Annotated in this window: 37 protein-coding genes (1 of these 37 running past the window's edge); 13 read left to right on the top strand and 24 right to left on the bottom strand. The window is 28.8% G+C overall.

The genetic code is table 11. The features are described from left to right. Positions 1–147: 147 nt before the first annotated feature. The 20 genes from CP960_RS06980 to CP960_RS06890 all read right to left on the bottom strand — a co-directional run bounded on the left by CP960_RS06980 (position 148) and on the right by CP960_RS06890 (position 24,762). Positions 148–786, bottom strand: coding sequence for a hypothetical protein (locus CP960_RS06980; protein ID WP_101184698.1), 639 nt, complete (start codon positions 784–786; stop codon positions 148–150). Next, positions 779–1,981: an ArnT family glycosyltransferase gene (locus CP960_RS06975; RefSeq protein ID WP_101184697.1), complete on the bottom strand. Its 1,203-nt coding sequence runs from the start codon at positions 1,979–1,981 to the stop codon at positions 779–781. Before CP960_RS06975 ends, CP960_RS06980 begins: the two co-directional genes overlap by 8 nt. Then, entirely contained in the window at positions 1,978–2,547 is a 570-nt protein-coding gene (locus CP960_RS06970; RefSeq protein WP_101184696.1) for an anthranilate synthase component II, read from the bottom strand. Before CP960_RS06970 ends, CP960_RS06975 begins: the two co-directional genes overlap by 4 nt. A gap of 325 nt (positions 2,548–2,872) precedes the next feature. Beyond that, on the bottom strand, positions 2,873–4,285 hold the full coding sequence (locus CP960_RS06965) for a DUF3987 domain-containing protein (protein WP_101184695.1): 1,413 nt from the start codon (positions 4,283–4,285) through the stop codon (positions 2,873–2,875). Then, complete coding sequence (locus tag CP960_RS06960; protein ID WP_101184694.1) at positions 4,282–4,512, bottom strand: helix-turn-helix domain-containing protein; 231 nt, start codon at positions 4,510–4,512, stop codon at positions 4,282–4,284. Before CP960_RS06960 ends, CP960_RS06965 begins: the two co-directional genes overlap by 4 nt. A 478-nt stretch (positions 4,513–4,990) precedes the next feature. Next, positions 4,991–8,683: a hypothetical protein gene (locus CP960_RS06955; RefSeq protein WP_101184693.1), complete on the bottom strand. Its 3,693-nt coding sequence runs from the start codon at positions 8,681–8,683 to the stop codon at positions 4,991–4,993. A gap of 2 nt (positions 8,684–8,685) precedes the next feature. After that, on the bottom strand, positions 8,686–10,080 hold the full coding sequence (locus tag CP960_RS06950; RefSeq protein WP_101184692.1) for a hypothetical protein: 1,395 nt from the start codon (positions 10,078–10,080) through the stop codon (positions 8,686–8,688). A gap of 2 nt (positions 10,081–10,082) precedes the next feature. Continuing rightward, positions 10,083–11,987, bottom strand: a complete 1,905-nt coding sequence (locus CP960_RS06945) for an AAA family ATPase (RefSeq protein ID WP_101184691.1) — start codon at positions 11,985–11,987, stop codon at positions 10,083–10,085. A gap of 1 nt (position 11,988) precedes the next feature. Further along, positions 11,989–14,265, bottom strand: a complete 2,277-nt coding sequence (locus CP960_RS13915) for an N-6 DNA methylase (protein WP_114815590.1) — start codon at positions 14,263–14,265, stop codon at positions 11,989–11,991. A 22-nt stretch (positions 14,266–14,287) separates the two neighbouring features. Beyond that, positions 14,288–16,663 carry an EcoAI/FtnUII family type I restriction enzme subunit R gene (gene hsdR / locus CP960_RS06935; RefSeq protein ID WP_101184690.1) on the bottom strand — a complete coding sequence of 792 codons (2,376 nt, stop codon included), beginning with the start codon at positions 16,661–16,663 and terminating at the stop codon, positions 14,288–14,290. Positions 16,664–16,730: 67 nt separating this feature from the next. Continuing rightward, on the bottom strand, positions 16,731–17,690 hold the full coding sequence (locus CP960_RS06930) for a hypothetical protein (RefSeq protein WP_101184689.1): 960 nt from the start codon (positions 17,688–17,690) through the stop codon (positions 16,731–16,733). Beyond that, positions 17,687–18,799, bottom strand: a complete 1,113-nt coding sequence (locus CP960_RS06925; RefSeq protein ID WP_101184688.1) for a hypothetical protein — start codon at positions 18,797–18,799, stop codon at positions 17,687–17,689. Before CP960_RS06925 ends, CP960_RS06930 begins: the two co-directional genes overlap by 4 nt. A 13-nt stretch (positions 18,800–18,812) precedes the next feature. Further along, positions 18,813–19,037 carry a hypothetical protein gene (locus tag CP960_RS06920; protein ID WP_101184687.1) on the bottom strand — a complete coding sequence of 75 codons (225 nt, stop codon included), beginning with the start codon at positions 19,035–19,037 and terminating at the stop codon, positions 18,813–18,815. A gap of 2 nt (positions 19,038–19,039) precedes the next feature. After that, entirely contained in the window at positions 19,040–19,663 is a 624-nt protein-coding gene (locus CP960_RS06915) for a recombinase family protein (protein WP_101184686.1), read from the bottom strand. A 137-nt stretch (positions 19,664–19,800) separates the two neighbouring features. Beyond that, positions 19,801–20,121, bottom strand: a complete 321-nt coding sequence (locus tag CP960_RS06910; RefSeq protein ID WP_101184685.1) for a type II toxin-antitoxin system RelE/ParE family toxin — start codon at positions 20,119–20,121, stop codon at positions 19,801–19,803. Continuing rightward, positions 20,114–20,401, bottom strand: coding sequence for a type II toxin-antitoxin system Phd/YefM family antitoxin (locus CP960_RS06905; protein ID WP_101184684.1), 288 nt, complete (start codon positions 20,399–20,401; stop codon positions 20,114–20,116). The genes CP960_RS06910 and CP960_RS06905 overlap by 8 nt, the downstream gene beginning before the upstream one ends. A 503-nt stretch (positions 20,402–20,904) precedes the next feature. Further along, a complete protein-coding gene (locus CP960_RS06900; protein ID WP_101184683.1) occupies positions 20,905–22,239 on the bottom strand; it encodes a hypothetical protein in 1,335 nt (444 codons plus the stop codon). A 532-nt stretch (positions 22,240–22,771) separates the two neighbouring features. Beyond that, positions 22,772–22,924, bottom strand: a complete 153-nt coding sequence (locus CP960_RS13735; protein ID WP_162919097.1) for a hypothetical protein — start codon at positions 22,922–22,924, stop codon at positions 22,772–22,774. A 52-nt stretch (positions 22,925–22,976) separates the two neighbouring features. Continuing rightward, positions 22,977–24,461, bottom strand: a complete 1,485-nt coding sequence (locus CP960_RS06895; protein WP_101184682.1) for a hypothetical protein — start codon at positions 24,459–24,461, stop codon at positions 22,977–22,979. Between the two features lie 16 nt (positions 24,462–24,477). Beyond that, complete coding sequence (locus CP960_RS06890) at positions 24,478–24,762, bottom strand: hypothetical protein (protein WP_101184681.1); 285 nt, start codon at positions 24,760–24,762, stop codon at positions 24,478–24,480. Between the two features lie 199 nt (positions 24,763–24,961). Between CP960_RS06890 and CP960_RS06885 the strand changes: the two genes are divergently transcribed. After that, positions 24,962–25,228 carry a helix-turn-helix domain-containing protein gene (locus CP960_RS06885; protein ID WP_322866674.1) on the top strand — a complete coding sequence of 89 codons (267 nt, stop codon included), beginning with the start codon at positions 24,962–24,964 and terminating at the stop codon, positions 25,226–25,228. A gap of 542 nt (positions 25,229–25,770) precedes the next feature. On the opposite strand, the gene CP960_RS06880 is transcribed toward CP960_RS06885, so the two are convergent. From CP960_RS06880 to CP960_RS06870, 3 genes are all read right to left on the bottom strand, one after another. Continuing rightward, positions 25,771–26,385, bottom strand: coding sequence for a hypothetical protein (locus CP960_RS06880; protein WP_101184680.1), 615 nt, complete (start codon positions 26,383–26,385; stop codon positions 25,771–25,773). Between the two features lie 15 nt (positions 26,386–26,400). Continuing rightward, the gene (locus CP960_RS06875) at positions 26,401–27,516 is read right to left on the bottom strand and encodes a tyrosine-type recombinase/integrase (protein WP_101184679.1); all 1,116 of its coding nucleotides are present in this window, start codon (positions 27,514–27,516) and stop codon (positions 26,401–26,403) included. 199 nt (positions 27,517–27,715) lie between these two features. After that, the gene (locus tag CP960_RS06870; RefSeq protein WP_101184678.1) at positions 27,716–27,985 is read right to left on the bottom strand and encodes a hypothetical protein; all 270 of its coding nucleotides are present in this window, start codon (positions 27,983–27,985) and stop codon (positions 27,716–27,718) included. Positions 27,986–28,132: 147 nt separating this feature from the next. Between CP960_RS06870 and CP960_RS06865 the strand changes: the two genes are divergently transcribed. Genes CP960_RS06865 through CP960_RS06855 form a run of 3 tightly spaced genes read left to right on the top strand, consistent with a single transcriptional unit; the run spans position 28,133 to position 31,746 of the window. Beyond that, the gene (locus CP960_RS06865; protein ID WP_101184677.1) at positions 28,133–29,140 is read left to right on the top strand and encodes a Fe(3+) ABC transporter substrate-binding protein; all 1,008 of its coding nucleotides are present in this window, start codon (positions 28,133–28,135) and stop codon (positions 29,138–29,140) included. A 6-nt stretch (positions 29,141–29,146) separates the two neighbouring features. Next, positions 29,147–30,754 carry an ABC transporter permease gene (locus CP960_RS06860; RefSeq protein WP_101184676.1) on the top strand — a complete coding sequence of 536 codons (1,608 nt, stop codon included), beginning with the start codon at positions 29,147–29,149 and terminating at the stop codon, positions 30,752–30,754. Continuing rightward, entirely contained in the window at positions 30,754–31,746 is a 993-nt protein-coding gene (locus CP960_RS06855) for an ABC transporter ATP-binding protein (protein ID WP_101184675.1), read from the top strand. Before CP960_RS06860 ends, CP960_RS06855 begins: the two co-directional genes overlap by 1 nt. A 19-nt stretch (positions 31,747–31,765) precedes the next feature. On the opposite strand, the gene CP960_RS06850 is transcribed toward CP960_RS06855, so the two are convergent. Beyond that, entirely contained in the window at positions 31,766–33,580 is a 1,815-nt protein-coding gene (locus tag CP960_RS06850) for a menaquinone biosynthesis decarboxylase (protein ID WP_101184674.1), read from the bottom strand. A 74-nt stretch (positions 33,581–33,654) separates the two neighbouring features. On the opposite strand from CP960_RS06850, the gene CP960_RS06845 reads away from it, so the two are divergent. From CP960_RS06845 to CP960_RS06805, 9 genes are all read left to right on the top strand, one after another. Further along, complete coding sequence (locus tag CP960_RS06845; RefSeq protein ID WP_101184673.1) at positions 33,655–34,821, top strand: MalY/PatB family protein; 1,167 nt, start codon at positions 33,655–33,657, stop codon at positions 34,819–34,821. Between the two features lie 136 nt (positions 34,822–34,957). Next, complete coding sequence (locus tag CP960_RS06840) at positions 34,958–35,335, top strand: NADH-quinone oxidoreductase subunit A (RefSeq protein ID WP_322866668.1); 378 nt, start codon at positions 34,958–34,960, stop codon at positions 35,333–35,335. Next, a complete protein-coding gene (locus CP960_RS06835) occupies positions 35,326–35,844 on the top strand; it encodes an NADH-quinone oxidoreductase subunit B (RefSeq protein ID WP_101184671.1) in 519 nt (172 codons plus the stop codon). Before CP960_RS06840 ends, CP960_RS06835 begins: the two co-directional genes overlap by 10 nt. After that, complete coding sequence (locus tag CP960_RS06830) at positions 35,837–37,468, top strand: NADH-quinone oxidoreductase subunit D (protein ID WP_101184670.1); 1,632 nt, start codon at positions 35,837–35,839, stop codon at positions 37,466–37,468. The genes CP960_RS06835 and CP960_RS06830 overlap by 8 nt, the downstream gene beginning before the upstream one ends. Further along, positions 37,468–37,965, top strand: a complete 498-nt coding sequence (locus CP960_RS06825) for an NADH-quinone oxidoreductase subunit NuoE family protein (protein WP_101184669.1) — start codon at positions 37,468–37,470, stop codon at positions 37,963–37,965. The genes CP960_RS06830 and CP960_RS06825 overlap by 1 nt, the downstream gene beginning before the upstream one ends. Further along, on the top strand, positions 37,943–39,187 hold the full coding sequence (gene nuoF / locus CP960_RS06820; RefSeq protein WP_101184668.1) for an NADH-quinone oxidoreductase subunit NuoF: 1,245 nt from the start codon (positions 37,943–37,945) through the stop codon (positions 39,185–39,187). The genes CP960_RS06825 and nuoF overlap by 23 nt, the downstream gene beginning before the upstream one ends. A 16-nt stretch (positions 39,188–39,203) precedes the next feature. Further along, on the top strand, positions 39,204–40,490 hold the full coding sequence (locus tag CP960_RS06815; protein WP_101184667.1) for a citrate synthase: 1,287 nt from the start codon (positions 39,204–39,206) through the stop codon (positions 40,488–40,490). Between the two features lie 29 nt (positions 40,491–40,519). Then, the gene (locus CP960_RS06810) at positions 40,520–41,956 is read left to right on the top strand and encodes a 2Fe-2S iron-sulfur cluster-binding protein (RefSeq protein WP_101184666.1); all 1,437 of its coding nucleotides are present in this window, start codon (positions 40,520–40,522) and stop codon (positions 41,954–41,956) included. Beyond that, positions 41,953–42,973: the 5' portion of a complex I subunit 1/NuoH family protein gene (locus CP960_RS06805; protein ID WP_101184665.1), read on the top strand. Its footprint extends 263 nt past the window's final position; 1,021 of the gene's 1,284 nt are visible here — the first part of the coding sequence; its start codon is at positions 41,953–41,955; its stop codon lies off the right edge, out of view. Before CP960_RS06810 ends, CP960_RS06805 begins: the two co-directional genes overlap by 4 nt.

Here is a 42,973-nt window from a genome sequence, read left to right as displayed (position 1 = left end):
AAATCCTCTCTCTTGCTTCTCTTTTTAGCCTCAGCGAATTTGGACGGGAATTATAGACAAATTTATCTATCTTGTCAACCCTTTACCCTTAACTACAGCTTAAATTTTTGAATTTTTCTGCTTTTTACCTCTTTTTTTATTTTTTCTCTATATTTTATAGATATATCCACTTTCATGTTCTATTACAATTTCTCTTTTATTATTATATTTATCTATAAGTTTTATAATGCAAGGCTTTGTTAATCTATATTTATAGTGTTCATTTTCATTTGTACTCAACTTTTTATAAACCCATCCATCACTTCCAAAAGATATTTTTCCTAAAGAAGAATCCATTTTGCAACTAACATCTACTTTTTGTATTCCAAATACTTTTGTTAACAAAACATATTTTGATGTATCATAACTATTCACACAGCTATTTGAACTATAAATATATTTATTTGATAATGCATCTTTTAAACTCTCACTTTTATTTGGATGACCTTTTAGATTTTCATCACTATATATTACATAATATATTCCACCAATACTTTTATCACACTCAAAAAATTTCAATGTCCATCTTTTTTTATGCCATTTTTGTTCATCTAACTCTTTTTTATCATCCAATAAAGCTTGATATCGTGTCTGTTTTAAATATAACACTAAACGATTTGTTGCAGTATCAATATTATTATCTTTCAATTTTTCAAAGGAAGTATTAGAATAAAAAGAAGCAGTAATTATTGTTATTAAAGTAAGTATAAATATAAGCTCTAATAAAGAGAATGATTTTTTATTCATCTTCTTTATTTATATATGCAGTTGCAACTTCAACTCCATAATATACAATTGGGATTTTAATATCGTAATTATCAAGTTTTTTTAATGATATAAAATATTTATCACCTTCATATACTTTATAAAATCTAAGTCTTAATAATAACTCTTCATCATTTGATGATATGTGATTTATATTTAGTTCTTTTAATTTTTCACTTAACTCTTTTACTAAATGATATTTATATACAAAATGTTTTTTTGGATTATCTAAAACTAAATATAAAGGTTTATTAAAAATGGTAATAAAAATATTCAAAGATAATGTTATTAGAACTAAAAGTGCAAAATAGAAGTGTTTCTTTCTAAATTGCTTTAATCTAACTCTATATGAATGCATAAATAATTTTAACATTAAAGGAATAGCAATAACAACGTAAGGTGCATAATCTTCAATATAAATTTTTTGTCTAAAAGAAAATACAATAGAAAATATTAAAGCAGTTGCACTTATATACCAAATAAAAGAAGTTTGCTTTTTTATTCCCATTCTATAAAGTGAATAAAAAAAGTATAAAAATAAAAAAGGAGAAAAAATAGAAGCATAAATAGCAAAGGTATCAATAAAAAAACCTTTAGGTTTTCCAGTACTTTCAAACCCATACACTCCCATAGATAATCCAAATAAAATCAAACTTACATAAATCATTAGATTATCTCTTTTACTTAATGAATAAAAAAATATTGCTAAGAAAAATATTGCAAATGAATTATCAACAAATAAAAACGCAATTAAAAAAACATAATTATGTTTTTGTGTTTTTTGATAATAATATATATAAAAAAGTGTACAAAAAGTTACTACAATTGCACTATTAACTAAAAGAGAAGCACTTAAAACTCCTGGTAAAAACATAAAAATTATAGTTGATGCCACCCTATCACTTTGATATTTAAAATATGTTTTTGTATTTAAGTAGATTAAAATAACACTTGAAAAATAAAATGTGATAAAAGGTAACCTTAATGCTATATCATTTTGTCCAAAAATTGAAGTTGATACATTGGTCAAAAGAGATAATAAAGAGTTATTTTCAAAAAAATTCAAAGCCTCTTTATAAGAAATACTTAAAGTATTTGATACAAAAATCAATACAATTGTAGTGACTATTAAGGTTGTATAAACAATTTTATTGTATTGATTAGTTGTATCTATCATAATTTTAGAAAATTATCAATCATCTCATATCCATATTCACTCATTATAGATTCTGGATGAAATTGTACTCCATAAATTTTTTTATCTTTTATTTGTAATGACATAATCTCTTCATCATCTAAACTATATGATGTAGGTATAATATCTTCTGTAATACTATTTTTATCAACTGTTAAAGAGTGATACCTTGTCTGAGTAAACTCATTTGGTATATTTTTAAAAATAGGTGTATCAAAGCACTTTTTTATTTTTGATGTTTTTCCATGCATCATATTTTTTGCTTTTATCACATTTGCACCAAATACTTGTGCAATACTTTGATGTCCTAAACATATTCCAAAAATAGGAGTAGTATCAGCAAATTTTTCAATTACTTCTAAGCATACTCCAGCATCATCAGGAGTAGCAGGACCAGGAGAAATAATAATTTTTTCTGGATTTAGTTTTTTTATCTCTTCAACACTTAGCTCATCATTTCTTATAATTTTTAAATTTGCACCTAATTCTTTACAATATTGAACTATATTATAAGTAAAAGAATCATAATTATCAATCATTAAAATCATATTTTATTTTTCCCTTAAAAACCCCTATATTAAAGGCTTTTCAAATTTTATAAATTTTCTTAGATAGTCAAAAACTACCCAAAATCTACCCTTATGGATAAATTTGGGTATATTATACCTTGATTCGTGTATTTTTTGAATTAAATATACCCTTAGTATTTTCAACATTCAACATTTTAATTTATCTTCATATTAAAGGAAGTAGTGTGTTGAAAGAAGGTAATCAACAAATTTCAACACTTTAAATGTTGAAACTGTTGAAAACATGCAAAGAAACACTCAAAAGCGAAATTTAAAGGCTTTTGAGCATTTGTTGATTGTTGACTTAGAGAGTGTAATATTCACTCTCTTTTTTTATTTTTTCAATCGAAACTAGGTCATCAAGTATCTGTAGTAATCCATCTTTTTGAGTTACTTTTGAAGATTGTGTAATTTCTCGAATCGTACAACGCCTGTTTTTATCACATAATCTTTGAATCGCTTCAAAAACTTTTTGCGGGGTAGATTTTTTACTATTTTGATTTGCAACATCTAATATCTTAAATGTATGCTCCTTCTTTACATAGTCCAAAAAATCAATTGCACATTGCATTGTCTCTTTTGATATTAAAACTACTTCTCTATCAAAACTCATTGTTTTATCTAGTATAGCTTCAATATTTTCATGAGACTCACTGAAACAGTTTTGAGCTATATGAAAGATGATAGCAATTCTGTAAAGCATTGTAATACTTCTTGAGCTAAATCCAGATGTTTCATCCCCTATGGAGTATTTTGTTCGAAACTCTTTGCTGATTTTTGTATTAAACTTTATAGCTTCTTGCTTTGCCTCTTCACTTAAAAGTAAATTATGTTTAGAGGCGTAAACATAGAATTTTTTAGCAAAAACAACAAACTCTTTTAGCTCTTCTTTACTCAAATACTTTTCAAAAGGTATATTTTTATTAATCTCTTGCTGAAATACAATCAAAAATCGATTTAAAAGTCCATCTTCAAGACCTTCTTGAATCATTCTTGACGATAAGCCAGAGTTTCCCAATGTAGATGCAGCATAAAGTCCCAAACCACCTATTTTGATATTTTGAGTTCTACCTTGTGAAACTGTTCTATTGGTTAAACAGTTTGCACTGTCAAATATCTCATCAACCATTTTAAGAAGTTGTCCCACATGCTCATTTCTTTTTGAAATAGCAATCATTTTGCCCAGATTATCTAGGGTAATTAAGGGAGTAGAGCCATTTTTTAGACTCTCCTTTAATCCTGCTTCTGTTGCATTGGGTATAAAGACATCTACACCATTTTTTAAAGCATTGAGCTTTTTAATTAGAAGCTTTTTTTCTTGAATATCTTTACAAACTTCTAACTCTTTTTCAAGCTCTTCTTTTAACTTTTCATTTGTCTCATATTTTTTAGCATAATACTCATCTAGCCAACCTAAAAAAGCATCTTTTAAAAGATTTACTGCACTTGTTTTCCCACCTCCACTTCTAAAAAATGAAGCAACATATACAACTACTCTATCTCCATCTATATCATCAAGATTTCGAAAAAGTTTGATACCATTGCAAAGAGGTGCTAAAACACTCAATGAGGTAATAGCTAAAACATCCGTTGAAACAAACGTTTTTTTATCTGCAATCTGTATTAACTTTACTAAACTTGATGGAACTTTTGATAAAATAGGTGTTGTATTTTTAATAATAGGCTCTGCCTTGAGCCAGTTTTCTAACTGACTCATGAAGCAAAACCTTTTTCTTTGTTCATAGTATTTTCGATATACTCTGCAACACCACGAACTGGAAAACGATACTGTCGCCCTACTTTTTGATAGGGTGGTAAAGTATCACCTCCCAAAGATAGTCTTCTGTTAACAGTAGAAAGACTTACTCCAAGCACTTCGGCTAAATCTTTCTTAGTTAACATGTACCCATAGTCTAGATATAACGTATGGCTTAGATTATTCATTTTTACTCCTTTGACTTTAAAGGAGCTGAAAAACTAGTTACTAATTTCCATACTTTCCATCTCTACATTTTAGGCACTTTGATTAAGCTGATGGGTTAGGACTGAACCTTTGCTTAAATCAAAGGTGGATCATTCATCAGCGATCCATACTGTTTGCATTTCATAATTACATATTAACAGTGCACTGTTTATCTATCCATTTAGCAAATCTAACTAGTATTTTGATTTACTTTTACATTCAATACATCTTAAATATCATGATGACAAAAGGCAACCCATCAAAAATCCTTATGTCATGAGTACACTAGCTTTATCAGCTCGTGTTACTGATGATCACTATGTATCACCAGTATTGAAATTTTAAAGTATATTTTTTTAGATTTTACTTAAATTTATGTCTTGAAAAATCTAAATTTCTTTAATTCTTTTTGAGTGTCAATACCGTTATTGACAGCCTTTTATAAGTTTTTGTTTCAGCTCAATTAAAATCACATAATAGATGATATAAAACTATATCATTTTGATTTTTCTTTCTTATTTCTTTAAAAATTTTGAGCCTAAGTTCTCTAGAATCAACATCTAAAAAAGAGTGTGTATATAAATCAATTGGATCAAAATTTTTGTATTGTTGTTGTGCTAAATAATCTTTATAATCACTACATAGTTTTGGGAAATCATTCACTTTGCAATAAACCAAAACAATTAACACTCTACACCCTTTGGCATTGTATCCATCTAATTTATCCATATGTGTTTTGATAGTCTGTTTTGTGCACCCAAATAATCGAAAAGCCTCTATTAAAAAAAGATCATTTTTTGATTGATTAGATACTATAATATCTCTTTCTCCAGAACCTTTTCTATTTGCATTACTACTTGCTGATTTACCACCTCTTGATTGATCCCTAGCACTCCATTGAATAAAATCCATTCGTTGATTTATTAATGAAGTTACCCAGTCATTAATCATATCTTCAATATATAATTTCGTATTTTTTTCTTTAATATTTTCTCTACGCTCTAATAGTTCTAAAGATATTAAACGCATCATTTCCAAAATAAAATCATCTAAAGTAGAATCTTGAGAGCGTGAAAATATATTTGCATGATCCTCATCTAGCATATTTTTTATTTTTAACCAATAATTTTGAGCATCCCTTAAAGATAACCTTATGTTTTCAAAATTCTCTTTTGGCTCAAATTTTGTTAAATACTGTACTTCAAGATTTTCATTTAACTCTTTACGAATATTTTCAAGCTTTGCTTGCTCTTGTGTATCAAGTTCACCATGAAATTGAATAACTTCATCAAGGTATTCTAGTGCTATATGTGATAAACGTTCTTTTTGTAAAAATTTACATCTAATTGGCACCACGTCTAAGTCTTTTTGTAAATATTCAGGTATTTGCTTCCAATATTTTAAAAACTTTTCACTATTGTTTATAATTTGATATCCCTCAAGCAACAATAAATATTCATACTTATCTAAAATATGATTTAAAAATAATTTTGAATAATTCTCCCACTCTTCAATAGCATTTTTATAAGCTTCTAAATATCTTTTATCATCACGTTGAAACTTTTTTTCAATAATTTTATATCTAGCATTGAGCATATTACTAGCGTATGATGGTTGAATGGAATCATCTAAAAGAGCCTTGAGACAGTTATATGTAGTCTGTGGCTCATCTTCAAAATAAAGTAGTCCAATCAAGAATTTTCTATATCTATCGACTTCTGCTTGCATAGATTGATTAGGATTGCCAAAATTTTTCTTATCATTAAATGGATTCTCAACTTGATTAATTTTCTTAATTCTTTCGTCTCTTTTTAAAACTTTTTGATTAAAAATTTTTACAACAGTCGATTTGTATTTAATTTCTTGAAGTGTTTTTGTATAATAATTTCCTCTTTGATTTTGTTCAAAGATATATAAAAGAGAGTCTGAATAATCTTGTAAGTCAACTTCATTTAAAGAAAGTACGAGACACCCTATTATTTCGGGAATAGAAGTAAAATCTTCTTCAGAAATTTGCCGTTTTGTAAGTTCATTTATAATCTGTTTTTTTCTTTTTTTTGAAGCAGTATGTTTTAGAAGCTTAAATAAGTTCGCAGTACTAGCATTGTTTAAAACATGACTATCAAATTCCTCTTTCCCTTTATCACTGAATTGATTAGAAATTTGAGCAAATGACTCAAACATCATATTATTATCTCTCTCTAAAAAAGCCTGAAAAATATCACTTTTCCAATTTTGCGTATCAGTCAAACATTTAACAGTTTCTAAAATGGCTTTCTCAATTTCAGATTTATCACCTATAGAGGCACTTGTATATAAGCTTAGTAATAATTTTAAATGGACTCTTATTGTTTTAAGTTTTGGATATATTGCATCATCTGCGATAGGAATATTTTTTAATAATTGCTTACCTACATCCAAAAAAGCTTTCTTTTGATTATTTGTTGATAATTCTAAGACTAAAGCCCAATTAAATCTAGATAATTTTTCATCTTCTTGCAATCCATTAGAAGATTCTAAAGCTTCGTTTATAGAACTTGTATAGAGCCTTAATACTTCGTTTATTATCTTTGATGCCAAATCAGTTGTCTTGCAATTATTGTTTACAGCTAAAGACTCTTGATACACTTTTGACAAAAGCCATAATAATAAATTTATTTTTTCATATGGTAGACTAAAGCAGAAATTATTACCAAAATCTTTTTCTATCGCTTTATCAATAAGTTCATTAAGAATCACCTTAAGTAAAAACTCTTTAGGTTGGTTTGTCACTATTCTTGTTTGTATTTTTTCAAGATATTCGAACGTTATTGTTAAGTAAGAAATAGTTCTATTATTTTGGCTATAGACATCCTCAGAAAGTAAAATTAATAGTTCAGATATTATTCTAGCTACCTCTTCTTTATTTGATAAATTTTTAAAAAATGAAAAGAAAATATCTAACGACTGATTCCAAATTATTTTTTTCCATTGGATCATATAATCATTTGTATCTGTTCTAAGATTTGGAGTATTATTATTTGATAAAATATGCATCATACCTATAACTAAAGTATTACGATTACTTAGGTAAAAAGGGATCAAAGAATCATTGAAAAATTTTGTTAAAAGCTGACCTGCTAAAAAAGGTCTATTTAAACAGTTGTCAAACAATTTCTTTGTTCTATAAAAACTTAAATTTTCATCAGGTAAATAACTATCATTTTTTACTATAAAATAAATCAAATTTTCATATATACTGATTCCCATTGGAAAAAGTCTATCTGTAATAGCCTTACTGTTCCACCATAAAAAAGCATCCAATATATTTTTATTTGGATTAAGTTCCTTTAACTCATTTGGTAATGCTGGATTATGCTCATATACAGAATGATGATGTCTCGTTGCTTCCAAATAAAGCTTTTTATATGTATCAGTCCATGGTTCTTGAAGTTCTTTAGAAGATAGAATATATTCAACAATTTCGTCTAAAAAAGCATTTTTTGATTTTTCATTTTCAAAATCTAAATTGATAATGTCTCTGTAATCAAAAGCATTAGACATTAAATCAAGCCATTTTTCAAAGGCCTCTTTTTTCGATTTATTTTGTAGATATAAAAGTTTCCATAGTTCACTACCGATAGGTTTAATATCTTCATATAAGAATTTGAAAGTAAATTTATTGTTATATCTACTTTCTAAATAATCCAAAGAGTCAAAGCTTTTACTAATTTGTAAAAGCTCATCTTTGGTGATTTGTAATTCACTTCTCTCATAATCATTTAACCCATAAATAAGCGAAGATAAATCATTAACAGTTTTTTGAATTGTTAAGTTGTCTTCATTTTTGTAGCTATAAGGCACTCTAGCCTTATCGTTAACAAACCATATTAAAGAAAAATTTTCTAATTCATCTAAAGTTACTGAACTTTGTATATTAATCTCATCATTTGTTGATAAGTTTTTTACTTTTCTCTTGCCACTCAAAAATGAGTTTATTGTTTCTTTATCTAATTGAAAATTCAATTTGCTCTTGATTAAAATTTTCGATACTATTTGAGCATCATTATTTTTAAAATCATAGATGTGATCTTTTTCAAAAGTATTGTTTTTGTACAAGTATAATTTTTTATATAAATCTTGTATCAACTCGTATTGGATGTGTTGTAGCATTATTATTCTTTGTTAATTTCACATAATGGAAACTTAATAATCTCCCCACTTATACTTTTAAAACATTCTCTTACCAACTTTGCATAGTCTTGATTATCTGTATTTTTGATATACTTAACTACTTCAAATAGTTCATGAGTATTTACAAGTGCTATTCCAGTTCTTTTTGCTGAATCAATAGCTTTTTGACTAAAGAACTCTTTTCTCTCATTTGGATGCAATAATCTAAATGGATTACCAAACAGCACACCTTTTGCATGTACTGTAACGTCATCTCGCTCAAAATCTTCATGAATATTTGATTCCAACTGTCTAAACTTAGTTACATTTATTGCCGAGTTGTCTTTTCCCTCAGCTTCACCGATAAATCTTCCTTCATCAGATTCAAATACAATATCAAATTCAGATTTTCCATCATCATAGTTCTCTGCTTTGAAACCTATCGTTTGCAACGCATCTATGATTGCATATTCTAAAGGTTTACCATTTTCATACAACAGTTTTTTTGATAATGAATGTTTAGAAAGTTCAGTTTGCTTTTGCTCAATTTGCGATTTTATTTCTTCTATTTGCTGATTTAATGCATTAATTTCATCTAGATATTTCTGCTCTATATCTAGCTGAAACTCTTTTTCTTCAAGCCATTGTGGAGCTGGAGTACTTTCTATGGATGTTTTCAATGCCTTATCAATCGCTATAATTTGGCCTAAAAGTGATTTTCCAAATTGTATAGCCTCTTTAGACCATCTAGTTATTTCTATAAAATTATCTGGCAATTTTAACGGTGGTAATAATAAAATTGTTCCACCCTTATCATTTTGCAACATTCCACCAACTATTTTATCTCCACTTTTTGTAAGAATCAAGGGTTTTACTTTTTCATGATCAAAATAGAGTTGATACTCAGCGAAGTTTTTTACAAGCTCCCAATAAGGTTTTAGAAAATTGGCATTTTGAGTAAATTTCATATTTTTACCATTTGCCACTTTCTTATTTGTAAAATCTATTGGTAGCATTTTATAATTTTCTACAATATCTACAATATTTGTCGTTCTTGTATTTTTACCAGTTCCTGAATATTGCTTTTGTCCAGTACTGTAAAAAACTTGTTCTATAGTTTTCATAAATACAATAATAGTTTTACCACTCTCAAAAGCCATTTTCAGCTCTTCTCTCCAATGATTTATAGCTTCCATACATTGTGTTGAACTAGATTCTGATAAGCTAGGCTTCCCTTGAAAAGTAGGATTAATATAATCTGCTTGATATACTAGATTAGGCTCAAATAAAATAATATCTGCATCTAAAAGTGATGTGTTAGAATGAAAGCTTTGATACTGAAAAATGTCTTTTGTAGGCAATTGAAATCCGACTGTAAAAATTGTTTTTGCTGCCATATTCAATTTCCTGTACATTTCGATTTTATAAGCTCAAACATTGGTCTAAAAACTTCAAAATATGATGCTTCAATATCCTTGACAGCTATTTTGGCAAATTGTGTTTTATCCCCTTTAAAATGAACAATTTGAGCACCACCAGGTTTTGGTTGAATTTCAAAATAAGAATCTATATTTGGTGCAGTATAAAAAAGATGTTCTATTCCCATTCTAGATTCATGAGCATAATGCGTTTTACTTGGTTTATCAGATATAACTTGTTTTTCAATTGCTTCTATCTCAGGTACAGGAAGCAAAAAAGCAAATAAATTTTTCGTAGGATTTTGAACACATAAGCCTTTATATGGATCATTTACAATAAAATTCCAAGTATCGGTTTTAGATTTTAAAACATTCCATTCATTGTATGCTTCATCAAAATCAAACATAGCAAATGCTGGTCTTTGGTTTAACTCATTGTGAATTCGTTCATCTTGAAATAATTGCTTTAGATAAACGCAATTAAAAGCATAAATTGGGATAAAGGGCATAGGTTCTTCTGCATATAATTTTTGCCAAGCAACTTTTACTATATCAGGATCTGTACTGCCTTCTGTAAATAAAACAGGAAGTTGTTCAATGTTTATATTTCTTAGAATACTTAATATCTGTTCATTTTCACTGTATTGAATCATATTTGAAGAGAGCTGGCTTATTGCATAATCTTTCGTAACATTTCTGTTTTTAACTTGATTACTTTCAAAAACAAACATTCTAATTTTTCTATTATCATAATTTACCAAAGTAATTGCGCTATGGCTACTCATTAAAACATGATTGTTTTTTGAAGTAGTGTTTGTTATCTCATATACTTGTTCCAAAAATTTAAATTGCCATTCTGGATGCAAAAATGCATCTGGTTCATCTAGCAAAGTAACACTCTCTAAATCTTTAAAAATCTCCATAATGGTGTATATATAAATAGATTGAAATTGACCATCACTAAAATCTAAAATATTCCCGCTCAAACCATTGTTTAGTTCTAATGGAATTGACATACTTTCTAACATGCCAAGAGTTTTTAGATTATCAAATTGATTAAATAGTTGCTTCAATGTATAGCCACTAAATTCATTTTGTATTTTTTCGATTTCAAAATATAAAATATATTTATCATCTGAACTCAAATAACCTTCGGTTACAGTCACACCACCTGGTGTACTGGTTTTGCATAAAGATATTTTGGTTAAAAAATCTTTCACTAACCCATCAGCTTTCCAATATTGATCACTTTCATCATTATGCTCTATATTAAATGAATCAGTTTTTGCATATTTTGGACGCTTTAAAACTAATTTTAATATCGGTTCTGTTAAGTCACTCTGTCCAGGCTTTTGCATACCTAAACGGTGTATTCCTAATTGATTAACCAAAAATTCTCTAGCTTTATTACTTTCATTTTGCAGTAATAAAACTGACAATAAAATCTCCTTGTATTCTGGACCAATCCTAATAAAAAATCTACTATCATCAACAGTAGAATTTTTAATTCTCTTACCAAAAGATGATTCATACTGTTCTAATAGATACGATATTTGTTTATTATGCCCTGAGTAATAAACTATGATATTATTTGGAAATGGAGCTTGACCTAAAGTTACTTGAGGTCTTCCACCAACATATCTTTGGTTATTTTCCCATTTGATTTCAATTTCCTGCCCATTCATCTCATATTTAATGATATAGTCAAATAAAATCTCTGCATCTTTATGTAAATGATGGAAAATCTTTATCAAAGCCTCAAAAAAGTTAGATTTTCCAGAGCCGTTTTTACCTACAAATATATCGATAAAACTACTTCCATCAAATGTTATTTCAAAATCTTTTAAATTTTTGTACTCCTTGATAAAAACATATTTTAATCGCATTTTATTTTCCTAAATTCGACATGATGGCATTTAGTAGTTGTGTTTGTTTTGATGAGCTGTTTTCTATCTGTTTTTCAAGCTCATCACATAAAGCCATAAGTTGATTTATTTTTTCTACGATTCTTTGTTGTTCGTTAAATGGTGGCAAAGGAACTATTGAATTGATAATTTTTACTCTTGAAATATTTGGTTGTGCCGCACCAGCTCCTTGAGAGATAAAATACCCTTTGAGTGAATCGATTAAAAATTTTAAAAACTGGTTATTGATTTTACTAAATGTTTGACATGCACAAATCGCTTGATTTGTTGTAGCTTCAACTTCTAATATTCCAACTTCTCCAATATTAGCACCATACATTGCTACCAATACAGAACCAACAGGATTAAGACCAAGAGAACACTCATCTAATGCTTTTTGAGTAATTGTTTCTTCAGTATTTTTAATAAGCCCTTGTTTTACTTCTCCAGATTTTACCCATGGAATATCTCCTCCATAATAAGCACTATTTGTACGGCTTGGTGTTGAACCAGACTTCCAAAGACCAAAATCATTGAGATAAACCCATTGCCACCCATTTGGCAAATCATAAGGAAGTAACTCTGACTTAATAGGCTCAAGTGATTTTACTTTATTGGCTTTTTTCTCTTTTTCAATCTCTTTTAACAGCTCACTTGCAGGTTGGTCATTTGGATTTTGTGATACAAGTTTGCCTTGCATAGCAAGTTGTAAAGTTAATTGTTTTAATTTAGCAATATTTTGTTTAGTAGAGAAAAAATCATTAAAGTTATTTGAAAAAATTTCCATTGCTTTATCTGTATTTTCGAATGCTTGAATTAGCTCTGATTTTAGCTGACTTTGTACCTTCTGAAGCTCTAATTGCATATTTTCATATTCACTCACAAGTTCCACTGGGTCTTGGTGGATTATCTCTTCAAAGTGAGGATTTTTACAGTCAAAGTTATAGTTTCTCTCTTCAAGCTCTTTTACACTTACTTTCCAAGCATTTTTTGTAACTTTTCGCCCCTTACGGCTACTTCCACTCCACCACTCTTTTTCTAGGTCAAACTCTTCTATTGTTAATGGATTTGATCTTGAGTATGATTTGTATCCATCTGGATATGGGTGCTCAAAAAACCACACCTCTTTTGTCGGTCCACCTTTTTCAAAAAACAAGATATTTGTATTGATACTTGTATATGGGCTAAATACACCTTTTGGAAGTCTTACTATCGTGTGAAGATTGAACTCTTCAAGAAGCTCTCTTTTTAGAGTGGTTTTTACCCCCTCACCAAATAAAAATCCATCAGGAAGTACCACTGCTGCTCGTCCACCGTCGTGCTTAAGTAGGTGCATAATAAGAGCCATAAAAAGGTCTGCCGTTTCCCTTGTTTGGTGCTTTTTAAGGAAGTTTGACTCTATACCGTTTTCTTCCATCCCACCAAATGGTGGATTTGTAATGATGATATCTACCCTATCTTTAGGTCCATAATCTTTGTATGGTCTATCGCCTAAAGTATTTGTATGTCTTATGTTTGTAGGTACATCGATACCATGAAGCATCATATTTGTCATAGCAAGCATATGTGGAAGTGGTTTTTTCTCTATCCCATGAATAGAGTTTGACAATATTTTTGTATCGTCTGGAGTTTTTACTTGCTTTTTGAGATGGTCTATGGCACATGTCAAAAATCCACCCGTACCACAAGCTGGATCCATTACTGATTCCCCAAGTTGTGGGTCTATCATATCTACGATAAACTGAGTCACGGCTCTTGGTGTGTAGTATTCTCCTGCATTTCCTGCCGATTGAAGGTCTGCTAAAATCTTTTCATAAATATCATTAAATAGGTGTCTATCTGTAGATGAGTTAAAATCTACATCCTCTTCTATAGTGTTGATAACTTGTCTTAGAAGTGTTCCTGATTTCATATAGTTGTAAGCATCTTCAAATACTGTACCTATAACTCTTCCGTATTCTGATACTCCAGCGGTGTTAGCTAGTTTTTTAAGAGATGGGAATAGGTCGTTGTTTACAAAATCTATAAGCTCATCGCCTGTGATACCCTCTGGATTTTTTGCCCAGTTTGACCATCTGAAACGATTTTGAAGAGGTGATTTGTAGTTTGGTACTGTTAGCTCCCATTCTTGCTCTTTGTCATCAAATATTTTAAGAAAAAGTAGCCAAACAATCTGACTAATTCTTTGAGCGTCTCCATCAACACCCACATCTTTTCTCATAATATCTTGTATGATTTTTATCAAAGTTCCAATAGCCATTTAATATCCTAATAATTTAATTTTATGCACAGTAAAGTGCTTGTTCTAAGTCGTGAATTGCTTGATTGTACTGTTCAAGTCCACCAAAAGCTTTGATGATTTCTATAGGTGTACCAATATTTGTAAAAGGTGAAACAGTCAAAATCTGAGTTTGTTCGATTTGTACGATTCCCTCATCGGCATATTTATCAAGAAGAGCTTCAAGAACTATTCTTGCTTTCTCACCGTACTTTGTGAAGTAATTTTGTTTTTTTACTTGCTCGGCTCGCTCTTTTCGTGTAAGCGGAGGCATATCCCAAGCTACATGACAAAGTAAATCAAACGGGTCACAATCTTTACCCACTTCATCGGCAAGTGCTTCGAAAAATATCCCTTGATTTGATAGCTCTTCGATAATGGCTTGCTTCTTCTCCGATTTTGTCCATTTTGTCAAAAAATCATCCAAAGATGCGAACTCTTTTGAGAGTGTTTTTTTGGTGTAATCTTTTAAAGATTCTGTGATAAGTTTTCCATTTGCATCAAAGTATTGAACTCTCTCAGCTGCTACTTTTACTTCAACATTTGAAACAACATATTTTCGTACCTTTGAGCCTTCTTCATTATTATTACTATCATCAAATGTAAAATCATTGTTTTGTGGATTTTGTTCATCTTGATTACTTGTGTTTTCTGAATTCTCTTCTGTCTCATCATCAGGTGGTACTGGTGAGTCATCAGGATTTTTAGGGGTATAAATTTGTACTGGTTCACCATCAAAATCTGGGTCTGCAAATAGTTCTGTCGCTTTTTTGAAGTCTATGACAGTGAAATAGTATTTGTTAAAATCCTCATTTATTCTAGTTCCACGACCTATGATTTGTTTGAACTCCGTCATAGATTGAATTCTTTGATCAAGTACTATGAGCTTGCATGTTTGAGCATCAACTCCTGTAGTCATAAGCTTTGAAGTAACTGCTATAACAGGGTACTTGCTCTCTGGAAAGATAAAATTATCAAGCTCTGCTTTTCCTTCTTCATTATCTCCAGTAATTCTCATGACATATTTATGGTTTTGAGCTACAAGGTCGCTGTTTTCATTTACAAGAGCTTGTCTCATTCGCTCTGCATGATCTATATTTTCACAAAAGATGATTGTTTTATCAAAACGATTCGTCTGTCTTAAAAAATCACTCACTTTTTTGGCTACAAGTTCGGTTCGTTTTTCTAATACTAAAGTTTTATCAAAATCTTTTTGGTTGTAGATTTTATCTTCTATCTCATTTCCGTATTTATCCACCATACCTTTGTCTGGTCTCCAACCTGCAATATCTTTATCTATATCAATTCTAACTACTTTGTAAGGAGCTAAAAATCCATCTTCGATACCTTGCTTGAGTGAATACGTATAAATTGGATCGCCAAAATAGTCGATATTTGAAACTTCTTTTGTCTCTTTTGGTGTAGCTGTAAGACCTATCTGAGTAGCTGATGAAAAGTAACTCAATATCTCATGCCAAGCTGAGTCTTCTGCTGCACTTCCTCTATGACACTCATCTACTACAATTAAATCAAAAAAGTCAGGGCTAAATTGTTTATAGATATTTTTTTCTTCATCGTTGCCTGTAACTGCTTGATAAAGAGAAAGATAAATTTCATAAGATTTATTTGCTTGTCTTTTTTGGATTTTTGTCATCGCTGAGCCAAATGGTTTGAAGTCATTGGTCATAGTTTGATCAACCAAAATATTTCTATCTGCTAAAAATAAAATCCTCTTTTTAGCTCTTGATTTCCATAATCTCCAAATAATCTGAAAAGCTGTAAAAGTTTTCCCCGTACCTGTTGCCATTACCAAAAGGATTCTATTTTGACCTTTTGCGATAGCCTCTATCGTTTTATTGATAGCTAAAAGTTGATAATATCTTGGTGTTTTTTTACTTCCATCACTATAGTAATCTTGAGTGATTAAAGTGTTTTGTTCTTCATCTAAGCCTTGATTTTTTGTCCACATATTCCATAGTGTTTCGGGAGAGGGAAATTCATCTAAACTTATCTCTTTTTCTAAAATACCATCTTGTGCTATTTTGTTGTGAAAAATAAATCCATCACCGTTTGAACTAAATACAAAAGGAACTTGAAGAAGTTCCGCATAGCCAAGACCCTGTTGCATACCATCACTCATAGAGTGTGTATTATCTTTTGCTTCGATAACGGCTATTGGAATATTCGGTTTGTAAAAAAGTACATAATCAGCTCTTTTGTGTTGAGCTCTTGCATGTAACTTTCCTCGAACAATTATTCTACCTTTTGTAAGAGGGAATTCTTCTAATATTTGAGTATAGATATCCCATCCTGCACTTTCTAATGCTGGAGTGATAAATTTGGTACAAATATCTCGTTCTGTTAAATTTTTCTTTGACATACCACAAACCTAAATTATTATTGTTTTTTATATTATCATATCTTGCATAAAAGCGTTATTTTTTAATCTATAAAGATGATTGATAATCTTTAATAATAGTTTTAAAATAATTCTTTACGCGATATTGGCTAATACGATTAAATATTACTTCCCACAACTCTTGCATATTGACCCGAAATCCTACTTTTTTACCATCAATGATATTATTTTCAATTATGTTGTTATAAGTTGATGATATTTCTTCAAATAATTCAAACCTATTAACATTTTCAGAATATACTTTATTTTGATTTTTTGTTATTAAAAATTCATAAATGTGCTCAAAAGAGCATGGATCTTCTTCAATCTTATTTTTATGAATGTAATCTACAAAATCATTAAATACCTTTAAAATTTCATTAAAAGAAAAAACATTTTCAAGTAATTCTTGATTTTTATTATTGTATCGCCCCATGCTTGCTGATTCAAATTTATGTCTTAAAGAACTTTGTAATTCTATGTCTTTTACATTATCTATTAATTTTGCCAAATAATCTTTTCTTCTAAATAACTCAAATAGCTTTTGATTATTAAGTTTATGACTTTTTTTAAATTCATTATCATACAAATATTCTAAATTTAAATCTTTTTCAATCGATTGAATATATTTGATTTCTTCGTTAAAATCGTTTTTATGGTTGGTTGTAATAAACTCCCTTGTCTGAAGTTCATTAGCTTCTATACTTCTTTTTAAGTCTTCACTAATGGTTTGATTTGCTTCTGATTGCTGTTTTATACTTTCCCAAGTTTGTTTGATACTAACTCTTTGAAAATATAAACTTACAATTATTGTCAACAATATAAAGCCATTAATATGTCCAGAAAAGAAATCACCAACTTGCCCATATTTATCAAGACCTGAAGCATTCATAAAGTCTTGATAATGATTAAATCCTATAAATATAAAGCTTGATATAACGACTAAACCCATTATTGTAGGAATGATAATTAGGATAATTAATAAAAATGATGTTGATTTATTTTTCATTTCATAAGCCCTCTTATTTTATATATGATTTGTTTTCGTACATCAAAATTATAATAACTCTCTTTACTTATCCGTTTACTTATGTCATATTGATTACTCAAGATAAACTTGAAAACATTGATGATACCTAAATCCTGTTCTTGAAAAACATCCCTTAATAAGTTTGACAATAATGTTGCATCTTTTTCTATTTCAATTTGGTCATTATGAATTTGAAGTTTAATGACATCTTGTTCATCAAAATAAAATCTTAGACGCATATTATTTTGATTTATTTGCTCTAGTGCAGTATCTAAATAATAAAATCTTTCAAAAAATGTAATTATAAACTCAATATCAAAATTCTCGAAGGATAAAATACTGTCCGTTGTATTCTTATTTTCATGATAAAAAAATAGACTTAAAAATTTTTTCTCTAAATTAATATTTGAAGACTCTTTAACCTCTAATTTAAACTTATATCCATTTATTTTTATGTTATCAAAAAATTTTTGATACATATTAAAATTTTTTTGATCTAAAGAAACTTTTTTTAATCTTTGTAAAGCAAGTGCTTTCCCACTAAATAAATACGAATCTAAATTAATGTAATGTAAAAGTCCATACAGTGGATTTTTAGATATATGATCAGCTTTTATAATTTTTAAATTCTTATTTTCATTATTAGTGTAATCATATATAGTCAAACACATCTTATTTCTGTCATTATTTAAATGAATATACGGTGAGTATTTGACATCTATAATTTTGTTCAAAGGTTTTATCATTTCACGGAAGTATTTAGGTTCCTTTATATATGGTAGTAAAATTTCAATTTGTTCATTTTCTTCAAAACTACTTTCTTCAAGCTCTTGCTTTTTTAAGATTTCACTTAATGAAAATGTTGTGTAAAATGAATACTTCTCAGTTCTATGAAAAAAAATATCCTCTAAATTTAGAACTTCATTTTTCATATCAATTTTAAAAAAATCTAATAACAATTTAGTATGATTATTAGTATTCCAATTATCTTTATAAGAAATTTTTTTTATATTATCTTCTTCCAATAATTTTCTAACTTCGCTAAAATCTTTAATATTCTCATTTACGTATTTATCAAAATTTTTCATAATAATCACCTACTCAAAATCCCTGTCTTTTAAGTTCTTTCGCAAACTCACTCATACCTTGTTCAATTTTTTGCATCGCTTTATGATTACTAACAGGTACCAACTGAACCATACCATTTATAAAGTTAGTTTTAAAGATTTGTTCTGTTTCTTTGTGAATAACCATATCATCATAGTCTTTATAAAAATCATACTCTTTTACAAACTCTTCTTGCATCACTGTTTTTACTTGTTCCATAATTAGTCCTCCTTGTTTAGTTTATTTTTTACATATTCACTTAGACTTTTGATAGTTCCATAGCCTAAATGTTTTTTTGAAATATTTGTAAGGGTTACTCCAAGATTATGAAGCTCTTTGATTTTATCTTTGTCTTTATCGTAAATACTACTTTGAATAGTACCTTTTGGTTTTCCTAGTTTTATTCCCTTTGCTTTTCTAGCTTGTAGTGCTTCTTTTGTTCTTTTGCTTATAAGATCACGCTCTAGTTGTGCAAAAGCTGAGAATATATTTATTTGAAAGTCTGTAAATGGATTTTGTTCGTTTGGTTTTATAAAAAGCTGCTCTTTTAATATATGAATATTTACCCCATGGGCTATGAGTTGATTTATAATAGTGACAACATTTACAACACTTCTTCCTATACGACTAAGTTCAGATACTATTAGATGATCACCAGCTTGTAAGTTTTTAAAAAGCTCATCTATTTTTCTATCTTCATCTTTTTTGCGACTACTTATTTTCACTTCTATAAACTCAACTTTACCAAGAGAAGTTTTATTTGCATAGTTTAAAATTGAGTGCTGTTGATTTTGTAAATCTTGTTGGTCTGTGCTTACTCTTATATACCCTATAGTTTTTGCCATTTTTACCTCATTTACTTGTTAAGGTAATTATAGCATAAATAGTTTTATATTTTTACTAAATAAATATACTTTTATTAGTAAAATTAAAGTGTTATTTAATGAACATTAAAAAGTAAATAAAAGCTAGATTTTTAATATTATTTATTAAAATGAAGATTCACAAGTTCACTCAACTCTTCATCAGTTAATGATTCTTTATCATTTTTTGAATATATTGAGATTAGTATAATCTTTTCTTCTACTTGCTTATATATAATAATTCTAAACCCACCACTTTTCCCTGTGGGAATTGAAGAGTTTTTAACCCTTTTCTTATAAAGGTCACAACCTAAATATACCCCTAAGTCTTGGTTATCTAAAATCTCATTTACAGCTTGTTTTAAATCTGTCTTTAGAAGTTTATATTTTTTTGATAGTTTTTTAGCCTCTTTTAAAAAGTTATCACTATATTCAATCATCCAGTTGATCCCATAATGTATCTATTGAATGAGTTCTATTATCCTTTACATCGTTAAGACCTTTTTTAATAGAAGTTAATATTTGTTTAGCTTCAACTTCTTTTAATGCCTCTTTCATAGATTCATACTCATCTTTTGATATAACTACTGCTTCAACTCTGTTGTTTTTTAATATAGCCAGTTTATCTACACTATGATCTTTAATTTGTGTTAAGTATGTTCCAAACTTCTTAGCAAATTCCGAAGATGGGATTAATTCATTCGTTCCATATGTTACCATAATATTTTCCTATAAGTTTTCCGTAATATTTTGTAGATTATAGCATATATACTTATATTTACAAATTAAATGACTGTTATATTTCTGTTTGATTACAAAAACGAAGCACTTTAATACTCCTAACGATTTTAGTGCAAATATGCTAAAAATATCTCTTAAATCTGTTGAGATTAATTTTTTTAAAATAATTTGTGCTGTATTTTTTGTTTTTGATAGATCTTGAGAAATAAAAACGAAGCACTTTAATACTTCCAAAAAAGTAATTCAAAATTATCACACCATTTAATGGTATGAAAAATAGATGTTTTCGTATCACATGAAGTAATTTATTTTATTGTCGAATTTGTGCTAAATAGTACTGATATTTGCAACAAGTTAATTAATAGGTTTTCAGACTATTGGTACATAAGGGAAAAAACTTACCAATATAATATCCATTCCGTAATTTATTCTCTTATTAAAAGAATTATAGATACCTTAAATTATTTAATATAGTGTCTTGGTCATTTATTCTTCTTTTTTGAACTTTTTTCTTTTAATAGTTTTATTAAATTATTTTTTGCTTCTTTTATTTTATCAGAGAATAAAATATTTGGATTTCTTGAACTTTTGATTCTCTTTTCATTATTCTCTTCTGTAAAAAAATCTTTAAACTTTTTATTTTTATGATACTCTTCTAAAATATCTAAATAAATATGTGAAACTTGATTAAATTCACCTATATGCAAAATTAAATCAGGTTGCAAATCTTCATATGCTTTTCTCAAAGGTCTATCATCAGTATATAGGATAGGAAATAAATTTGATGAATTCATTATTGATGGAAGAGTACATATTAACAAGTCTCTTGCTGTATTATTTAAGTCATTTATAAAGTCTGTTTCGTTGTTAAAATTTCTTACTTTTCCAAAAAAACTATAATTATCATCTTTAAAAAACAGAGACATTAGTTTAAGTACTCTAAATCCAATAGGTAAGTCATTATTTGTAAGAGACTCAAGAACATGCCTTTTTCTTTTAACTTCTTGTTTTGTTGTAAATAAAGCTCTCGCTTCTAAAATGTAAATTAATGATAATTTATTAATATTGTAATATCTAAATAAACTTTTTGCCATGATGTTAAGCTCTTTTATAAAATTGTTAATATATTTTTCTTCATCTTTTATTTTAAAATGTAAATTTTTATGAACTACACGTACATTTTGAACCAGACCAGCAATATTTTTATCTTTTTTATTTAAACGATAATTATCTCCATTTTTTTCATATCCTTCAAGAAGTTGTTCTATTAAGTAAGGTGAAGGGTCGTAATTTAATTGCTTGCTCTCAATATGTTGAAAACTATCGCAAAAGGTTCCTATTTTGTTGGTAAAATACGTTTCTGCCTTGCTTACTATATTACTATCAAGCATTACAGTATAATCAAAAAGTTTAGGTACTGTACTTATATTTTGAAGTGTCTCTTTATTTATTGTATGAATACCTTTTTGTCCTATAACTGGGACAAAAACTCCTTCTATAATACTTTCTGGGAAAATTGTTTTAAATACATAAGGAGAAGAACTTTTATTCTCATTCACGACAATACTAAGGTCATACTTCTCAAAAACATGAGCATATTTACGTAGTTTCTTTATAAGATAATCAGTGGTAACGCTTGAAATATTTGAAAGATCATCAGATAAGTCTTCAATAGTTAGTTCTTCTCTAGTATATTGAGGGAAAACAATTGCAGAAGAACCATTGTTTTCATCAATGTTTATGTCAAAACCTATTTCTTTAAATTCTTTTTTTCTGAAATTAAAACTGTTAATAAAGTTTTTTAAAATGTTTAGCATTCTTATCCTTTTTAATATAATTTTATTTTGGAATTCTATTATACTTTTTTGTTGTATAAAAAAAGTGTTACAGATTGCAATATTTATTTTGACTTATAATAAAAAAGAGTTAAATTGATCTGACAACAGAAAGTTCTGAGCAGTCTCTTTCTAAAGTTTTAAAGTATGAAACAAAATTAGAAAGTTTCATATATTGGTTTTATAACCCTTATGTAGAGGTATAATTTGTTCCCAAAAGTGTTCAAGAAATAAAGTTTATAGATTTTCTCAAACTTGGACTTTTTGAACAACAAATGTCAATTTTAAATATATATGTAGTTACAAAGATAGATATTTATTAAAAAATTCCTTTGCTTTACTTATAACAAAACCTAATGCCTCCATTTTCTAAAAGATACAATAAAATTTATTTATAGTCTACTTTGGACTATGCTTAGAGTATCCATTTTCATATCGATACTTTGCAAGGCTTAAAAGTGCACCAACTACGACTAAAGTAATTGCAATTGTTTCTAATATCATATTTAACTCCCTAAAAAAACTCTCTTATTGATTCTCTAAAAGTTTTATTATATGTTGCAAGAACTGCTGCAACAATCATCATCAAAATAAAAAATGCCGCATCTTGTTCACCTTTGGCTAAAGTGAAAATAAATAGTGCAATTAAAAGAAGTAAAAATGGCATTTTTCTTTCCTTTACAAATTAATTTAACACTATTTATTTTATCAAATTTTAGTTAATATTTTTTTATATCTAATAACTTTCCATCTTTCATAACTAAATATTTATAGCTACTACTTTGAGGATTTTTAAAGCATTTAAAGGTAAATTCATTGATATTTGCAGTTGCACTGTTTTGAAGATCACAACTTGATTTTAATACTTTGATCATTGATGCTAATTGCTCTTTAGCTTCATCTGTAAGCTCTTCTACACCAGTTTTACCAAGGTAAGTAACATCTCCATCATTACACTGTTTAAAGTTATGTATTGTAGAGTTTTGCATTAATGTTTTTGTAACACTTGCATACTCACATCCATCTGACTCAATACCGTTGTATGATGTTTCATATTCTAGTTGGCCAACTGATTTATATGTATCGTTCTTTGATGCAAGGGTAAAAGTAGCTAAAGCTTTTTCAACATTAAGGGATGAGGCTAACTTTTCATTAAAGCTATTGATTACACTATCTTTTGATACCTCTTGAGGTTTACTTAGGGTTTTTAAGGGAATAGTATCTACTTTAGCTTTTTCAAACGATACTCTTTTTGTTTTTAGATATTCTTTTGCTACTCCTTGCTTATAATCAATCTTTGAGCCATTGTGAACCAAGGTAAACTCTTTAGTTGGATTATTTTGGTTCTCACACCAGAAGTAATCCCTATTCATAAAGATATTTACACTTCTATTCTCTCTTAGTTTATTTAGTCTTACAAAGTAGTAATCATCTATACTCATCTTTTTATAAGAGCTTGGTGCATTTGCTACATAAAGCTTTCCACCATTTATAGAACAATACTTTTGAGCAAAACCTATTCTTTCATATTTGTAATCAAACTGGCCACTCTCATCTACTCTATAAGCATCTTTTGCAGTTGGATATTTATGAGTATAGCTTTTAAACTCATCATTTACTAGCCATAGCTTAGAACCTCTTTTTTGAGGCTTATCGTGGATTATATGGTAGTATCTTGAATAGGTTTGCATATATCCACCACCTATCATATTGTTTTGTTGCAATTCAATATTATCTCTCATATATTCAATCTCAAAACCATCTTTAAGTGATGCACACTTATAAAAGCCATCATAATGCCCAAAACCTTGAGATCTCATCTCATTTTTATATCCAAGATAATTAACACTAAATGCAGTTGGTAGTGAGTTTATGGTTTTTATAGCTTGATCACCATAGATACCGTTTCCACCAATTGCTTGACAATACTCTTTAGCATCATCAAGAACTTCCATAACATCACCTGCATCCCTTGTAGCAGGTACCTCATTTTTAGTTCTATACTCTATGATAGTTTGGTGAGGTTTTTCAGCGATGATATTGTATTCATATACATCACTTGTATTTCCTCTTTTTTTAACAATATAATCTTTAAAACTTTTAATATCTTTTGTCATCGGTACAGATGGTTGAGTTCCTGCACATCCAGAGAAAAGAACCGTTGCTGCAATTGATCCAATTAGTAAAAGATTTTGTTTTTTCATATTCATCCTCTTTTAATTATTTGTAAAAACCTAGCAATTGTTTTTCAGTAAAACTCATATCGTCTGTTGGCATACCACCTTTTCTATCATCTCTAAACCAAGCAAGAGCAAAAGGCAACCAAACAACAAGACTTACAATTTCATTTGAAGCTAATCTTGAAGCAAGAGCAACTGCATCACTCCAATTAAAAATAAGTGCATAAGCTAAAAAAGCAATAGTTACAATTGAAAGGAATAGAATATATCCTACAATCATTCTTACAAGTACAGTTAATAAGTAATCTTTTATTACCCCTAACATATTTGACTCCTAAAAACTGATTTTGATTGTGAAAGAGAATTTGATAGCTTGTAGAAAATAAAAATAGCAGCTTACAAGTTCAAATACTCTACCACTTTTATAATAGTTATTATAAAAAAGCTTTACTTAAATTATATTTCACTATAGGGAATTTTATTAATTTTTACTATTCATTATAATCCTTTAAAAAAGTTATAGGATTTTTTACATAGAAAATATAAGAGAAATCTCACATGAAGAGATACAACAACTACATAAAACAATTGCTAACAATGTTAAAACTATAAGAAAACAAAAAAATATCTCACAACTTAACCTTGCATATTCTATTGGACATAAAACTGTTAGTACAATAGCTAAAATTGAAGCAGGATTAGAAAATAAACATTACAATATCGAACAGCTTTATAAAATAGCAAATGTACTACAAGTTGATATAAGAGATTTTTTTATACTTTCAAAATAATTCTGTCTTACACTATTCACTGTCGTTCATATATAATGTGATTTAGTCCCCTGAAAGGGACATTTTATTGGTAATAATATATTAGTTGTTTTTGTCCCCTAGAAAAAAATGCTTACTAAAACACTTCTTTAAAATCCCTATTTTAAGGACTTTTATAAAGATGCTCAAAAAAAATCGTTACTTGATTTTACAAGTTTTATGTAAAATTTGTCCCTTGAGAAAAAATCATTACTCAGATAAATACAATTTTCCCTTATTTATGGGCTTTATCCAATTTAGCCAAAAATTTTCTTTACTCAAACAGCTCTTTTTTCATTGTTTTTCAATTATTATAATTTAAAAACGAGTATATCTATTTTAAAAAACCTTTTGTGATAAATCTACTACTAATTTTTTTCAATAAAAGTATTTAAAATCTGCTATTATTTTAATCAATATTTTAATTCTTTTATAAATAAATTTATCCTCTTTTAAAAGCTTTAAAAAGTATAAAAAGTGCTCCAATTACAGTTGAGTGTAATTAATGCACTTTTTATGTAAATTTAAAGGTAATCTTCCTTCTCTTTTGTCAATATTTTTACTATTTTTTCAAACAGTTCTAGATCTTCATTTGTCGTATTAAACTTATCAATAATCTGTCCATAAGCAAATGCATCCATTATATTTAATTCTGGATATTTTCTTTGTAGCTCATACACTCTATCATTCTTCCTGCAACGACTCAATCGCTTTTTAAACTTGTCATTATATAGCTCAAAATATTTGCTACTTGAATACTTTAATCTTTTTTCTCCCTCTGGAGTCTTAGGGTTTATGATGTTTTTCATAAATTTTATTAGCATACCTCTTGAAACTGCATAGCCTCTGTAAAGATGTTCGAAATAAGCTTTTTTCAACCAACTCTCAACTCTTTTTTCATTACTGCTTTTACTATTTTCAGCTTTGATCCCATCAATTTTATCCATTTCCTTAACAATCTTTTTTAGTTCCTCTTCTTCTTGCGTAATATCCCAAATAATACCAGTAACAGATGCTATTGGATCATCATTTGTAATATAAGGGCGTTTAAAATCATAATCTGAAAGCTTATCGTAGAGATATTGAAAAGCTTTTTTTGAATACTTGTGTATGTCTAATAGTGATTTTCCTTTACTCATTGTAATAGCTCCTTTCTATAATATTGCATCAATGTACTTTTGTGATGCCGCTTGTTGTACTTTTACATATCTGTCTGTCATTTTTATATCCGAATGGTTCATTAACTCTTTAATCACAAATGCATTTGCCCCACTTGAGGATAATAAAGAACCAAAAGAGTGTCTTAAAGTATAAAGGCTAACTTTATTTATACGATCGTTAGGCTCTAATCCCTCATTAAATAATTCATTCATAATAGGTTGTATTTTATTTCGAATGGAAGTATGCGTAATATGGGCATTTTTATCAATTTTAGGACTTTCTCTAAAAAATAAATACTCATTAGGCTTTAAATCTTTAATCCAGTCATAAAGAGTTAACTTTAACTTTTCATGAATCCCTACAGAGTATTTAGTATTCTTTTTCAACTCCATAAATGAGATTTTATGATATCCCATATCAATATCTTTTCTTTTTAGATTTAATATAGCCTTTGGTCTAGCACCTGTTGCAATTGCAATAAGAGCAAAAAGATATGCTTTAGGGTTGTGCATTAAAGAACCAAGTAGCAAATCAATTTCTTCTTTAGATAATATTCTTTGTCTTGCATTATTTAGTTTCAATAATTTTACTTTACTACAAGGATTACTTATATCTATAACATCTTTTTCTATTGCATAATTGATAATTGCACGTAACTGTGCTAAATAATAGTTTACTGATGCGTTTCGATAACCTTCTTTAACCAATTTTTTCTTAAAAGACTCAACTTCTTTAGAAGTTAGATGATTAATATTTTTCTCACCAAAAACTGGATCTATTTTATTTATATATTTTAAATATGCATCTCGATGATTTTTAATATCTGATTTTTCATCAAAATACTTATCAGCAAGTTGTCTTACCGTAATAACTTCTTTTTGTTTTCTTTTTTTAATATAAAGAGGTTCATCAGAATAAGAGACTTCAGCTAAAACTTTTCTTCTTTGAGCTACTGCATCCCTTTCAGAAAATCCATTAGATTTTTTACCAACACATTTCCATATTTTCTTACCATCTAAATCTTTGTAACTATAGTAGTAAGAAATATCACCGTTACTTAATGTCTTTTGATAAACACCTGTATGCTTTTTTGATTTAATCATTTTCATAATCTACCTCCAAAAACTACCCTAAAACTACCCTAATTTTAAAAGTAGTGAATTTTTGTGGATAGAAGTCGACTTACTATCTATGAAAATTTTAATGGATTTAAAGCACTATTTCAAGGGGTTTTTGAGGTTATGAAATGTTGTGAGACGAAAAGATATTTAATGATAATTTCATTGTTACTAAGCGAAACAATGATTATCAATCATTAGAATCATCAAATAGTTCCTTATGATATTTAGCCATTTTAGCTTTAACTTCTGTTAAATGATTAGGTGAAACATTTTCATCAACACTCCACTTAACCTCATCAATATGTCCTCCATAATCTGAACCCAATTTTTCAATTGTAATAGAGAACTCTTCTAAATCATTACAGTTTTCAACTCTTCCATCAACTGTATCTTTTAATTGAATGAACCAGCCACCTATTCCATTCTCTTTTATTGTTGCTTCAAATATCACTTTCATTTACTGCCTTTTCATAAAAGCATATTATATCAAAGAAAGAATAAAACTGAATAAAGAGGAGTTAATTAATAATAGTTATTACTATTCAGTTGAACAAAAGCTTTTAAAAATTATAATTCCAATAACTATTATCAAAAAAGGACAATAATGTTAAAAAAATTAGCTTTAAGTGCAGTTGTACTTGCTTCATCTTTACTAGCAAGTTCAGAAGTAAATGTATATTCGCATAGACACTATGATACTGACAAAAAACTATTTAAAATGTTCGAAGAAAAAACAGGAATTAAAGTAAATGTTGTTAAGGCAAAGGCTAGTGCTTTAATCAAAAGAATTGAAACGGAAGGTGAAAAGTCACCTGCTGATGTACTAATCACAGTTGATGCAGGAAGATTATATCAAGCAAAATCAAAGAATCTTTTACAGCCAATAGAGTCTGAATATTTACAAAAAACTATTCCTTCTCAATTAAGAGATAAAGATAATCAATGGTTTGCATTGACAAAAAGAGCAAGAGTAACAGTATATAAAATTGGTTCAGGAATGGATAAAAAATTATCTACATACGAAGATTTAGCAGACCCAAAATTTAAAGGTCAGATCATGGTTAGGTCATCAAACAATATTTATAACCAATCTTTAATGGCTGCAATGATTGCTCATCATGGAGAAGAGTATGCAATAAAATGGGCAAAAGGTGTAGTTGCAAATATGGCAAGTTCTCCAAAAGGAAATGACAGATATCAAGTTAAAGCTATTGCAAATGGAATTGGTTCTATTGGGATAGTAAACACTTATTATATAGGTAAAATGGTAAATAATAAGGATTTATCACAAAAAGAGTCTGTAAGAAAAGTAAAAGTATTCTTTCCAAAATTTGAAAATGGTGGAACTCATATTAACGTAAGTGGTGCTGGAGTTGCAAAATATGCACCAAATAAAGAAAATGCAATAAAATTTATTGAATTCTTAGCTTCAAAAGATGCTCAAGAACTATTTGCAAAAGCAAATTATGAATATCCAATTTTAAAAGGTGTAGAATCATCTGATTTAGTAAAATCATGGGGAACTTTTGAAGATGACCATATATCTATTAATACTTTAGGACAAAACAATAAAGCAGCTGTTAAAGCTTTTGATATAGCTGGTTGGAAGTAGTATTAATTGAAGAATTCGATTTCAAAAATCAAGATAAGTAGCTTTTTTCTAACGCTACTTATCTCATCTCCTGCAATAATTATTTTTCTTTATCTTTTCATAGGTCATAGTGATAACTGGCAACACTTAAAAGATACACTATTATTTACATATATTTTTAATTCTTTGTACATAATGATTGGGGTTGCTATTTTAACAACACTTTTAGGTTTTACTACTGCATATTTAACTTCACTTTATAGTTTTGCATTTTCAAGATTTTTTCATTATGGATTAATTTTACCCTTTGCAATTCCTACTTATATTGTTGCTTTTATATATGGAGGAATGTTTGATATAACAGGAACAGTTACTACATTTATTTTAGATATGCTTGATAAAGATTTAAGTGAAGTAGTATTCTTTGATATTATGTCAATAGAAGGTGCTATTTTAGTAATGTCTTTAGTTCTATACCCATATGTTTATTTAATTTGTAAAACATATTTAAGTTTTGAGTCTGCTTCAATTATAGAAGCTTCGAAAACTTTTAATTTATCATCATGGCAAATATTAAGAAAAGTAATTTTACCAATTTCAAGACCCGCAATTGTAGCAGGTGTAACACTTGCAGTAATGGAAGCAGTAGCTGACTTTGGAGTTATGGATTATTTTGGTGTAAATACTTTTGTAACAGGTATTTTTAAAACTTGGTTTGGGATGGGAAGTGTAGAAGATGCAGCAAAACTTGCAAGTATTTTAATGAGTTTTGTTTTTTTACTAATTATCCTAGAAAGAGTGCAAAGACGAAATAAAATATTTAAAAGTTCAGGTAAAGATTTTAAACCAATAGAAAAAGAAAAACTTACAGGATTTAAATCATTTTTAGCATTTTTTGCCTGTTTTATTCCATTTTTCTTTGGATTTTTATTACCTTTTATTCAACTTTGTTTTTGGTTTAGTATATCTTATAAAGAGATTATTGATGAAGATTTTATGACAACACTTTATCAAACACTAACACTTGCAATAAGTAGTGCAACACTAATAACTGCATTAGCACTTTTATTTGTTTATAATGTAAGAAAAAATAAAGATAAAACCTCTTCTATTTTAACTCAAGTTGTAAAACTTGGATATTCAATACCAGGAGCAGTTGTAGCAGTAGGAATTTTATCATTCTTCTCACTTCTTGATAGATATATTTTTGATATTTTTTCATCAACATTTATTATAAGTGGAACAATTATAGCAATTATTTTTGGGTATTGTGTTAGATTTTTAGCAATTAGTATAAATAATTTTGAAGCAGGATTTAGTAGAATTCCTCAAACATATGATGATGCTGCTGAAATTTTAGATGTAGATGAAAAAAGAACATTTATAAAAGTTTTTATTCCTCTTTTAAAAAACTCTGCATTTGCATCTTTTATTATAGTTTTTATAGAAGTAATAAAAGAGTTACCTTTAACTATGATTTTAAGACCATTTAATTATGATACATTACCAATTTTAGCACTTGAATTAACACAACAATCACAAATAGTAGAATCATCTGTTCCTTCAATGTTTATTATATTAATTGGAATGATTTCAGTAATTTTATTAGCAAAAAATATGAATAAGGCACACTAATGGTAAGTATAGAAAATTTTGGTATTTCATTTAATGAAACAAGAATCTTAGAAAACATCTCATTTGATGTTAAACCAGGAGAGATTGTAACACTACTTGGTTCAAGTGGTTGTGGTAAAACAACAATATTAAGGTCAATTGCAGGACTACAAAAAAAGCATGAAGGTTATATATGTATAGGAAATGAGTGTGTTTCTTCAAAAGAAATTTATAAAAAAGATAGAGAGGTTGGTTACATTTTCCAAGATTATGCACTTTTCCCTCATTTAAACGTAGAAGAAAACATAGCTTTTGCACTATATAAATTACCTAAAAAACAAAAAGAGATAAGAGTTAATGAACTCTTAGAACAGTTTAATATTCAAGAGCATAAAAATAAACAAATTCATCAATTATCAGGAGGACAACAACAAAGAGTAGCTATTGCAAGGGCAATGGCAAATAATCCTAAAATTCTACTTTTAGATGAACCTTTTTCAAATCTTGACGCTATGCTTAGATATAAAACAAAAATCTGGTTAAAGGATTTAATTAAACAGATGAATTTAAGTGCAATACTAGTTACTCATGATAAAAAAGAGGCTTTATCTATTTCTGATAAAATTGGTATTGTAAATGATAAAAAACTTGTACAGTTTGATAATGCAAAACATATGTTTGAAAATCCAAATAGTTTATATGTTGCAAACTTTTTGTGTGAAATCAATCAATTACCAAATACATATATAAAAGATTTAGGTTTAAATATAGAAGAAAATAAAGTTGCAATTATTAAAATTGAGGATTGTAAAGTATCTAAAAATAGTTCTGAATGTAAAGTTAAGATATTAGATATTTCATTTTGTGGTGAGTATTATGAACTTGTACTTGATTTTATAGATTATAAAAGCAAAACAATTTTAGTAAAAGTTTCAAGTATTGATAATTTAAATATCAGTGATGAAGTTTTTATGCATATTGATAAAAATAATATAAAAATTATAGATAAATAAGAGTAAAAACTCTTATTTATTATAATTGATATTTTTTCTGAAACTCATCATCTATATCAATAATTCCTCTTTGTTTTAATGAATCTAAAACCTCTTTTGAACAATCAACATCATCAGGCCATCTTCTTTTAAAATTATCTAATTCATTTTTATTTGTTGCATCTAAACAAATTGTACTATTTTGAATATATAAATCTCTGTTTGAGTCTATATTATTAACAACTCTCCATAGTAACATATATGCATTGTTTACATCATTTTGATTTTTCGCATCTACTACTATTAATATCTTAATATTTTCAAATAGTGGTTTTAAGTCATCAAACAAATATTTTTGATTTCTTTTTTTATCTACACTAATAATTGTTATTGGATTTTTAGTATCTGTATAATATTGTTTTAAATCTTTTACCTCATCTGTTATTTCTTGCATTTTTAAAAGTAGTTCATTGTCACTTAAAAGTGTAATTCCAAGTTCACTAATCTCTTCATTTGTACAATCAAGTCCTAATTTTCCACCTACTGCAAACTTTGGACTTGAGTGATCAAGTGCATCAACAACTCCTCTTGAAATTAACATCTCATCTACATCAATTCTATTTAAAATATATCTAGTAATTGCCTCATGATCTTCAAGTTCAGGAGCATCATCATTTACAAAAATTGCATGTTTTACAAAACTCATTTGCCCTACTCCCCAAAATGCGTGCATCATTTGAGAAGCATGTCCAGGATATAAAGTTTTAATCTTTGCAATAATTAAGTTATGAAACACCCCATTTTCTGGCATATAATAATCAATCAAATCTGGTGCTGTTGTTTTAAGCAATGGCAAGAAAATTCTCTCTGTGGCAAATCCCATATATTTATCTTCTAGTGGTGGTTTACCAACAACTGTTGCTAAATATGTTGGCTCTTTTTTATGAGTAATTGCTGTTACTTCCATAAAAGGATACTCTTCTTCTAAAGTATAATATCCAGTATGATCACCAAATGGTCCTTCAATTCTTAGTTTACTCGTATCAACAAATCCTTCAATTACAAAATCATTGTCTCTTGGTACATAAATATCATTTGTAATAGATTTCACAAGTTGGGCATTTTTATTTTTAACAAATCCATACAACATCAATTCAAAAATACCAATTGGTAATGGTGCTTGACCACACCAAATATACATAGGATCTCCTCCTATTCCAATTGATACTGGCATTTTTTTACCCGCTTTTTTATATTCATGGAAAAAGTGATTAGAGTCTTTGTGAATTTGCCAATGTAATCCTAATGTATTATCTTCATAAACTTGAAGTCTATACATCCCTAAATTTTTCATTTCTCCATTTAATGAAGTTGTATAAACTTGTCCCATTGTAATAAATGGTCCTCCATCTTGCTCCCAAGTTGTTAAAATTGGTAACTCTGAAAGTTTAGCATCACTTCCAAGTTTTATGACTTCTTGGCACTCACCTTTTCCTTTATTTTTTTTAGGAATTGTATTTTTAAGAGCAAAAAGCTTTCCAAATGTAGAAAGTTTTTCACTTAATGTTGTTGGAGGCTTCATTTTTAATAAAGATTCAATCTCTTTTCCAATTTTATCTCCATCACCTATAAAAAGCTCAACTGCTTTTTTTGAACCAAAGACATTCATTAAAACAGGAATATCAAATTTCTTTCCATTTTTTTTATCAACAGGATTAGTAAAAAGTATAGCCTTTGAATCCTCTTTTTTAACTTCCACATATGCAACATGAGGAATTTCTAAGTTAATATCTAACTCTTCATCAATAATTTTTAATAAATTATGCTTTTTTAACAATTCTATTGCTTTTTTCATATGAAACCTTATTAGTAATTAATCTTATTTTTATATCATTATATCTATAAAAAATAGTTTATGGTAGAGTAAAAATGAATAATTATAATTTTGATGAGTATATTAATAGAAAAAATAGTGATTGTGTTAAGTATGATGGACTAAAAAAATACTTTAATGTAGATGATGCAAGACCAATGTGGGTTGCAGATATGGATTTTAAAACTCCACAATTTATACTAGAAGATTTAAAAAAAGTCTTTGATAAAAAAATATTAGGTTACCCAATAGTTAGTCATAGAGTATATAATAGTATCATTTCATGGTATAAAAATAGACATCAAATCTCTAATTTTGATAAAAATGATATTCTTTTAACAACAGGTGTTGTTACTGCTTTAAGTGCTTGTATAGAAGCTTTTTGTAATATTGAAGATGAAGTAATAATTCAAACACCTGTATATTTTCCTTTTTTCTCAGTAGTTAAAGATAACAATAGAAAATTGATAATAAATCCATTAAAAAATAAAAAAGACTACTATACAATGGATTTTGAAGATTTGAAAAGTAAAATAACTTCTAAAACTAAACTTCTAATATTATGCTCACCACATAATCCAGTAGGAAGAGTATGGAGTAAAGAAGAGCTATTAGAACTAGCTAAGATATGCTATGAACATAATATAACTATAATAAGTGATGAAATACACTCTGATTTGGTCTTTAAAAAATTCACCTCTTTTTTACATCTTGAAGATAAATATTTAGAAAATGTAGTTATTTTAAACTCTCCAAGTAAAACTTTCAATCTTGCAGGATTGAATAGCTCTTATATTATTTGTAAAAATGACACTTTGAAAACTCGTCTTAATAAAGTAATACAAAAAAGACATATAGCATCAGTAAATATTTTTGGATTAGAATCAATTATCTCGTCATATACAAAAGGTGAAGAGTGGTTAAAGATGTTACTATTTTACTTGCAAGATAATATTATAACAGTTGAAGAGTCTTTAAAACAAAATGGTAATAATATTACTTTTTGTAAACCCGAAGCCACTTATTTATTATGGTTAAATTTTTCAAAAATCAATGATTCACATAAAAATATTTTTTCTAGACTTCTTCATAATGCGGGGCTTGCACTGAATGATGGTTCAACTTTTGGTAAAGAAGCAAAGCACTACTTTAGGCTAAATATAGCACTTAGTAAAGATGAATTAATTAAATCACTTTCTTATTTAAATAATGAATTTAATTAGTAAGTTTAAGTTAGAAAAAATGTTATTTTTAAAGTATTACATTTTTTCTCACTATTTTAATGAATGTGTAAAATAATCATATAATCCCTTTATACTTACCTTAAAATATTGTACAATCCAAACATAACAAAACAATATGGGAAGAAGTACAATGTCAACAGAACTACTTTTAGCGACAAGTGTCTTTATTATTATGGGGTTAGTCTTAGCCGCTGTTTTTATCCTCACAAGATATTTAGGACCAAGTAATAAAGATAACGAACAAAAAAACACAGTGTATGAAAGTGGGGTAACAAACCCAGTAGGTACTACAAATCTAAGATTCTCAATCAAATTCTATCTAGTAGCAATTCTTTTTGTAATTTTCGATGTAGAAATCATTTTTATGTTTCCTTGGGCAGTAAATATTAGAGAATTGGGATTTTTAGGACTTGCAGAGATGTTTATGTTTATGGCATTACTATTTGCAGGATTAATTTATATTTATAAGAAAAAGGCGTTATCATGGGATTAGGAGCAGAGTCAGCTTTTGGTGATTCAATAATCACAACAAGATTAGATCACGCAGTTAATTGGGGTAGGTCATACTCTTTGTGGCCAATGGTATTTGGTACAGCATGTTGTGGTATTGAATTTATGTCAGTTGTTGGTGCAAAATATGATTTATCAAGATTTGGTGCAGAGGTTGTAAGGTTCTCTCCAAGACAAGCGGACTTGATGATTGTAGCAGGTACTATTACATATAAACAAGCACCAATTTTGAAAAAAATCTATGACCAAATGTGTGAGCCTAAATGGGTAATTTCAATGGGTGCATGTGCCTGTTCTGGTGGTTTTTATGACAACTATACAACTGTTCAAGGAATTGATGAAATCATTCCAGTTGATGAGTATGTTTCAGGTTGTCCTCCAAGACCAGAAGCTGTATTAGATGCAGTAATGAGAGTTCAAGAAAAAGCGCAAAAAGAATCAGTGCTTGAAGATAGAGCAAAAAGAGAGTACAAAGGAATTTTAGATGCATAAAAATGAGCTTTTAATTAATGCAAATGAAATTAGAAATACAATAAGCAAATTAAAAGAAGATGGGTACACTCTTTTATTAGATATTACTGCAATTGACTATTTAGAATATCCAGATGCAACAACTAATAGATTTGCTGTTGTATATATTTTAAGAGACCATACTTTTAAAAAGTTTATTACAGTAAAAGCTTTTGTTGATGATATAACATTAACTGTTGATTCAATTTCAGATATGTATTATAGTGCAAATTGGGCAGAAAGAGAGACATTTGACCAATATGGAATTTTATTTAAAGGTAATAAGAATTTAAAAAGAGTTTTAAATCATCACCAATTTAAAGGTCACCCTTTAAGAAAAGATTATCCTGTTACAAAAAGACAATTATGTACACAAACAGAAGATTTAATGGACGAGATGACTCCTTTACTTGAGTCTTATGGATATAGCAAACAAGACCATGAAGATTTAATGTTTTTAAATGTAGGACCTTCTCACCCTGCAAGTCACGGTACAATTAGAAACTTCTTAGCATTAGAAGGTGAAACAATAAAAGCCTGTGTGACAGAAGTTGGTTATTTACATAGAGGCTTTGAAAAAGCGTGTGAAACACATACTTACTCACAGGTAATTCCTTATACTGATAGACTTAACTATTGTAGTGCAATTTTAAATAATATTGGATACTCAAAAGCAATTGAAGATATGCTAGGAATTGATATAACTCCTCGTGCAAAAATGATTAGAATTATAATTGGCGAATTAAGTAGAATTATTGACCATTTAGTATGTAATGCAGCAAATATGGTTGACCTTGGTGGACTTACAAACTTTTGGTACTTATTTGCTCCAAGAGATAAAAGTTATGATTTATTATCAAGATTAACAGGAGCAAGATTAACAAACTCTTATACAAGAATTGGTGGTTTAGAGTTTGATTTATATGATGGCTTTGAAGCAGATTTAGATGAAGTATTAAAAGAAGTAGAAAAAGGTATAAATGATGCTTTATCTTTAGTTGAACACAATAGAATATTTCATGATAGAACACAAGATGTAGGTGTAATAAATGATGAGTTTGCAATAAGTGCAGGTGTTACTGGACCAAACTTAAGGGCTTCTGGAGTTGCATTTGATTTAAGAAAAGATGCTCCATATTATGGATATGAAAATTTTGATTTTGATGTAGCAATAGGAAGTCATGGAGATGTTTACGATAGAATAATGGTTAAATTTGAAGAGATAAGACAATCAATGAGAATCATTAAGCAAGCTATGAAAGAGCTTCCAGACGGACCTTTAAATGTTGACCATCAAGGTGTATTTTTACCTGACAAAAAAGATGTTTATGGAAATATTGAAGGATTGATGAATCAATTTAAACTTACATTTGAAGGTATTAAAGTTCCTAAAGGTGAATACTATGGATATACTGAAGGTGCAAATGGAGAATTAGGTTTTCATGTAACAAGTGATGGTTCTGGAACACCTTATAAAGTAAAATGTCGTCCACCTAGTTTTTACTCTCTTGGAGCATATTCAAGGATTGTTGAAGGTGGAATGTTAGCAGATGCAATTATTACAATGGCAAGTATGAACTTTATTGCAGGGGAGTTTGATAGATAATGAGTAAATTTAAATATACACCTGAAAATGAAGCAAAGTTTCAAGAGCAAATAAAAAGATACCCAAACAGTGACTCTATGATGCTTCCAGCTTTATGGTTAGTTCAAGAACAAGAAGGTTGGGTAAGTCCAGATGCAATGATTTATGTTGCTGATAAGCTAAATAAGACACCTATTGAAGTTTATGAGTTTGCAACATTTTATACAATGTTTAATTTAAAACCTATTGGAACATATCATATCGAATTATGTAAAACTCTATCATGTATGGTAATGGGTGCTCCTGAACTTAAAAAATTTATAAAAGAGACAATTGGTATTGGTCCAGGAGAAACAAGTGAAGATGGTCTTTTCCATTTTAGTGAAGTTGAATGTTTAGGTGCATGTGGAGGTGCTCCAATGTTTGCACTAAATGGTCAATATCATGAAAATCAAAGTGTTGAATCTTTAAAAAATGTAATTCAGGAGTGCAAAAATGCTAGTAAAAGTAGTAAGTGAAAATTTTGATATTCCTAATTCACATAAATTAGAAGTAGCAAAAGCAAATGGAAGATACTCTTCAATAGAAAAACTATTTACTATGGCACCAGATGATGTAATAGAAGAAGTTACAAAATCAGGTCTTAGAGGTAAAGGTGGTGGGGGTGCACCATGTGGACCAAAGTGGAAACTTATGCCAAAAGATGATCCAAGACCATCATACCTAATAGTAAATGGAGATGAATCAGAACCAGGAACTTTCAAAGATAGACAAATTTTCCAATATGACCCACACCTTTTAATAGAAGGAATAATTTGTTCATCTTATGCAATGAACGCACATGATGCTTATATTTATGTAAGAGGTGAATATAAATGGTTTATTGATAGATTAAATGAAGCTATCAAAGAGGCATATGATGCTGGGATTATTGGTGAAAAAGTTATGGGTCATGATTATAGAATGGATATAACAGTTCATAGAGGTGGTGGAGCATATATTTGTGGAGAAAAATCAGCACTTATTGAGTCACTTGAAGGTAAACGTGGACATCCAAGACTAAAGCCACACCAAAAAGAGTGTGAGTGGTTTTTTGATAATCCTGCAACAGTAAACAATGTAGAAACAATTGCTACTGTTCCTTTTATTGTTGAAAAAGGGTATGAAGCTTATACAGCATATGGAACGGAGAAATCACCAGGAACTATGCTTTTTGCTATGAGTGGTCCTGTTAAAAATCCAGGTGTTTATGAGTTAGCATTTGGTAATAAAATGATTGATGTAATTAATAAAATTGGTGGAGGAATGAAAGAAGGTAAAAAGCTTAAAGCTGTGATTCCTGGAGGTTCATCTTGTCCAATTTTAACTGCAAAAGAGGTTGAAGAAGCAGTATTAGATTATGAATCAATGTGGGACATAGGTTCAACACTTGGTACAGGAGGTATGATAATAATTGATGAAGACATGAGTATGATTGATGTAGCAAAAAATTTAATTGAGTTTTATCATCATGAATCTTGTGGTCAATGTACACCTTGTAGAGAGGGTTGTGGTTGGATTGATAAAATACTTGCAAAAGTATTAGCTGGTGAAGGTACAAAAGAAGATTTAGATACTATTTTAGATGTTTGTGAAACAATGAATGGTAAAACAATATGTGTTTTTGCACCTGCTGTTAAAGATATTATAAAAAGTATAATTATCAAATTTAGAGATGAATTTGTAAAAGAATTTAAATAAATCAAGGAGAAAAATTATGGCAAAAAATACAATGACATTAACTGACAACAGAAACGGTAAATCTTATGAATATAATATAATTGATGGTACAAGAGGACCAAGTGTTGTAGATATTAGAAGCTTTTATAAAGACTCAGGAATGTTTACTTATGACCCAGGTTATACTTCAACGGCTTCTTGTGAGTCAAAAATTACTTTTATTGATGGTGAAAACTCTGAGTTAAGATATAGAGGATATGAGATTTCTGAGCTTGCTGGTAAAAAGTCATACCTTGATGTTTGTCATCTACTAATGATGGGAAAACTTCCTACAAAAGAGGAGTCTAAAGATTTTGATTTAGAGATTAGACATAGATCATTTTTAAATGAAGGAATAATTAGACTATTTGATGCTTTACCAGATGGTGCCCATCCTATGGCTACAATGGGAGCAGCTACTATGGCTCTTTCTGCTTTTTATAAAGACCACTTACATTTAGAAGATGAAGAAGAGTTTAAAACTATGAGAAGAAGAATCTTAGCTAAAATGCCTACAATTGCAGCTATGGCTTATAGAAATTCAATTGGTACACCACTAATTTACCCTGATGTAAATAGATATTTTACTGAAAACTTCTTATATATGCTAAGAGCATATCCAGGTGGAAAGATGAAATACCTAGGTGGAGGATTAAATGAAGAGATTAAACAAGTTGAAGTTGATGCTCTTGATGCAATATTAACTCTACATGCTGACCATGAACAAAATGCTTCAACTACTACTGTTAGAAACGTAGGTTCAACTGAAGCTCACCCTTATGTTGCAATTGCTTCTGGTATTTCTGCTTTATGGGGAAGTGCACACGGTGGAGCAAATGAAAAAGTAATGGACCAATTAAGATTAATTGGTGATGTAAAAAATGTTCCATCTTATATTGCAAAAGCAAAAGATAAAAATGACCCATTTAGATTAATGGGATTTGGACATAGAGTTTATAAAAATAGAGACCCAAGAGCAGAAACTCTTAAAAAATTACAAGACCAATTAAGAGAAGAGTTGAATTTAGATTCAAAACTATTAGATATTGCTGCTGCTGTTGAAGATGCTGCATTAAGTGATAGTTATTTTAGAGATAGAGGTTTATATCCAAATATTGATTTCTATTCTGGTGTAATTTTAACTGCTCTTAAAATCCCAGTTGAAATGTTTACTCCAATCTTTGTTATTGGAAGAATTCCAGGATGGATTTCTCAATGGTCTGAATTAAAACAAGACCCAAGCCATAAAATTGCTAGACCAAGACAATTATATACTGGTAACTAAAAAGAAGTTACTAAAGGAGATAACAAAATATGAGTGAAATGGTAAAAATATCAGTAAACGGGGAAGAATTAGAAGCTACAAAAGGTAGCCTTCTAATTGATACTTTATTAGATGAGAATATTCATATTCCTCATTTTTGCTATCACCAAGCACTAGGGAAAGATGGAAATTGTAGAATGTGCATGGTAGAAATTGAGGGACAAAAAAGACCTCAAATTGCATGTGACACACCTATTAAAGATGGTATGATTGTAAGAACAAAAGGTGAAAATATAGAAAAAGTTCGAAGAGATATTTTAGAACTTCAACTTATTAATCACCCAATTGACTGTCCTACTTGTGACCAAGCAGGAGAGTGTAAACTACAAGACTACTATATGGAATCAGGTTTCTATGACTCAAGAGTGAATGTTGATAGTAAAAATCATGCAAGAAAAAGAGTTGACCTTGGGGCAAATGTTATGCTTGACCAAGAGAGATGCGTTCTTTGTACTAGATGTGTTAGATTTTGTTCAGATATAACAGGAACAAATGAGTTAGGTGTAATAAATAGAGCTGACCACTCTGTTATTGGAACATTCCCAGGAAAACCACTTTCTAATCCGTATGCAATGAATGTGGTTGATTTATGTCCTGTGGGAGCATTAACATCAAAAGATTTTAGATTCCAACAAAGAGTATGGTTCCTTGAGAGCTTTGATGCTATCTGTAATGGGTGTTCAAAAGGTTGTAACATTCATGTTGATCATAGAAAAGAGAAATATAAAGATGACCAAATCTTTAGATTCAGACCAAGAGTTAATAAAAATGTTAATGGACATTTTATTTGTGATGAAGGAAGACTCTCTTATCACAATGAAAATAAAAATAGATTCACAAATACAATTGTAGATTCAAAAGAGTCAACAATTGAAAATAGTATTGCTTCAATGTTTAAACTAATTGCAACAAATAAAGATGTGCTTTTTGTATTAAGCCCAAATCTTTCATGTGAAGAGATGCAAAATGTAAAAGCTCTTGCAAATATGATTGGTGCAAATGTAACTGGTTATTCACCAAACTATTTTGATGACTCTTTTAAAGATGATTATTTAAAAACAAATGATAGAAGTACAAATAGAGCTGCATTTAAAGAGTATGAAATTAGTGAAGATGAAGAAGAGTTTAAAAATAATTTAGCAAAAGCTTCACTGGTTGTTGTTTTAGATAATAGCTTTTTTGAAGACAACTTAGATTTATTGGAAAATAAAAAAGTTGTTAGTTGTTTTTCACATAACTGCTTAACAATTAAAAACTCTAATGTTGCAATAGCAATATCTTCTTTCTTTGAAAAAAGTGGTACTTATATTAATTGTGATGGTATAAAACAAAAAGTTATATCAAAAATGAGTAAAGAGAATCCTGCTTTATCAATTACTTCATTAATTGAAGAGATGAAAAGTATGGTGGAAAAAGGAAATATATGACAACGGTTTCTTTAGTAGTTATAATCATTAATATTCATATTGCATTGATTTTAGCAACAGGAATGACTCCTATTTTAGTATGGTGGGAAAGAAGAGTTGCTGGTTTTATTCAAGATAGAGCTGGGCCAAATAGATGTAATATTGGTCCAATTAGACTTGGAGGACTTATACAAAGTATTGCAGATATGTTAAAGCTTGTATTTAAAGAAGATTTTATGCCTACACATATTAGATATAAACTTTTCTTTACTTTAGCTCCTGTAATACTATTTTTTTGTATATTCTTAACATTTGGTGTAATTCCTTTTGCTGATGATTTAGTTATAGATGGTCAATCACATATGATGCAAGCATTACCTATGGAACTTGGAATAATGTGGTTTTTAGCATTTGCAGGTTTATCTACATATGGAATCATCTTAGGTGGTTATTCATCAGGAAGTAAATATGGTATTTTAAGTTCTATTAGAGCAACTGCACAAGTTATCTCTTATGAAGCGGCCATGGCTTTATCTGTTATCTCTATGCTTTTAACTTATGGTTCAATTCATTTAGGTGATATTGTTGTAGCGCAAGGAGAGTTAGTATTTGGATTTATACCAGCATGGGGAATTTTTCTACAACCTTTAGCAGCATTGATTTTTATTGTTACTGCTTTTGCAGAAGCTAATAGAGCTCCATTTGATTTAGCTGAAGGTGAATCAGAGATTGTTGCAGGGTATCACACAGAATATTCAGCAATGAGATTTGGACTTTTTCAAGTTGGAGAATTAGCTGCACTATGTGCTGCAAGTGCCATAATTGTAACACTGTTTTTTGGTGGATATCAAATACCTTGGTTAGATACACAAGCATTAAAAAATAATATTGATTATGTGATGATTGCAATAATAATTCTTGTACCTTTAAAAATATATATTTTAACAACTTGGATGAAAAAAAATAATAACTGGAAAGATTCAAGTAATGTAAGAGCAAAAGAAACAGCTATTTTAAATAAAATATTTTGGGCACTTG

The organism is Malaciobacter halophilus, assembly GCF_002837275.1.
GTDB lineage: Bacteria > Campylobacterota > Campylobacteria > Campylobacterales > Arcobacteraceae > Malaciobacter > Malaciobacter halophilus.
The sequence above is the reverse complement of the archived record's forward strand: the minus strand, read 5'-3'. Positions and strand labels throughout refer to the sequence as shown.

What these genes read in the sequence shown, in the direction of transcription:
- CP960_RS06910 (WP_101184685.1), bottom strand. Translation starts at nt 20,121, where the DNA reads ATGATTGAATATAGTGATAACTTTTTAAAAGAGGCTAAAAAACTATCA.
- CP960_RS06915 (WP_101184686.1), bottom strand. Translation starts at nt 19,663, where the DNA reads ATGGCAAAAACTATAGGGTATATAAGAGTAAGCACAGACCAACAAGAT.
- CP960_RS06945 (WP_101184691.1), bottom strand. Translation starts at nt 11,987, where the DNA reads ATGCGATTAAAATATGTTTTTATCAAGGAGTACAAAAATTTAAAAGAT.
- CP960_RS06950 (WP_101184692.1), bottom strand. Translation starts at nt 10,080, where the DNA reads ATGGCAGCAAAAACAATTTTTACAGTCGGATTTCAATTGCCTACAAAA.
- CP960_RS06810 (WP_101184666.1), top strand. Translation starts at nt 40,520, where the DNA reads ATGAGTGAAATGGTAAAAATATCAGTAAACGGGGAAGAATTAGAAGCT.
- nuoF (WP_101184668.1), top strand. Translation starts at nt 37,943, where the DNA reads ATGCTAGTAAAAGTAGTAAGTGAAAATTTTGATATTCCTAATTCACAT.
- CP960_RS06980 (WP_101184698.1), bottom strand. Translation starts at nt 786, where the DNA reads ATGAATAAAAAATCATTCTCTTTATTAGAGCTTATATTTATACTTACT.
- CP960_RS06815 (WP_101184667.1), top strand. Translation starts at nt 39,204, where the DNA reads ATGGCAAAAAATACAATGACATTAACTGACAACAGAAACGGTAAATCT.
- hsdR (WP_101184690.1), bottom strand. Translation starts at nt 16,663, where the DNA reads ATGTCAAAGAAAAATTTAACAGAACGAGATATTTGTACCAAATTTATC.
- CP960_RS06845 (WP_101184673.1), top strand. Translation starts at nt 33,655, where the DNA reads ATGAATAATTATAATTTTGATGAGTATATTAATAGAAAAAATAGTGAT.
- CP960_RS06875 (WP_101184679.1), bottom strand. Translation starts at nt 27,516, where the DNA reads ATGAAAATGATTAAATCAAAAAAGCATACAGGTGTTTATCAAAAGACA.
- CP960_RS06890 (WP_101184681.1), bottom strand. Translation starts at nt 24,762, where the DNA reads ATGTTAGGGGTAATAAAAGATTACTTATTAACTGTACTTGTAAGAATG.
- CP960_RS06920 (WP_101184687.1), bottom strand. Translation starts at nt 19,037, where the DNA reads ATGGAACAAGTAAAAACAGTGATGCAAGAAGAGTTTGTAAAAGAGTAT.
- CP960_RS06835 (WP_101184671.1), top strand. Translation starts at nt 35,326, where the DNA reads ATGGGATTAGGAGCAGAGTCAGCTTTTGGTGATTCAATAATCACAACA.
- CP960_RS06895 (WP_101184682.1), bottom strand. Translation starts at nt 24,461, where the DNA reads ATGAAAAAACAAAATCTTTTACTAATTGGATCAATTGCAGCAACGGTT.
- CP960_RS06850 (WP_101184674.1), bottom strand. Translation starts at nt 33,580, where the DNA reads ATGAAAAAAGCAATAGAATTGTTAAAAAAGCATAATTTATTAAAAATT.
- CP960_RS13915 (WP_114815590.1), bottom strand. Translation starts at nt 14,265, where the DNA reads ATGGCTATTGGAACTTTGATAAAAATCATACAAGATATTATGAGAAAA.
- CP960_RS06865 (WP_101184677.1), top strand. Translation starts at nt 28,133, where the DNA reads ATGTTAAAAAAATTAGCTTTAAGTGCAGTTGTACTTGCTTCATCTTTA.
- CP960_RS06855 (WP_101184675.1), top strand. Translation starts at nt 30,754, where the DNA reads ATGGTAAGTATAGAAAATTTTGGTATTTCATTTAATGAAACAAGAATC.
- CP960_RS06880 (WP_101184680.1), bottom strand. Translation starts at nt 26,385, where the DNA reads ATGAGTAAAGGAAAATCACTATTAGACATACACAAGTATTCAAAAAAA.
- CP960_RS06900 (WP_101184683.1), bottom strand. Translation starts at nt 22,239, where the DNA reads ATGCTAAACATTTTAAAAAACTTTATTAACAGTTTTAATTTCAGAAAA.
- CP960_RS06955 (WP_101184693.1), bottom strand. Translation starts at nt 8,683, where the DNA reads ATGCTACAACACATCCAATACGAGTTGATACAAGATTTATATAAAAAA.
- CP960_RS06965 (WP_101184695.1), bottom strand. Translation starts at nt 4,285, where the DNA reads ATGAGTCAGTTAGAAAACTGGCTCAAGGCAGAGCCTATTATTAAAAAT.
- CP960_RS06870 (WP_101184678.1), bottom strand. Translation starts at nt 27,985, where the DNA reads ATGAAAGTGATATTTGAAGCAACAATAAAAGAGAATGGAATAGGTGGC.
- CP960_RS06840 (WP_322866668.1), top strand. Translation starts at nt 34,958, where the DNA reads ATGGGAAGAAGTACAATGTCAACAGAACTACTTTTAGCGACAAGTGTC.
- CP960_RS06970 (WP_101184696.1), bottom strand. Translation starts at nt 2,547, where the DNA reads ATGATTTTAATGATTGATAATTATGATTCTTTTACTTATAATATAGTT.
- CP960_RS06975 (WP_101184697.1), bottom strand. Translation starts at nt 1,981, where the DNA reads ATGATAGATACAACTAATCAATACAATAAAATTGTTTATACAACCTTA.
- CP960_RS13735 (WP_162919097.1), bottom strand. Translation starts at nt 22,924, where the DNA reads ATGCCATTTTTACTTCTTTTAATTGCACTATTTATTTTCACTTTAGCC.
- CP960_RS06925 (WP_101184688.1), bottom strand. Translation starts at nt 18,799, where the DNA reads ATGAAAAATTTTGATAAATACGTAAATGAGAATATTAAAGATTTTAGC.
- CP960_RS06960 (WP_101184694.1), bottom strand. Translation starts at nt 4,512, where the DNA reads ATGAATAATCTAAGCCATACGTTATATCTAGACTATGGGTACATGTTA.
- CP960_RS06905 (WP_101184684.1), bottom strand. Translation starts at nt 20,401, where the DNA reads ATGGTAACATATGGAACGAATGAATTAATCCCATCTTCGGAATTTGCT.
- CP960_RS06830 (WP_101184670.1), top strand. Translation starts at nt 35,837, where the DNA reads ATGCATAAAAATGAGCTTTTAATTAATGCAAATGAAATTAGAAATACA.
- CP960_RS06930 (WP_101184689.1), bottom strand. Translation starts at nt 17,690, where the DNA reads ATGAAAAATAAATCAACATCATTTTTATTAATTATCCTAATTATCATT.
- CP960_RS06825 (WP_101184669.1), top strand. Translation starts at nt 37,468, where the DNA reads ATGAGTAAATTTAAATATACACCTGAAAATGAAGCAAAGTTTCAAGAG.